The organism is Streptomyces odontomachicola, from assembly GCF_039605595.1.
GTDB lineage: Bacteria > Actinomycetota > Actinomycetes > Streptomycetales > Streptomycetaceae > Streptomyces.
Genome location: NZ_JBCFOK010000003.1, coordinates 516604 through 573716, shown reverse-complemented (window position 1 = coordinate 573716; position 57113 = coordinate 516604). Strand labels below are relative to the sequence as shown.

Below are 57113 nucleotides of genomic sequence, written 5' to 3'. Positions count from 1 at the left end.
GGCCTGGCGGGGAAGCTGTTCGTGCTGGGGGAAGTGGCCGTCGAAGGCGGGATGTTCGGCCTCGGGGGTGGGGCGCCAGCGGTCCTTGACCTTCTCCAGGCTGGCGGAGGCGACGTCTTCGAGGTCGAGGCCGAAGCGGTGGGATAAGGCGGCCACGTACCACAGGACGTCGCCGAGCTCTTCGCGGAGCTGGTGGGTGCTCTGTTCGTGGGCCGCGCCGTCGCGCAGGCGCTTCTTGTAGGCGGTGGCCAGGGAGCCGACTTCGCCGGTCAGGCCGAGGAGGGGGACGAGGACGGGGTCGGTGCCGGCGGCGGGAGGTTGCAGTGTCTTGATGGCGGTCTGCTGGTAGCGGAGGAAGTCCACAGCAGCACTCCTTGTCTGATCTTGACACAACGACGTTGGATTGTCCGACAGCTTGTCCTACAGTAGAACAACTCCGTTGGATAGGGAGACGATTGGAGGAGGACGCTGAGCACCGCCACGCCGAGCACCGAGGACATCGTCACCGTCATCGTCGAGTTCCTGGCACAGCTGCAGGACAAGACCGCCTCGCAGATCCGCACCGAACTGGAGGCCGGCGGGGCGCAGTTGCCGGTGGACTCCCTCCTCATCGTGGAGATCCTCACCCGTATCGAGGAGCACTACGCGGTCGCCATCCCGGCTGACCGGCAGTCGGCCCAGGCCACCCGGTCCGTACACGCCTTCGCCCAGGCCGTGCTCGAGGCCATCATCGAAAGGCAACAGCCATGACCCCCGCCCCTGACGCCCACTCCCGCGACCCGGAGCTCGCGCGGCTCGGTGAGCGGCTGAAGAAGACCCGCGACTACCTCAACATGTCCCAGCAGTTCGTCTCCGACAACACCGGCATCCCCCGCTCCGCCATCAGCGACATCGAGCGCGGCGAGCGCCGGGTCGACAGCCTGGAGCTGAAGAAACTGGCCCGGCTCTACCGGCAGCCGGTCGCCTACTTCCTCGCCGAGGAGCAGGAGGCAGACCCCGGCGAGTACGTCCTGAGCGGCCAGTTCCGGGCGCTGGCGGGGCTGACCGACGGCGACCAGAAGACGGTCATGGAGTTCGCCGCCTACCTCTCCCAGCGGCGGGCCGCTGAACGGGAGGCAGCCGAGGCGGGCGGCGCACCGGATCGGGGCGGGCATCCGTGAACTGGACGGTGGCACACCGCATCGCCGGCATCCGCGCCATCCAGGCCCACTGCGATCTGGGCATCGACCGCACCCGCTACATCTCCGTGCACCGGGCTCTCGGCGCGGCGGGCATCGTGGGCATGGCGCAGCCGATGCCGAGGCTGTTCGGGGTCTACTACGCACCGCCGGACAACGGGCCGGCCGTGCTGCTCAACGCGAGCCTGAATGTGATCACACAGCGGCACACCGCGGCCCACGAACTCGGCCACCACCTGTTCGGCCACCGCACCGCGGCGGATGAGGACCTCGACCCGGCTCTGCGCCGGGCGGGCGCGCAGTGGCCCGAGGAGGAGAAGCTGGCCGAGGCCTTCGCCGCCTGGTTCCTGATGCCCCGTCCGGCGGTGCAGGCCGGGCTCGCGCGCATCTGCCGCGGAGCGCCCTCAAGCCCGGAGGAGGTCTACCGGCTGGCCCAGGAACTGGGCACGTCCTACGCAGGAACGGTCCGTCACCTGGATCACCTGCGGATGCTCGCCCCCGGCCAGGCCGGATCCTGGGCGAAGATCGCGCCTGCCGCACTGCGCAAGTCGCTCTCCGGCGGCGGGAAACTGCCGTCCGACCGGCAGCTGCACGTCCTGACCGCCGCCTCCCACCAGCAGCAGGTGCACGCGGAGGCGGGAGATGTACTCCTCGCGCAGGCTCCGGCGGCCTCGTTCGCGGCGCTGCCCGCGGGGCTGTCCGCGCGGGAGGGCGCACTGCCTGCCGGCCCGGCGGTGACGGTCACCGAGGAGCTGTCCGGCCCGGTCCGGCTCGAGATGACCATGCCGGACCGGGCGGCTCCGGTGGAGATCACCGTGGTCCGGGAATCGCCCCGGCACGGCATCGATGAGGTCTGGCCCGACTGAACCCGCCGCGGGCAGGGTCCGCGGCCGATGCGCCAGGAGGATGCATGCACACGTTCACCGTCACCGGCCGCGACGTCACCGCCGCCTGGATCGCGGCCTGCAACGCCCTCGACCGCACACGCCCCGCGGACCGCACCGGCTTCCACACCGTCGTGCGCATCGCCGACGCCGCCCGCGACGACCCCGGCTTCCGCGCCGAGCTGGACCGGCTGCGCACCGCCCGCGGCCACGAGCCGACCGAGACCATCGCCGGCACCCTCTTCCCCGCCGCACTCGCCGCCACCTGCGCCGACCACACGGCCCTGGTCACCCGCTACCGCGCGATGTACCCGCGGCTGAAGAAGTACCCGGGCAACGCCCGCGGCACCTACTTCGGGCGGCTCATCTCCTACCCCAGCGCCCAGAAGCCCGAGTTCGACCAGCTCGGCCACCTCATCGACCGCCTGCGCCGGCAGGCGTCCTCCCGGGGGCCCATGACGGCCGCCTACGAGGCCGACCTGACCAGCCCCGGAAGCCAGGAGCCGGCGCCGGCCGAGGCCGCCGTCCACGCGCCCGACCGGGACAACCTCTACCGCGGCTTCCCCTGCCTGAGCCACCTGTCCTTCCAGCTCTCGCGGGAAGGCCGCATACACGCCACCGCGCTCTACCGCAGCCACTACATGTTCGAGCGCGCCTACGGCAACTACCTGGGGCTGGGGCGGCTGCTGGCCTACATCGCCGCCCAGTCCCAGCTCGCTCCCGGCACGGTGACCGTGGTGGCCGGCCACGCCCAGCTCGACGGCCCGGTCACCGCCCTGCGCCCGCTGCTGAGCGACACCCCGCCGCTGGTCGCCTGACCTACGCGGTGCCGGGGGCGACGGCGTTGAGGCCCCACTTGGGCGGGAACCACGCCGGCACCGGCGCGGCGTCCTGCCGGTAGGCCTGCTTGATGCGGCTGCGGCCGCTGATCCCGGCGATCTCGGGGTGGGCGACGCGGGCGTACTTGTCGACCTCGCAGAACAGGTTCTGACAGTCGATCAGCTGCAGCGGTCGGCCCCGCAGTCCGGAGAAATCCAGCCCCAGGCGGGCGAAGTGCTCGGCCTGGGTGTCGGCCATGTAGCGGATGACCTCGGCCTCGATCCCATCAGCCCCCGGCCCGAAGCACTTGCGGATCCCGTCCCGCGCCCCGGGCCCGGCCACCACGAAGTCCATCTCGGAAAACGGCATCGCCGCCGCGTAGTTGAGGTCGATCACGTACTGGTAGGCAAGGAACGGGCCCAGGGCCGGGTAACTCAGCAGCACCTCGAACGCGGCCTGCAGACTCGGTGCCTCGCGCACCCGCTCCGGGGCGCCGGTGGTCATCAGCATCTCCAGCAGCCGCAGATGGTTCAGGTGCTTGCGCCCCTCCCCCAGCTGCGGCGGCGGGACGATATAGGCCGCCGAATACAGCCGCTCCCCCCGCGCGAAGGCCCGTGAGAGCACCCGGTCGTAGACGCGGAAGTCGTAGGCGTCCCACCGCACTTCCCCCAGGTCTTCCGTGAGCAGCCGCCACGTGGACGACTTGTTGAAGACCTTGAAGAGCAGGGTGCGGAAGAAAACCTCCTCCCACTCCTGCTCCCCCCGGTAGATCACATCCCCGATCAACATCTGGCTGACCCGGTCCGCGGCCCGGAAGCAGTTGGTGAACCGGTGCCGCGAAAGAATCGGATCACCGCTCCAGGGCGGCGGCGCCCCGGCCAGGCGCCGCTCGTAGACCGCCTGCCGCTCGGCCGCGAACCGCCAGTAAGTGTCGAAGACCGCCGTGGGCCGCAGAGCGCGGCCCGCCACCCGTACCTCGTCCGGCGGCGGAGCACCACCGGGCGGAGAGGGCGGGGGCTGACGCTCTTGCAGCAGGCTCACCATGGCCCGCAATATATATTCAGCATAGGTGCCTTGTCCCCGAGGAGGGGCCATGGAATTGCTGTGGCAGCAGCCGCGCCGCAACACCCTCGTCTCCTGGCCCGACGAGATCGACGAGCGCCTGGACATCCTCGTACGCGCGGCGACCGCCGCCGGCGAACACACCTCCCGCGCCCAGATCCTGGCCGCCCTCGTCACCGCCGCCGACACCACGCCCGAGACCGTGGCCGAGCTGCTGCACACCTACCGCCGCCTGCCCACCGGCGCCCTGTCCGAGGGCAACACCCGCGACGACCTTCCCACCGTCCGCACGCCCGGCCCACGCCGCGCCACACAGCACTAACGCCCCGACCGCCATCAGGTCACAAGGTCTTGAGCCCGTACGTGAGAGAGCCACGGTGGCGGCGAGGTCGAGCGGAACGATTCCGCTCCACATCTCCGCCTTCCCCGAAGAAAGCCACGAAGCGGCCGAGCCGGCACACATGCCGACGGTCACCAAGGCCCCAGACGGACGGGCTCGAGCGTCATAGAGATAGTCGGAGTCCTCGCCGACGGCCTCAACGCTCCCGGTGCGCGGGGATCGGGGGCTGGACTTGGACACGGCCACTCCCTACCGCTCGAAGCCGATGCGCACCGACCCCCTGCCCCCGCCCCGGTCCGGCGGCCAGCTTCGAGAAGACCCCTGGCGCTGCACCGCTTGCCAGGCCCCTCCCCGCGCACGCGAGGAGCAGTTGCCCCAGCCGAGCCGGTCAGGGACCGCCCAGGGGCCATCCCCGCGCGTACGGGGATCAGGGCCCGACGCGGTAGAGCCCGCCATCGCGGGCGAGACCATCCCCGCGCATGCGAGGAGCAGTTGCCGAAGATCGGGGTTTCGTCGCCCTGCTCGGGACCATCCCCGCGCGTGCGGGGAGCAGGGTCAGCTGATCCAGGCCGGGCTGCAGCTCGCGGGTCCATCCCCGCGCGTGCGGGGAGCAGGGCGCAGAGCGGCAGGTGCCACGTGCACGCGGGGGTCCATCCCCGCGCGTGCGGGGAGCAGGCTCCTAAGGGGCGGAGGTGGTCCGGTGCCCAGGGTCCATCCCCGCGCGTGCGGGGAGCAGCCAGCCCGCCTCGGTGGACCTGACCCTGGACCGGGTCCATCCCCGCGCGTGCGGGGAGCAGCCCGGCGGGAATTCCGGCGCAAAGCGCCGGAATGGTCCATCCCCGCGCGTGCGGGGAGCAGTTCCTCGCGTGCGCGTGCACGCGCGGTGGCGCGGGTCCATCCCCGCGCGTGCGGGGAGCAGCCGCACGCCGAAGGTGCAGTCGTCCAGGGCGCGGGTCCATCCCCGCGCGTGCGGGGAGCAGGGCTCGGCGGCCTGGTCGACGGGGACCAGGTCGGGTCCATCCCCGCGCGTGCGGGGAGCAGTCCGTTGGCCTGTTGCTCTCCCCGGAGCGGTGAGGTCCATCCCCGCGCGTGCGGGGAGCAGATGACCTGGTCGTACTCGATCAGGGTGTTGGGGGGTCCATCCCCGCGCGTGCGGGGAGCAGCTCTTCCGGCTTCCGGGGCTTCTCCGCTGCCCGGGTCCATCCCCGCGCGTGCGGGGAGCAGCGGGTCCAGTATGCGTTATCGAGCTTCTGCTGGGGTCCATCCCCGCGCGTGCGGGGAGCAGCCCGCCTCGGGGTCCGACTCGATGAGCAGACCGGGTCCATCCCCGCGCGTGCGGGGAGCAGCCTTCCCGACCTGGGACTTTACCGGCAGGAGACTCCACTCTGAGCAACTATCAGAGATTCGAACATTCCCACCACCAGCCACACACAACACCGCCCGCACAATCGGAACTGAACGAGGGCAGCGTCGGATGGGGTCCATCCCCACGGGCATGGGGAGCAATGATCAACAGGAAAGTCCGAGTCGAACTCCTCGGGTCCATCCCCACGGGCGCGGGGAGCAGGCGTCCGGTACGACGAGCGCGCAGTGGAGCGCGGGTCCATCCCCGCGCGTACGGGGAGCAGCGAGCCGCGCGGCCGCGGATACTACGGGGCGTGGTCCATCCCCACGCGCACAGGAAGCAGCAGGCCGTCGACGAGGGCCCGGTGTTCGCCCAGGGACCATCCCCACGCGCGCGGGGAGCAGGCGGCGCCCTTGGCCTTGTCCCGGTAGGGAGGGGGTCCATCCCCGCACGCGCGGGGAGCAGAGGGTGGCCAGGCGGCGCTCGGCCTCCTCGTAAGGTCCATCCCCGCACACGCGGGGAGCAGTGGTGGAACCAACTCCTCACCGGCCAGGGCTAGGGTCCATCCCCGCGCGTGCGGAGAGCAGGCCCGCAGCCCCTCCCCGACACCGCGCCGGAGGGGTCCATCCCCGCGCGTGCGGAGAGCAGGCGCGGCGCACCGGCCATCGCGGCTGCGGGGCGGGTCCATCCCCGCGCGTGCGGAGAGCAGCCGCCGGTCTGATTTCCGCCACCTCCGCCGCTGGGTCCATCCCCGCGCGTGCGGAGAGCAGTCTTCCCGACCAGGGCATTCACCCGCCGGGAACACCATTCCGAGCAACAACCAAAGACCCGGACATTCCCGCTACTCAGCCACACAAGACACCGACACGCCCCCACCATGCCCACGCAGTAGAGCCCACCCTCACAGGCACAAGAAACAGCAACACCCGACCCCCTCTCCCACCAACCGGGAGGACCCATCCCCACACAAGCGGAGAGCAGGACCTCGGCGGGCGGCGCGGCCGGCGGGTCTCGGGCCCATCCCCACACGTGCGGGGAGCAGGCCTAGAAGCACCGGGGGCGTGTTGCCAGGGGGCCATCCCCGCGCGTACGGGGAGCAGTTCTTCGGGACCGTGGCCCCCTCGCCGCCGGCGGGTCCATCCCCGCGCGTGCGGGGAGCAGCTGGCGTTCAAGTTCTGCTTGGCGGCCCGCTCGGGTCCATCCCCGCGCGTGCGGGAAGCAGCTCAACGACGGCGACCCCAGGGGTGCCGCTCGGGGCCACCCCCGCGGGCGCGGGGAGCAGCAGGTCCTCCAGAAGACACTCGGCGGCGACTAGGGTCCATCCCCGCACGCGCGGGCAGCAGGCAATGCTGGACGGGAGCGCCTACAAAGTGGCAGAGCAGGCCGAACAGGAATGCCCAGGGCCAACGGGTCATGACAATGCCCCTGGCGGGTCGTCTCGCCGGGGGCACTGCTGTGTCCGCACGGTACCTGGGCGGGCGGACCGTCACCGGGTGAGCAGTTCGACCCCGATCGCGAGTGCGCCGAGTGCTTCCTTCTCCGGCGGGTAGATCTCGCGGATGTTGGCGAGCTGCTAGTCGCGGCTCGCGGTCGGGTTGACGTTCTCGGCGCCCTCGCCATCGAGCAGCGCCTCGAAGTCCTCGTAGGCGGCGACGCAGGTCACGCGCACGTCGCACGTCTCGTCAGTGCCCTTGATCCGAAAGCGGATCACGTCACCGGCGGCGAGGTCATCAAGGCGCGGGTACCGCACGCGTACCTCGATCGTCTTCTCGCCCGCGGCGACGAGATCGAAGTACCGGCGGTACAGGTTCAGCTCGCGGACGCGAGCGGCGGTATCCGTCACGGGGCAGGAACGCTCCTCGGGGTGGGTGTGGTGAGCAGGCGGCCGAACCCGCTGGCCGAGTAGGCGCGGAAGAAGTGCCGCGGGTCCGAGAGCACAACCTCGGCCGCCGCGAGCAACTGTTCGGCGTACTCGGCCAACGACCCCGGCCACAACCGGGTGTCGAGCATCCACGCGGCGGCATCGTCCGGCGAGGCCGCGCCGTCGCGGATCAGGGACTTGGTAGTGACCCCCGGGGTCCATCCCCCGCGGGCGCGGGGAGCAGGCCAGCAGGCGCGCCCGTACGGCGCGTTCGAGGGGGCCATCCCCGCGCGTGCGGGGAACAGGACGGTTTGTCCCGTGGGATGGCCTGGCCGCAGGGTCCACCCCCGCGGGCGCGGGGAGCAGTGCACCTGCGTAGCGAGCGCGTCCCGCGCCGAGGGTCCATCCCCACGTGGGCAGGGAGCAGCCAGTCCCCTCTGTGGAGTGCCAGACGATGACGGGTCCATCCCTGCGCGCGCAGGGAGCAGATGATCGACCTTCTCCAGGACAACGAGGGCCGGGGGCCATGCCCGCGCGTGCGGGGAGCAGGCTGGCCCCTTCAAGCAGCCGATCAATGTGTGGGGTCCATCTCCGCGCGTGCGGGGAGCAGCGCTCGGGAGGCGGCCGAGCGGGTCCATCTCCGCGCGTGCGGGGAGCAGTTGGACGCAGGAGCGGTGCCTGCTGTGTGACGGGGTCCATCCCCGCGCGTGCGGGGAGCAGTGATCTGGTCGACCACCGCTTCCTCCCGCCGCGGGTCCATCCCCGCGCGTGCGGGGAGCAGATGCCGTGGTGCTCGGCACAGAGGGCTTGCAGGGGTCCATCCCCGCGCGTGCGGGGAGCAGCGCCTCGCCGGGCCGGGTGATGCCGCCGATTCGGGTCCATCCCCGCACGCGCGGGGAGCAGGTGCACCGACGCCTACGAGTGCCGGCACCGCTGGGTCCATCCCCGCACGCGCGGGGAGCAGGTCTCGGACCGCTGCTTGTCCCTGGCCTGCTCGGGTCCATCCCCGCACGCGCGGGGAGCAGCTTCCCGACCAGGGCCTTCACCGGCAGGAGACCCCACTCTGAGCAACAATCAGAGATTCGGACAACCCCACCACCCAACCAAACAGAACACCGTCGCATCCCACACGCACACTCAGCCCAGACACAACCCCACACACACCAGAAGCAGCAACCCGCCGCAACAGCCCTGACGTTCAACCACAGCCCCGGACCCACCAGGCAAGACACGACACCATCCAACACAGCCGAAGAGAGCTACCCACGCCGGCCACTCCCCGTCTCGACCACGAGTGTCGTCGACGCCTCCAAAAGCCCACGTGCATGGGGAGCAGGCCTCAACCAGAAACGAAAGGCGCTCCTCGTCGGGTCCATCCCCGCGCGCGTGGGGAGCAGCAGCGCAGCGGCGGGCGGCTCGGACCGGCGCTGGGACCATCCCCACGTACGAGGGGAGCAGGCACGACGCACGCCGGTGGGCGCCGATGCACGGGGCCTTCTCCGCGGGCGCGGGGAGCAGCTGGCGATGTTCTCTACCGCCACGCGCGGTGGGCCCGTCCCCGCGCACGCTGAGAGCAGGGCATGAGCCATCCCGCCTCAGTCGAAGTGACGGGTCCATCCCCACGGACGCGAGGAGCAGGGGGTGGCCGATGGTGTGCAGGGCCTCGCGGAGGGTCCATCCCCACGCGCGCGAGGAACAGCGCACCTCGGGCCGGTACGTCGAGGCCGGCGAGGGTCCATCCCCACGTGCGTGGGGAGCAGGACGACTACTCCGGTTACGGCGACCGCGAGCAGGGTCCATCCCCACGTGCGCGGGGAGCAGCGGGCTGCCGAACTGCTGGAGGCCGCAACGTTGGGTCCATCCCCGCGGGCGCGGGGAACAGGGGGATCGCGATCAGCGCGCCGACCACGCCCATGGTCCATCCCCGCGGGCGCGGGGAACAGCACTGGCTGCTGGACACCGGGCACGTCCTGCTGGGTCCATCCCCGCGGGCGCGGGGAACAGCCGCACTGGACCTCGATGGCGGTCATCGTGCCGGGGTCCATCCCCGCGGGCGCGGGGAACAGTCCTCGGAGTCGGTGTCGACGGTGTCCTCGCCGGGTCCATCCCGCGGGCGCGGGGAACAGCGATCCGCCCATCTCCCGCGCGTCATCGATGAGGGTCCATCCCCGCGGGCGCGGGGAACAGCCGGGGTGCTGACTGGTATTGGTGAGCGTGACGGGTCCATCCCCGCGGGCGCGGGGAACAGTCCACGAACTCGCGCGCGGTGTCGAGCGCCGCGGGTCCATCCCCGCGGGCGCGGGGAACAGCGTGTCGCTGGGGTTCGGCCCAGCGGGTTTGCCGGGTCCATCCCCGCGGGCGCGGGGAACAGTCTTCCCGACCTGGGCATTCACCCGCCGGGAAAGCCGTTTTGGGCAACAAACAAAGCTTCAGACACTCCTACTATCCAGCCCCACAAGACACCAAACACTCCATACCACGCACACCCACACATGCCCCTCACACGCGAAGAACGGTCACTCCACACACCAGTGACTCCACCCCCACAGGCACGAGACATAGCAGCACCCGACCCACTCCCCCAGCCCCAGCAACCGGGAGGGGCCATCCCCACGTGCGCAGAGAGCAGGTGCGGGAGTTCTACATCAGACCCCAGCGCCGAGGTCCATCCCCGCGCGCACGGGGAGCAGTACGTACCCCTGCATCACGCGATGCAGATCCCGGGGTCATCCTCGCGGGCGCGGGAAGCAGCGCGCGCCGACCCCGTGATGCGCCCGTCGCGGGAGGCCCATCCCCGCGTGTACGGGAAGCAGCGTGTCGTCGAGCCGGTGGAGCACGACCTCATACAGTTGATCCAGAAACCGGCTCTGGACCAGGTCAGGAACCGACGGTGAGCGGTCGACATCGAGTTCCCGAAGCAGAGCGGCAGGTGCCGCCAGACTCATCCGCTGACCAGACATAGACGATCGCGGCGAATACCGTTTCATCAGGTGCCTCCGGCGTCCAACCGCCCTGCGACTGCATCCTCGACGGCGGACTCAACGGCTCCGAGACGCCCCACAGTCGGCAACGATCCAGCTTCACGCCCCAGGCCCATGCTCAGAGGGACTACGGCACAGGGTCGACAGGCCTCCCTCCGGCAGAGCGCGGCGGCCGAGCATTAGGGACGAGAACCAGCCACTTAAAAGCATAGTAACCTCAACAAACCGCTGAGTAACAGAGTTTTCTGGCCATACACAGTCAATAGCGCCGTAACTCTCTGCCATCACAGGATCTAATCATCGGCATGAAAGACAGGTGGCCGGATCCGGCATGCCTAGGCGAGGGGCTGTCGCTGCCCGCCCGGAAGGTGTGGGCGAAGTCCGACCAGCGCGAAGGCGGCAAAAGCGGGGCGTGGTTGCCGCTGTGGCGGCACATGGCAGATAGCGGTGCCGTGGCTCAGCGCTTGTGGGACCGCTGGTTACCGCGGCAGGTACAGCGGGCGGTGGCCGAGGCGCTGCCGGACGGCGAGACGGACGCACGGTTGCTGACAGCGTGGTTGGCGACGGTGCACGACATCGGTAAGGCAACTCCGGCTTTCGCCTGCCAGGTTGAGGATCTCGCCGCGGTCATGCAAGACCACGGACTGGTGATGTCCACCCGGCGGCTGCTCACTGAGCGCAGTGCGGCTCCACACGGGCTGGCTGGACAGATACTTCTGGACGAGTGGCTGGATGAGCGCTGGAAGCTGCCCAAGGGGGCGCGGGGACAGTTCACCGTGGTCGTAGGAGGGCACCACGGCGTACCGCCGGACGCCGGACAGGTGAGACTGCTTCGCGGCAGGAGTGAACTGCTGCGTACGCGTGGGGCGTCTGAGGCGGTGTGGCGGGACGTCCAGGCGGAGCTGCTGGATGCCGCCGCGGCGGCATGTGGGGTGGTGGAGCGGCTGCCGGCCTGGGGAGAAGTGCGACTGCCCCAGCCTGTTCAGGTGCTGCTGTCGGCAACGGTGATCGTGGCGGACTGGATCGCGAGCAACCCCGATCTCTTCCCCTACTACCCCGACGCACAGGGGCAGGCCTCCTCCGAGCGGCTCGAGGCAGCCTGGCGCGGGCTCGATCTCCCGGCGCCGTGGGCGGCGGTGGATCCACCACAGGACGCCGATGCCCACTACAGCACCCGGTTCGACCTACCCTCCGGTGCCCGGGTACGCCCGGTGCAGACCGCGGCGGTGCAGCTGGCCCGCGAACTGCCCACGCCAGGGCTGCTGATCATCGAAGCGCCGATGGGCGAGGGGAAGACGGAGGCAGCACTCGCCGTGGCGGAGGTATTCGCCGCGGGCTCCGGTGCAGGCGGCTGCTTTTTCGCGTTGCCGACGCGGGCGACCGGCGACGCGATGTTCCCCCGGCTGCGGAACTGGCTGGGCCGGTTGCCGGACAAGGATGGGAAGCGGGGCGCGCACTCGGTCTTCCTCGCGCACGCCAAGTCCGCGCTCAACCCGCACTACACCGCGCTGATGGGTACCCCCTCCGGCTCGGTGGGGGTGGAGACGGACGATCCGGATACGCGAGTCTCGTGCCGCGAGGGCGAGCACGTCAGACACGCCGCCGAGTTAGTGGCGCACCAGTGGTTGCGCGGCCGGAAGAAGGGGATGCTCTCTTCCTTTGTCGCGGGCACGATCGATCAGCTCTTGTTCGGTGCGTTGAAGACACGGCATCTCGCCCTGCGTCACCTGGCGTTGGCCGGCAAGGTGATCGTGATCGACGAGGCGCACGCATACGACGCGTACATGGACACGTATCTGGACGCGGCGCTGGCCTGGCTCGGCGCCTACCGGGTGCCGGTCGTGGTGCTCTCGGCGACGCTGCCCGCGGCTCGGCGGCAGGAGCTGGCCCGTACCTATGCGGGCGCTCAGGCGTACCCGAAGGCGCTACGGCCGGAGGGGACTTCGTATCAGTACCCGCTGCTCACTGCAGTAGCACCGGGCAGCAGGGCGGTCGAGCGTGCGCCGGCTGCCTCCGGGCGCGCCACAGAGGTCTACCTCGAGACGCTGGCCGACGCCCCGGAGGCAGTCGCCGAGCGCCTCACCACGGATTTGGCCGATGGGGGATGCGCGCTGGTCATTCGCAACACCGTGGACCGGGTGCGGGAGACCGCGGCCGTTTTGCGCGAACGCTTCGGGGCGGATGCGGTGACGGTCGCGCATGCGCGCTTCATCGACTTGGACCGCGCGGCTAAGGACACCGATCTGCGGGAGCGCTTCGGCCCGCCGGAGACCTGTGCCGGGCGGCGGCCGGAGACTGGGCACATCGTGGTGGCCAGCCAGGTCGCTGAGCAGTCGCTGGATGTGGACTTCGACCTGCTGGTCACCGACCTTGCCCCGGTGGACCTCATCCTTCAGCGGATGGGCCGCCTCCACCGCCATCAGCGGGAGCGCCCGCCGCGGCTGAGGACCGCCCGGTGCCTGGTCACCGGGGTCGAGCCGGATGACGGGGGCGCGGCGTGGGCTGGTCCTACGGGGCCGCCGCCGGTTCCGGTCCGCGGTTCCGCGACGGTGTACGGAGCATGGCCGCTGCTGCGTGCCGCGGCGGTGCTGCGGCCGTACCTGGCCAACGAGGGTGCGCCGGTCAGGCTGCCTGTGGACATCAGCCCGCTGGTGCAGGGCGCATACGGGGCTGCTCCGCAGGGACCTGAGGGCTGGCAGGAGGCCTTGGCGGCAGCGGAGACGACCGACGAGGCGTATCGGAGCAGGCAGAAGGAGAAGGCCAGGACCTACCGGCTTGCCGGGCCCAAGCCCCCCGGCCGGTCCCTGCTGGGATGGATCGACGCGGGCGTCGGCGATGCCGACGACACCCCCGCCGGGCGGGCGCAGGTGCGCGACGCCGAGGACCCAGTGGAGGTGCTCGTCGTCCAGCGCACCTCCGAGGGCTCTTTGCGCACGCTCCCGCACCTGCCTCCGGACCAACAAGGGCGGGTGCGTGGAGGGTTGAAGCTGCCCACCGACGCCCCGCCGGGCCCGCACCGCGCCAGAGCGGTCGCGGCCAGTGCCCTGCGGCTGCCGCACCACTTCTGCTTCATGGCCGCGGACCGCGCGGTGGCAGAGCTGGAGGAGCTGTACATCGAGGCATGGCAGGGGCGCGAATGCCACTGGCTGGCAGGGCAGTTGATTCTCGCGCTCGACGAGGATTGTCAGTGCTCCCTGGCAGGCTTCGAATTGCACTACTCGCCCGACGACGGCCTTGAGGTGACCCGTGCCCCGTAACGCCCATGAAGCAGCTTCCGCAGACGCGGTGCCCTGCTTCGATCTGACCTCGCAGCCATGGCTGCCGGTGCTGCTGCGCGACGGCGTGGAGAAGGATCTGTCGCTGACTGAGGTCTTCGAGCAGGCGGATGACATCCGACGGGTGCCCGGCGACCTGCCCACCCAGGAATTCGCCCTGGTCCGGCTGTTGTTGGCGGTGTTGTACGACGCGCTGGATGGCGGGCCGGACACCCGGGAGGCCTGGGAGGAGCTGTGGCAGGCGGGTCCGGAAGGCTTCCCGGCCGGGCAGGTGGCGGCGTATCTCTCGCGGCACAGGGAGCAGTTCGACCTGCTGCACCCCGAGCGTCCCTTCTTCCAGGTGGCGGATCTGCGGACGGCCAAGGACGAGGTCTTCTCGCTGGACCGGATCGTCGCAGATGTCCCCAACAACGACCGCTTCCTCACCATGCGGGCCCACGGTGCGCAGCGGCTTTCCTTCGCCGAGGCGGCCCGCTGGGTGGTGCACGCGCACGCCTGGGATGTGTCGGGAATCAAGTCCGGCGCGGTGGGCGATGACCGGATCAAGGCAGGCAAGGTCTACCCGCAGGGCGTGGGTGCAGCGGGAATGCTCGGCGGTGTGCTCGCCGAGGGCGACAACCTGCGCGAGACGCTGCTGTTGAACCTGATTCCCCGCGAGGATGACGGCCTGCTCCGGCACGATGAGGATGACCTGCCCGTCTGGCGTCGTGCCCGGCCCCCGGGGGCGGCTCCACTGCCGGAGGCGGCGGATGGACCGTGCGGCCCGCGAGGCCTGTATACCTGGCAGGCCCGGCGGGTGCGGCTGCACCACGACGGTGTGGAGGCGTACGGCGTCGTGCTCGCCTACGGGGATCCCCTGCCCTATCGCGACATGCACGGCCGCGAGCCGATGACCGGCTGGCGGCGCAGCGAGCAGCAAGAGAAGAAGCTGGGCAGGAGCCCAGTCTATCTCCCGCGCACCCATGATCCGTCGCGTACCACGTGGCGGGGCCTGGCCTCGCTGATCACCGGCTATCCGCCCGCGGCGATGCAGAAGGCCAGTAAGGACGCGGCCCCCGGCATCACGCCGCGGGTGCTGGAGTGGCTGGGGCGTATGGCGGAGGAGAGCGAGGCGCTGGGCCAGGACCGCCTGATCCGGGCAAGGCTTCTGGGCTGCGAGTACGGCACCCAGCAGTCGGTGGTCGCCGATGTCGTGGACGACAGTCTGAGTCTGGCCGTGGTGCTGCTCTCGCAGCGTGATACCGCTCTACGGGACGCCGCGGTGCAGGCCGTCCAGCTTGCGGAAACCGCGGTCTGGCTGCTGGGTGACCTCGCCGCGGGGCTTGCCGAGGCCGCTGGTGCCGAGCGGGCGACGCCCCGGATGGAGGCCCGCGACAGGGGTTTCGGCCAGCTGGACGGCCCGTTCCGCCAGTGGCTGGCAACACTGAATTCCGGCGTGGACGCGGATGAGCGGCTGGAGAGCTGGCGCCGCACCGCGCACGAGCGGGTGCGCACGCTCGGCGGGGAGCTGGTTGCCGCCTCCAGCGAGGCCGCCTGGGAGGGTCGCGTGCTGCCGACGGCGAAGGGCGGCACGTACTGGCTGAACTCCGCGCACGTGGAGCGCGAATTCCGCAACGAGCTGCGCAAGCGCGTCCTGGCACCGACCGGCGGCGGCCCGCCCCGTTCTGCCGGCGATGATCCGACACCGCACCGACCCGAGGAGCCCACCCCATGACCTCCAGCAGCCCGGCGCCCGCCCCCGTCTGGCGGGACGCGTACGAGCCGAAGCTCGTGGGCCGTACGGTGCACGCGTTCCTCGAGCCGCTCCAGCGCGGCTATCTGAAGCGGAACGACGAGGCGTGGGCCGTGGCCCGGCTCGCCCAGCTCCGACGCGGTGCGGGCAAGGCACCAGAGGAGGTTCCGGAGCTGTTCGGCCTGACCCACACCGAAGAGCTCTACGACGACAACGGCCGCTTGATGAGCAGCGAGCACGGTCCTACTGCCGTCCACTTGGCAGTCACCTTGTATGCGCTGCACCAGCAGTCCCAGCGCGAGGACCGGATGCACGTTCCCGGCCGCCGTCTCGGCCGCGCGGTCCGCGCACTGATGCCGCCGGGCGAGATCGATGAGGCGCTGCGCCGGCGCTTCGTCCGCGTCGCCGGTGCCACCTCGGCGCACGTACTGGCCTACCGGCTGCGCGAGCTGGTCCTGCTGCTGCGTCGTGAAGGCAAGCCGCTGGACTACGCCCGGCTGGCCGACCAGCTCGATCAGGCCCTCGATCCCCGCCGGCGCCTGGAGGTGCGACAGGAATGGGGGCGGGAGTTCCACTCAGGCCCTCCACGCAAGGACTTTGACGACGCGAATCCGTCCGACGACGGTTCGTCTGCCACCGACCAGCGCTCAGAGTGAGGAAGATCCGTGAGCCGTACCATCGTTGACATCCACGTCCTCCAGACGGTGCCGCCGAGCAACCTGAACCGGGATGACACCGGCACGCCCAAGACCGCCGTCTATGGCGGGGTGCGCCGCTCCCGGGTCTCCAGTCAGGCGTGGAAGCGTGCCACCCGTACCGGGTTCAAGCAGCTGCTGGATCCCGCCGAGCTGGGGGTGCGGACCAAGAAGGTCGCCGAGCTCATCGGCGACACGATCCGGGAGCTTGAGCCGGAGGTGACCGCCGAGGAGTCCTGGGAGCTGGCCAGGGCCGTGGTGGAAGCCGGCACCGGCTCCAAGCTCGTCGTCCCGGAACGCAAGACGAAGAAGGACAAGGAGGCCGCCGGCGCTGAGGAAGCAGGGCCGCAGCCCCCGGAGTCGAAGTATTTGATGTTCCTCAGTGCCCAGCAGCGGCGCGGGTTGGCGGAGTTGGCAGTCGAGGGCCGTGCGGACATTGCGGGTTTCCTCAAGGCCAAGGAGAACAAGGAGCGCGTCCGGGAGATCGCTGATACTCAGCACTCCGTGGACATCGCCCTCTTCGGCCGGATGGTCGCCGACGGCGCCGACATCAACGTGGACGCCGCCTGCCAGGTCGCGCACGCGCTCAGCGTTCACGCGGTGGAGAACGAGTCGGACTACTACACCGCGGTGGACGACGAGAACACCGAGGAAGAGACCGGAGCCGGGATGATCGGCACCGTGGAGTTCAACTCCGCGACGCTGTACCGCTACGCGGCTTTGGATGTGAACCGGCTCGCCGACAACCTCGGCCAGGGCCTGGAGGAGAGTGCCGATCCGGCCACCCCGGTGCGCCGCGCGGTAGAGGCGTTTATCCGCAGCTTCGTCTCCTCTCTGCCGACCGGCAAGATCAACACTTTCGCCCATCACACTCCCCCGGACGCCGTCGTGGTCAAGCTGCGCGAAAGCCGTCCGGTCAGTTTCGTGGGGGCGTTCGAGGAGCCGACGATGGCCGAGTCCGGCAGCGGCCACGTCCGGCAGGCCAGCGAGCGGCTGGTGGAGCAGATCACCGACGTGGAGGAGGCCTTCGGCGAAGAGGCGGTGGCGACTTGGGTCGTACGGGCTGGGCGGAACACTGCCAAGCTCGCCGAGGTCGGCACCCCGGTCACGCTGGATGAGCTGGTGGACGCCGTCGGCGGGGCAGTTGCGGAACGGCAGGGCGGCACGCGGTGAGTGTGCTGCTGCTCCAGCTGGCCGGACCGCTGCAGTCCTGGGGTTCCGCGTCCCGCTACCCCCGGCGCTCAACGGAGTCCGCACCGACCAAGAGCGGGGTGGTCGGGCTGCTCGCTGCCGCCCAGGGCCGCCCGCGCACGGCGGATCTGTCCGATCTCGCCGCACTGCGCTTCGGCGTGCGCATCGACCAACCCGGCACGCGCGTACGGGACTTTCACACCGCGCACCACCAGGTGAGCGAGAAGGCGATGCCGGTCACCGAGCGCTTCTATCTTGCTGACGCAGTCTTCCTGGCCGCCGTCGAGGGCGAGCGCACGCTGATCGAGGAGCTGCGTGCCGCGGTCCGCACCCCGCACTTCCTTCCCTTTCTCGGCCGCCGTGCCTGCCCGCCCGCACGCCCCCTCGACCTGGGCGTACGCCATGACACGGGGCTGGAGACGGCGTTGCGGGAGCATCCGTGGCTCGCCTCACCCTGGTACCGGCGGCAGACCGCCCGTGCCGCCTCCGAGCAGCTTCCCGTACTGCTGGATGCCGCGCCCGGTGATCCGCCCGGCGACGTCGTCGCCGACGTGCCACGCAGTTTCGATCCGCGCCACAGGTGCTACGCCCGCCGGTCGGTGCGGCGCGACACAGTCCCCCGGCCAGGTGTGGAGCGCACTCCCGCGACGGCGGTTCCACCACACGACCCGATGCAGCCGCTGAAGGACGACGACTGATGTACCTCACCCGCTTCCGCGTCAACATCGCGCGCACCGGGGCTCGCTACCTGCTCTCCTCGCCGCAGCGCCTGCACGCGGCGGTGCTCGCCGGTTTCCCCGGCCTGCCTGCCGACCCTGCCGCCCGGCCCCGTATCCTCTGGCGACTCGACCACAGCGCCCGGACTGACGTGCAGCTCTACGTCGTCAGCCCCGACCGCCCCGACCTCACGCACCTGGTGGAGCAGGCCGGCTGGCCCGCACTGGCCGGGCCCGACACCCCTGGGTGGGAGAGCCGCCACTACCGGCCATTCCTGCAGCGCCTGGCCAAGGGCGACCGCTGGGCGTTCCGGCTCACCGCCAACCCGGTGCACTCCATCCGCCGCAATGCCTCAGAGCCGACCAAGCGCACCGCGCACGTCTCCCCGCGCCATCAGCTCGGCTGGCTTCTGAAGCAGCAGCCCAGGCATGGATTCGAGCTGCTGCCAGGTGTGGTGCCCGACGCCGCGGACCCGCTGGAGCGGTACGCCACGGTTGTCCACAGCCGCCGCGACCTTGCCTTCCGCAAGCGCTCCGACGATCCCGCACCGGACACACAACCAAAGAGGAAGGGCCGGGGCGCCGACCCGGTCAGTCTGGTCACCGTCGTCTTCAGTGGCCGGCTGGAGATCACCGATCCTGACGCCCTGCGTACCGCCCTCACCCAGGGCATCGGCCGTGGCAAGGCCTACGGCTGCGGGCTGCTGACCCTGGCGCCGGAAGGCTAGAGAAGTGACCACCGTCAGCAAGCGCGGCGCCCTCTCCCCGCGCGAACTCACCCGCATCGGCGACCGGTTGTCCTTCGTCTATCTGGAGCGCGCCGTCATCCACTGCGCTGACAACGCAATCACGGCCGCCGACGGTGACGGCGTGCGCCACCTCCCGTCCGCGACCATCGGCACCCTGCTGCTCGGACCGGGCACGAAAATCTCCCAGCAGGCCATCCGGCTGCTGGGCGAGAGCGGTGTGGGCATCGTGTGGGTCGGCGAGCACGGCGTGCGCTACTACGCCGGCGGCCGGGCGCTCTCCCGCTCTGCCGCCCTGGCCGAAGCCCAGGCCCGGCTTTGGGCGAACCCGCGGACACGGCTGGACATCGCCCGCGCCATGTACACCCTGCGTTTCCCCGACCAGGATCCTGCAGGATGCAGCCGCCGGAAGCTCCTCGGCATGGAGGGTGACCGGGTCAAGGCGTGCTACCGCGCCGAAGCAGCGCGTACCGGTATCCGATGGCGTGGACGCCGCTACGTCCAGGGCGACTTCGGCTCCGGCGACGCCCCCAACCAGGCGGTCACGGCCGCCGGGCAGTGCATGTACGGCATCGCGCAGAGTGTGGTGGCGGCCCTCGGCTGCATCCCGGGGCTGGGCTTCGTCCACTCCGGGCACGAGCTGTCCTTCGCTCTCGACATCGCCGACCTCTACAAAACGGAGATTGGCATCCCGGTGGCCTTCGAAGTGGCGGCCGAGAGTGAGGAGGACGTCGGGGCCCGCGTACGCCGCGCGCTGCGGGACCGCGTACATGCGGCGGGCCTGCTGGAGCGCTGCGTCAGGGATATCAAGACGCTGCTCGTCCCCGGGATGGCGGCAAGCAGCACCGAGGAGTGCGATGACCCGCTGCGCGACCGGGTGACGCTCCAGTCTGACCGCGGCGAGGAGCTGCAGTCCGGTCACAACCTGGGCGAGGGACTGATCTGGTGACCGTGATCGTCTTGTCCAACTGCCCCACCGGGCTGCGAGGCTTCCTCACCCGCTGGCTCCTTGAGGTCTCCCCCGGCGTCTTCGTCGGCACCCCATCGGCCCGCGTCCGGGACGCGCTCTGGGCGGAAGTACGCGAGTACGCGCGCGAAGGCCGCGCCCTTCTGACGTACAGCACCGACACGGAGCAGGGCTACACCTTCGAAACCCACGACCACCACTGGCAACCCGTGGACCACGAAGGCGTCACCCTCATCCGCCGCCCCGTGGAACAGCCCACCGGCCCTGCTGCCACCGCCCGCCCGCCTCGTCAGGGCTGGAGCACCGTCGGCAGACGCCGCCGCTACAGTCGCTGAGGAGAGGCCCGGAGACGCCTGAGGATGTGAGCCCTTACGCTGGGGAACACATGCTGCCTGGCAGGCGGAGAAGCCCTGCCGGAAGCCCCTGCTCCCCCTGCGCGGGGATGGTCCACAGCCGATGACCACAGTCGGCTACGGCTTCTCGTTGCTCCCTGCGCATGCGGGGATATCGTGTTCGGCAGTCGCGTCCGGTGCAGCAGCCACGCGGCGCGGCTGCCGATAAGTCCGCATGCCGGAGCGCTTCCAGCCGAGAACGAAGCGAATCCCTTCCGCTTTCCCGCAGCCGTCACACCGTACGGACAGGCTCACTCGCCTCACTAATAACCTGACCAGACCCGGTAACAAGATGGAGGCAAGAAGGATGGCTACGGCCAGCGGGTCCACGAGACACTCCTCGGCTCATGCTGCGATGGAGACGTGCGCTGTTTCACACCCTGGGCCCTATGATGACCCGCCAGAGCCACATAAGGCAATCAACCAGTCAATGACAGCATCTGGCTGACCGCACGGCCCCGGGAACGCCAGCACTGGGCCGCCGTTGCCGCCGGGACCCAGTACTGAAAGTCGGCAGCAGTGAGCATCTCGGCGAACGCGCGGAAGATGTCCGGCAGGTGTGTAAGCAGCACCGTTAGGACCGCCTTGGGATGGCCCCTCAACTCAACGGGTGTCCCCGCCCCTTGCGGCAAGCCGCCAACCGCCGGACAGCACCGGCCCACCAGGAATGAGCGGGGCGCCTTGTCTGCCACGGCAGCACAGACATGACGCCGACCCGCAGATGCTGGTTCGAGTACGGCGTCACGATCGATGCTGAGCAGCGCCGCAAGGGCTACGCGGGAGGGGCCGTGGCGCTGTTGTTGCGCTTCATGTTCGCCGAGCGCCGCTACCACAAGTGCGAGGCACGGATCTTCGCCCACAACGAGGCGTCACTGGAGCTCCATCGCCGACTCGGCTTCACCGAGGAAGGCCGCCTCCGCGACCACGTGTTCCTAGCCGGCCGCCACCACGACCTCGTCATGATGGGAATCCTCGCCGAGGAGTTCGCCCATCTGCACTCGCTGGGCGAACTGTGAGCTCCAACAGCAACGTCGACTGTTGTCCGAAGGCTCAGCCAGAGCCGACAGCACGGCAAGGAGGATCCCCACTCCCTCGCGGGCCCATCCCCGCGGGCGCCGGGAGCAGACCAATCGGAGGCATCTCGGGCTCGGTTCACTGGGCCCATCTCCGCGGGCGCGGGGAGCAGGGCGTCGGGATATTCGCGGCTCGCTGCGTGGCGGGCCCATCCCCGCGGGCGCGGGGAACAGCGCCCATCTGTATGAGCAGTACGGGCTCGCCGGGGCCCATCCCCGCGGGCGCGGGGAACAGCGCACCACGGGCAGCGCGAAGAGCGCGGCCGGAGGCCCATCCCCGCGGGCGCGGGGAACAGTCAGGAGGCGGCGACAGCGGGGTCCGCAAGGAGGGCCCATCCCCGCGGGCGCGGGGAACAGATGGTCCTTTCGAGGATCACGCGAGGCTCGGAGGGCCCATCCCCGCGGGCGCGGGGAACAGTCTTCTCGACCAGGGCATTCACCGGTCGGCAAAGCCGTTCTGAGCAACAATCAAAGATTCGGACACTTCCACCACACAGCCGCATAAGACACCAACACACCGCACACCAGATCCAGCCTACGCACACCCTCAATGCACAGAGCCCAGCCTCTACATGCGTCGTTGGCCACCAGGCACGGGATCCATGCCCCCGTGTGTGGGGAGCAGCCCAGTTCCTCCGTCAACCGCGTGAAGCGCTTGAGTCCATTCCGCGGGTGCGAGAAGCAGACAACGAAGATCATCCCCGACGCCCTGCCCTTGCCCCAGCAGCGCAACCCGTGGGGCACTATCGCCTGCGTACGAGACTACGGCCGCCGCTCCGTTGGCGAATCGGCCAACGCCAAAGTCAGCGCCAAGAGGCCCCCCGCTCCGGCTCTCTCCGAAACGGGGCCTCTCCACACCGGCCTACAGGCGGGGGCAGGGTCAGCCTGCCGAGGACCCGTCTGACGCGCGTCTCACAGGAACACCGGGCACCGCGCGGTGCCCTTCGCGATCCAGGTCTGCGTCCGCGGGAACTCCCCCTCCGGGGCCAGCCGGATGCGGGGGAAGCGGGTGAAGAACGCGGACAGTGCCACGTGTGCCTCCAGCCGGGCCAGCGCCGCGCCTACACAAGCGGTGCGGCCCGTGGCCAAACGCCAGATGGGGCCGTGGGGGCCGCGTGATGTCGAATTCGTCCGCACGCAGTCCGTAGGTCTGCGGGTCCCTGTTCGATATCGAGGGCTGAAGTGTCTTTCCCTGCTCCTGCGTTCTTCTCGCACTCTGCATTCTCCTGGCCGACCACGGGCTGGAACCTCTGGCCGGGCGCAAAACGCGCGCTCGTCGCCACGCTGCTTTGTACGCGTAGCATCCTTGGGCGAGCGGGGTGCGCGTTGCGCGAGTAACCCAGAGCACTGGGAGTGGCCAGGCAGCGCGCCGACGAATGAACAAGCAACGCCGCGGGGAGTCCGGCCACCATGTGTGCCCGGCAGAGACCCCGGCCACGGCGCAGGGAGTACGGATGAAGCGCGGAGTGCAGCTTCGTAAGCACCAGGTCGAAGCCACCTCTCAGATCCGGACCTGGACAGGCTTCCCCGCAGGCCGCCCCGTGCCTGCCGGCGGGACGCGGGCCACGCTGGTCTCGGCCACCGGCTCCGGGAAGACCATCACGGCCGCCACCGCGGTGCTGGAGCGCTTCCCCCGCGGGCGGGTGCTGGTGATGGTGCCCACGCTGGATCTGCTGGTGCAGACCGCCCGGGCCTGGCGGCAGGTGGGCCACAACGCCCCGATGGTGGCGGTGTGTTCGCTGGAGAGCGACCCGGTCCTGCAGCAGCTGGGGGTGCGCACCACCACGCACCCGATCCAGCTGGCGCTGTGGGCGGGTTCTGGCCCGGTGGTGGTCTTCGCCACCTACGCCTCGCTGGTCGAGCGCACGGACCCGTGGGATCCATCGGGACAGCAGACGGTGCCCGGGCCCCTGGAGGCCGCACTGGCCGGCGGGGAGGACCTGTACGGGCAGCAGCTGGCGGCCTTCGATTGCGCGGTGGTGGATGAGGCGCACATGACGGCGGGCGATGTGGAGCAGGCCTGGTCGGCCATCCACGACAACGCCCGCATCCCCGTGGACTTCCGGCTGTATCTGACCGCCACGCCGCGGATCCTGGCCGCGCCGCGGCCGGTGCGCGGCCAGGGCGAGGCGGATGTGGAGATCGCCTCCATGGACTCCGGCTCCAACGGCACCTACGGAGAGTGGATCTACGAACTGGGGCTGTCGGAGGCGATCGAGCGCAGCATCCTCGCCCCCTTCGAGATCGACGTGCTGGAGATCCGCGACCCCCATCCCCTCGAGAGCGAGGAGGAAGAGGAGGAGGCGCGGCGGGGGCGGCGGCTGGCGCTGTTGCAGACCGCACTGCTCGAGCACGCCGCGCAGTACAACATCAAGACCTGCATGACCTTCCACCAGCAGGTCGAGGAGGCACGGGCGTTCGCGGAGCAGCTGCCCAAGACCGCGGCAGCGCTGTATGCGCAGGAGACGCCCGAGCAGGACGTGGCTGCCGCGGCGGCGCTGCCGGCCTCTCCGCTCGGCTCCCGGCCGTATGAGCTGGAGGAGGGCCGCCATGTGCCATCGCAGCGGCTGTGGTCGCAGTGGCTGTGCGGCGACCATCTGGTGACCGAGCGGCGCTCGGTGCTGGAGCAGTTCGCCAACGGCATCGATGACGGCTACAGGCGGGTACACCGCGCGTTCCTGGCCTCGGTGCGGGTGCTGGGCGCGGGTGTGGACATCGTGGGCGAGCGCGGGGTGGAGGCGGTCTGCTTCGCCGACCCGCGCAGCTCCCAGGTCGAGATCGTGCAGAACATCGGCCGCGCACTGCGCCCCAATCCCGACGGCACACAGAAGACGGCGCGGATCATCGTGCCGGTTTTCCTCTCCCCCGAGGAGGACCCGGAGGACATGGTGGCCAGCGCCAGCTTCGCGCCGCTGGTCTCCGTGCTGCAGGGGCTGCGCGCCCACGACGAGCACCTGGTCGAGCAGCTCGCCTCCCGTGCCCTCACTCGTAGTCCGCGGGAGAAGACCCTCCATGTGCAGCGGGACGACGACGGGCGGATCATCCCTGCCGAGGACGCGGAACAGGGGGCGGGGCAGGAGGCGGAGGAGAGGGCGCTTCTGCACTTTTCCACCCCGCGCGACGCCTCGACCATCGCGGCGTTCCTGCGCGCCCGCGTCTACCGTCCCGAGTCACTGGTGTGGCTGGAGGGCCTCCAGGCGCTGCGCCGCTGGCGCAGCGAGCACGGCATCACGGGGCTGTATGCGGTGCCCTACGACGCCGAAGTCCAACTGGGCGTCACCACCTTCCCCCTGGGACGGTGGGTGCATCAGCAGCGCAAGGCCCACCGCGCCGGAGGCCTCGACGGCCACCGCAAGGAGGCTCTGGATGAGGAGGGCATGGTCTGGGAACCGGGCGAGGAGGCCTGGGAGGCCAAGCTCGCGGCGCTGCGCTCCTATCGGCGCGCCCACGGGCATCTGGCCCCGCGCCAGGACGCGGTGTGGGGCCAGACCGATGAAGAGGCCGTGCCGGTCGGACGGTACATGGCCAACCTGCGCCGCAAGGGCGGGTTGGGCAAGGCCCCCGGGCGGGCGGCGCAGCGCGCGCAGCAGCTGACCGCCATCGACCCGGAATGGGACTGCCCCTGGCCGCTGGACTGGCAGCGCCATTACCGGGTACTCGCCGATCTCGCCGCTGACGAAGACGGCGGGGTGCTGCCCCCTATCGCACCCGGGGTCCTCTTCGACGGCGATGACCTGGGGCGGTGGATCCGGCGGCAGACCCGCGGCTGGGGGCAGCTGTCGGAGGAGCAGCGGCGGCGGCTGTCCGCCCTGGGGCTCCAGCCCGCCGACCCCGTTCCCGCGGCCACGTCCGCCCACCCGGGCGCGAGGATGCCGGCGGCGTTCCAGCGCGGGGTGACGGCGCTGGCGCAGTACATCGCCCGTGAGGGCACCCACCGCGTGCCCCGAGGCCATACCGAGGACCTCGTCCTGGACGGCGGGGAGCAGCCCGTGTCCATCAAGCTGGGAGTGTGGATCTCCAACACCAAGAGCCGGTGGGAGAAGCTCACCCCCCAGCAGCGGGCCGCGCTCGCTGAGCTGGGCGTGGAGTGGGCCCAACCCGTGTCTGCCCCTTGACCTTGCTGTGGCAGGGCCTCCTCGTGGCACAGGAGGCTATTGACATCCCGCCCTGCTGGGCGGCTCGCTGTTCAACCGGTGGAGCTGAACGCCTGCCGGACGCCCCCGCCGTTCAGGCGTGGTGCCGCCCGGGGGCCGCGCGGCCGATGAGGCGGTCGAAGAAGGGCCAGCCGTCGGTCTCCTTCTCCTCGCACGCTCCCGGTACGGCCCCGTGTGCCACCGCCTCGTCGATGAACAGCCGGACGACGCCGGGTTCATGCAGGTTGAGGGCGGTACTGCCGTTGCTGAGGGAGCCCGTGGGACGCAGGGCGTCGGCGATGAAACGGTCAGGCCCTGCACGGAAGATGAGGCGCAGCGTCGCTGGAAGCTCATCTCGGTGCAGCGAGAGCACCTCGCAGCACCCGCCGCCGCATCTGTGCCGCGCAGACCACAGCCAGCAGGTCTCCCCCATCTTCAAACGGCGCACCCGATGTCGTCTCCCCATAAGCCGCACCCTAGGTGAGACGGTGGGGGCGCGAGGTGGGGTGGCATGCTGTTAGAGCTCGAACTCCAGGTGCTCGATGTGGCGCAGCTCGACACTCAGGTCGTGGGCGCGGCGGCCGCCGTCGCGGAAGTAGGCGTGGCCGAGCCCTTCGGCGGCGATCTGCCGCAGCCGCTCCTCTCCCGCGCCCCGGTCCTGGGCTTCGAAGAGGCGGGCGGCGTACTGCGGGGGCAGGGCGAGGGTGAGGTGGCGCAGGCGGGCTTCATCGGTGGTGCCGGGGGCGGCGGTGTAGCCGAAGGTGGCCCGGGTGTCGATCATGAGGCCGTCGGTGCTGGCGGCCTTCTTCTTGGCCTGGGCACGGATCTTGGGCTGCCAGCGTCGTGTCACCTCGCCCGCCAGGCGCTCGGCCAGGTCGGCGCGGGGTTTCTTGATCTGCCCCTTCACGTACCGCTCGACAGTGCGCTGGGTGATGCCGAGCAGGGCGGCCACCTGCCCGGTGGAGCCCTTGTGCTGCTTGACCAGGTAGCGCATCTGCGCGGGTGCGGTCTTGGGGATGGGACGGGTGAAGGCGCCCTGGACCGCCTTGTCCAGGCCCTCGTCGAAGGAGACCACCGGGACTGCCCCTTTACTGTCCGTCGTCCGCGGCCGCGATCTGGCCGTCCTTGATGTAGCGGGCCAGGTTCAGCTCGGCGCCGTACTCCTCGCGCACGCCCTCGGCCCACAGCACGCTCTGGGTGCCCTCGTGCTTGACCATCCCCGGGGAGACGCCGATGCGGAAAGAGCCCGGCACTGTCTTCCCTGCCGTGTCGTAAGGCAGCACATCCAGCGGACTGGGTCCGTCGGCGGCGTAGACGGCGCAGTCGGAGAGGACCGCGACCGGGTAACGCCCCGTGGCCGCGGCCAGGTTGAGGATCTTGCGGTGCATGCCGGTGCGCGCGCGGGAGATGACCGCGGCGCGGATGTCGGGCCGCCAGGTGGGCCGCTCCAGGGCCGGCCAGGGCCGGCCGGGCTTCCAGCCGCCACCGCGCGGGCGCTCGCGCAGCTTGCCGATGCCGCCCTTCACGGTGGCCTTGATGGCGGAGACGACGGCGGCCAGTTGCGGGTCGCGCTCCTTGTAGCCCTCCATGGCCGCCAGGAATTCGCGCGGGGAGCTGCCGGATTCCACGCCGAGGTCGGCCATGGTGGCCACGTACGCATCCCGCAGCCGCTTGTACCAGCGGTCCAGGTAGCGGGTGCTGTCGGGCCGCAGGTAGGCCTCCAGCGGCTGCACCTCGTAGCCGAGCTCGAGGGCGTATTCCACCGTCGGCGTCGCATACCAGGCAGGCCCCTCGGGCCTGTGCCCGGTAGGAGTGAAGGGGCTGGGCAGCAGCGCGCCTTCCAGCTGGGACCACTGCTTGCCGACCTTCACACGGGAGAGGTCGATGTGGGACAGGTCCACCAGCCAACTGCCGGGAATCTTGGGGTCGAAGGCGGGACGCGTCACGTGCCGCGGTGCGCCCAGACCGACCAGGGCTCCGTTGGCGGCCGCAGCGAACGCCAGGTTCACATCGATGCCGACGACGTGCGGCTTGAGGCACTCTTCGTCGGTCAGCGCGCGGGCCCAGTCGAAGGCCTCCTCATCCAGCGCCTCCTCCGGGCCGCGGCGGTGGAAGCGGGGCAGGTCCGCCAAGAGGGGGTGGCCGTCGGGCGCCTCGCACGGGGCGCAGTCGACCGGTTCGGTGCCCAGGGAGCCGGGGTTGTAGGTGCTGTGCCGCTGACCGCTCTCATCCGGTGCGCTGGCCCGGGTCGGGGGGCGCAGGGCGGTCATCAGCTCCAGACCGGTCACCGCGGTCGAGCCGCGCGGGGTGAGCACCTGCTGGGCGTAGGTGCCCAGCAGCCGGGCCAGTTCGGCCGGCGGCAGCTGCGCCGCCTCGCCCCAGGCGCGGGAGTCCAGCGCGTCCCAGGCGGGGATGCACAGCTGCACGCAGTTGCGCTTGCTGCCCTCGGCCGGGCGGTAGATCCGCGCCCAGGGGCCCAGGCCGCGCTGCGTCAGCTTCCACTCAGCGCGGGTCAGTTGCTTTACGGCCTTATGGTCTTCGGGCAGGCGTCCGGCCAGGCGCTCCTCCGCGGAGAGGCGGGCGGGGAGTCCGTAGCGCTCCAGGGCTGCTTGGGTGAGCACCAGCAGCGGGTCGGCATCCCGGCCCCAGTCATCCAGTCGCGGTGCGCCCAGCTTGGCCTCGCCCAGCGCCCATTCGGTGAGCGAGGGCAGGGACACGGCGGGTACGTCCAGGACCAGTCCGCCGATGCAGTAGGCAGCCACGGTCCCGTCGGCGGCGGCATCGATGACGGCCAGCGGCCCGTGCTCGAATCGCCGGTCCGCCGTTGGGCCGGCCGCAGGCTTCTTGGCCGCCTTCTGCGTCCCCGGGCGCCTGGAGGCGGGAGCCGCCTTGGGGGCGGGCTGGACGTCGGCGGAGCGCGGCGGCGGGTTCTGTACGGGGGCGGGGGCGGCTGCCGACGCGGCTTGCGGGGTTTCGGAAGGTGCCGCGGAGGCCGGGGAGGTCCCCGGGGCGGCGTCCTCGGGCGGGTGTTGCTCCGCCCAGCCGTCCAGGAGGCGCTGGTAGGCCTGCAGGCGGGGCGGGCGCGGTTCGGAGCGGCCGCTCTCCCAGTTCTTGACCGTCTGCGGGGTCGACCGCAGGACCTTGGCCAAGCGTGCCTGTGTCACCCCGGCGGCTTTGCGCAGACGGGCGCGCTCCTCCGGCGGCGGCAGCTGCGGTTCGCCTTGCAGCAGGCTGTCGACCGCGTCGAAGAGCTCTTCTTCCGTGGGCATGCGTCACCTCCCGCCGCCGACCGTACCGCATTTACCCTTCGACTTGCCGTCAGTTTTACCCCTGGCTGGGGAGTGGTCCCGCCGAAATCTGCTCCGCGGCTTTGGGGCTGCAGACCAGCACAGGTGCGGCGTTCGGCTCCAGCGGATGAGCGCGCCGAACGGAATACGCGCCGACCCGCTCGACCAGACCGATCCCCGCCGTGCGCTTGCTGGGCCGGAGCGTCCTCAGCCGCGGATTCTGGCCTGGGTTGCGCGGCTTGCTGCGCCTGGCCGCTGGACTTCAGAGCGGTCCGCGGGTGGGCGGGTTCTGTGGGCGCCGCCCCGTTTCGTCTACGGCGTACGGCTGTTGCTCGTCAGCGGCGGCGGGCGCTGCCTGGCTTCCGGTCGGCACGAACACGATGTACTGGGTCGCCCCCTTCGTCTCGGGGCCAGCGCGGTCGTAGCTGAACCACGGCGGGTGGGCAGCGGTGTTCCGCGCACTGGCCGCGCCGGGCGCCGACTGGCGCGCGGGCCCGCCCCTGTCGACCGCGCCTTGCTGGCCGACTGTCGCTGGAGCCTCATCCAATCTCGATTGAGAGGGGCGCAGTCACCGCGCCGGGGGCAATGCGTGGTGCCGTAACAGGTCCGCCTCGGCGCCCGCCGACAGGGCGGACTCAACGCAGTACTGCCACCGCCATTCTTCGCGCGACTCATGATCATTGCTTTCTCCGTTGTGCATCGCGGGCCGTAGGGCCCAAAGTCCGGTGGCGGCCCGGCATTCGCCGCTCTCCCCCGACCGCGCACGGCAGGTGAGGCCCGGCCATAGTGGAGCGCCCACGCGTCCTCCCGGATCGGATCCCGAAGTCTTCGCCCCCTCCCGGCAGTGATCCGGCACTTCGCCAGGCCCGGCGGGGCTCCCAGATGGCGAGCGCATCGGTGTCTCGCAGCGCTGGGGGCCTTCAGCTTCGTGTTGCGCGAGCGCTTCAGCCACTCCCCCGCCCCTGTCGCACCACCGTGCTTGCCGTTCGATGAAATTCGCGCGTCGGTCTGCGCCCGCAGGAGACAGTGCGTCGCTGGCATTCCAGGCGGTCAACTGCCGGAGACCGCCCCACGCGAGCGGAAACTGCGTGTGGGGCCCATCCCCGCAGGCGCGGGGAGCAGGGGGCGACCGCTCCCTGGTGGGGGCAGGTGGAGGGTCCATCCCCGCAGGCGCGGGGAGCAGCTTTCCGGCCTGGACAGTTACCAGCCGGGAAAGCCCTTCTGAGCAAGCATCAAAGATTCGGACATTCCCACTACTCGGCCACATGAGACACCGTCACGCCGCACACCCCACAGCCAACCTACGCGCCACTTCCCCGACAGCACACAAAACCAACGGCTGAAGCACCGCATGTGACGCAGCAGGCGAAACCACCCTGAGTGCAGGCCAACCCCACCCCCGCAAACACAGCAGGCAGCCGCACCAACCGACACGCCACCCAACGCTCTTTGAAACCACCACCGCTCTGCACGAGGAGCAACTCACAGCCAGATGGCCAGAACCACGCAGGCGAGCTCCGGAGCGCCCCCTCACATGCAGGAGGCACACTCAGCTGCACAGCTGTCAGAAGGTGGATATCCGAAACTGGATTCGCGTCTGTGGGCCGGCGCGGCACGATGGGGCGATGGATTACACCGCGGTGGGGGACAGCTCGGCTGCCGGCTGGCTGGTAGCACGGCTGACAGGGTTCCAGGGGCGGGTGGGCGACACCGTCCCGGAGGGGTTCGAGGCGTACGTACGGATCCTGCATCCGGCGGGCCTGGACAGTGTGCCCGTCAGGTGGCAGGACGTGGCTGAGGCGAACGGGCGGACGGCGCACGGCTTGATGCAGTGGGACCACATCGTCGGCACACAAGGAGCGGATGCGCAGCCAGGAGTGTGGGACGAGGAGCCGTTGGAGGGCAATCTTCCTCTGTCGCTGGCCCGGGAGTTGGCCGGAGTGCTGGCTGGGCACACGGGCACGGGCTCGCAGTGCTGGTTCGGGGTGTGGTCCGGGTGGCGCCATCTGGTGATCGCGCCCGGAGAGACCGCGCGGTTCGAGATACCCGATCGTGAGTTGTTCCTGCTCGCCGGGCCTCTGGATGCCGTCCACCGTACGTCGCTGCGGCCGCTCCCATCGGGTGACGGCGAGGGGAACGGGTCGGTGGTGAGTGCCGTCGCCACGCCCCGCAGGCCCGAGACCGGGACCGGGGCCCTACGGCCGGATCGGGGTGGCCAGGTGCCGTTCTGGCGGGCACCGAATCTATGGTGGCCCGAGGACCGGGCATGGTGCGTGGCCACGGAGGTCGACTTCACCTCCACCTATATCGGAGGCACCCACGCCTGCATCGACGCACTCCTGCACGCCCCGGAGCTGGAGGCCTACCCCGCGCACCCCGGGGACACGGTCACCGAGGACAGCGACAGGATCAATCCGCCTCCCCGCAAACGGCGTTGAGGCCCCTGCACAGCAGCCAGGCTGGCCACGCCCCGTGCGTGGCCAGCCCGTGATGCTGCCAATATGCGATGCGTTCTACGCGGTCGCCGGAGGTCAGCCGCCCTTCTTGCACTTCCGGATCACTCGCTCCGGGCCCTTGTCGGCCAGCTTCCCGGTCCGGGGGTGGTAGCCGGGCGGGAAGAGCACGGACGCTTTGGCGTACCCGGCGTACTTCTGCTTCTTGACGCAGCGGCGCGAGGCATTCTGCTTCAAGAACGCCTTGTTGTAGTTGGTCCTCACGCCGCTGCGCTTGTAGATCTTCCCGTTCCTGTACAGGCCGACGGCCATCGAAATCCGCGGAACGGGCTTGTCGCAGGTCACATCAGCGACAACGTTGACCCGATGACGGCTCTTCTGGCCCGCGTGATGCGAGTAGTGCGCTTGGTGAGTTTCGATCGCGCACTTGATGCGGTCACCACGCTGAGTCTGCGCCTGCGCGGAGACATTGGCCCTGGCATCGCCGGTGGGCCCGAGGGCGCTGCCCGTTGCAGCACCGGCCGAGCCGCCCGCGACAGTGGACAGCAGTGCCGTGGTCAATCCGGCGGCCATGAGTGGTCGTACGACGCTCTTCATGTTCCCCCTTTACTGCTGATGTAGCTGACGGGGAATCATGTTGCGCCCGAAGGCAGGCGAGGCACATGGGTACCAGTACTCAACAGATGGCCTGAGTACGAGAGATGGCCGAAAAGGGCCGCGAACGCTAAGAGCAAAGGGCGCCCGCTGGAACTGAGCAGCCAGCCATGTTGCGAGCGGCACGCATTCCAACCCCCGGAAAACAGGGGCGGGCCGTGCTTCCCCGCTCTGTGAGAGCTGCTGTAGCGGGCATGCGCAGCGCCGTCAGTGTCCGCCACGCCGCGGCGTCCAAGCATCGGGGCGCGGCGAACGCCGAACCTGTGCGGAGCATCGGCCGGACGCAGCGAGGACACGTTCGGTGTCACCTCGTCGTCCTCTTCGACGAGAACGTCTCCTTCGACCACTATTTCGCCACCTACCCCCAGGCCGCCAACACCGACGGGACACCCTTCCACCCCTCCCCAGCACCCCCAAGGGCATCGACAACCTGCGCACCGCGGGGCTCCTGGCGCACAACCCCAACCGGTACCTGCCCCAACGGCTCACCCCACGCCAGGCCATGACCTGCGATCAGAACCACTCCTACAGCGCCGAGCAGTACGCCTACAACGCGAGCCGCGCCGACCGGTTCGTGGAGAACACCGGCTCCGCCAAGTGCTCCGGCCCCCTCTTCGGCGGCCCCGGTCTCGTCATGGACTACTACGACGGCAACACCGTCACCGCGCTGTGGAACTACGCCCAGCACTACGCCCTCAACGACCGCTCCTTCGGTACGACCTACGGCCCCTCCTCCCCCGGCGCCCTCAACCTCATCTCCGGACAGACCCACGGCATCACCTCCGCCGACCCCGCCTCCTCCACCGAACACCCGCGGCAGACCCCCCGCCCCGACCCGGCCGCCGTCACCTCCCCCGACGCACAAGGGCTCGGCACGATGACCAATGACCCGGACCCGGCCTACGACGAGTGCTCCGACCACGACCACACCGGCAAGGCGTCGGTGGCCGTGGCGCACGGCCGCAACATCGGCGACCTCCTCAGCGCCCGCCACGTGAGCTGGGGCTGGTTCCAGGGCGGATTCCGGCCCAGCACCCCCTGGGACGGCCACCCGGGCCATTACGCAAAGTGCGACACCACCCACACCAACACCGGCGGCACGAAGGTCACCGACTACAGCCCGCACCACTCCCCCTTCGCCTACTACAAGTCGACGGCCAACCCGCACCACCTGCCGCCCGCCGGCGTGCGCGAGATCGGCCACGACGGCCCCGCCCACCACAACTACGACCTCACCGACTTCCACACCGCCCTGGCCCACGACCGCATGCCCGCCGTCAGCCTCCTCAAGGCCCCCGCCTACCAGGACGCCCACGCCGCCTACTCCGACCCGGTCGACGAACAGCACTTCCTCGTCCAGGAGATCAACGCCATCCAGCAGTCACCCCAGTGGAAGAACACCGCGATCGTCATCGCCTACGACGACTCCGACGGCTGGTACGACCACGCCTACACCCCGCCCCACAACGGCTCCCGCGACACCCAGACCGGACCCGGCGGCAGGCCCACCGACAGCCCGGCCTGCCAGAACGCACCGGCCCCCGCCGGCGGTTACGCCGACCGCTGCGGCCCCGGCCCCCGCCAACCGCTGCTGGTCATCTCCCCGTACAGCAAGGTCAACGCCATCGACCACACCCCCACCGAACAGACCTCGATCACCAAGTTCATCGAGGACAACTGGCACACAGGACGCCTCGGCGACGCCTCCCTCGACGCACACGCCGGCCCACTGACGCAGACGCTCGACTTCCACCCCCCAACGACAAGCGGATACTTCTCGACAAACAGGGCTCCATCGCCTCCATCAGCCCCATCACCACAGGCCACGGAGCGGTCGGCAACGGCGCCGACCGCACAGCAGGCCCCTCACCGGCCCTCCCCCTCGGCATCGCGGCGGGCGTGGCAGCGGTCGGCGCGACCGGCGCGGTGCTGATCCGCCGTCACCTCGAGAAGCGCCGCACCCACTGACCCACAACTGCTGCGGAACGGCGTAGGCGGATTCCCGGCCAGCCGGCCCTCACACACCCTCCGAGGGCTTCACCCGCCAAAAAGCCTCCGGCAGCACCCGTTCCCTGCCGTAGCCCGCCCACGAACAAGCGCCTACCGACGCCACCGAGAAGCAAAAACCAGGCCCAGAACCCCTCATGCCATCTCGGTGGCCGTGTCCTGGGAGCGTCTGCACCGGTTGCCCGAGGCTGAGCGAGCAGAAACCTCAACTACGTCTCGATGGCGCCGCGTTACGGACACGGAGCGCATCTCGCTACGTCACTGGGAAACCGCAGGAACACCCCATTTCACGCTCAAACCGGCGGCCCTCCCGCGAATACGACCGCGCCCGCCCCCATTGCCAGTTACGAGTCTCAAACCAGCCAACGCCTCGCGGCCGCATCACCCCAGGCAAACCCTGGTTCATGTACGGGCGTTCAAGGCTATCCGCTTAGCGAGAGGGAACATGACGAGCATGAATCGGCAGAGGCTTCCGCGCGGGGCCAGTCGGGCGCGGATGGGGACTGTCGCAGCTTCCGGCGAGTCTTCGGCGGGCTGTGGCGGCCGGGCGGCCCCGAGGCGGGTCACTTCAGGATATCGAGCACGTAGTGCTGCTCATGCAGGAGAATCGCTCGTTCGACCATTACTTCGGCACTCTCAGCGGTGTACGGGGATTCAGTGACCCCGACGCTCTGAAACTGCCGAACGGCAGCAGCGTTTTCTATCAGCCGGACGCGGCGAACCCCAACGGCTATCTGCTGCCCTTCCGCCTCGATACCCGCAGGACGCGCGCGCAGTCGATTCCCTCCACCAGCCATGCCTGGGAAGTGCAGCACCAGGCCTGGAATCAGGGGAAGATGGACCAGTGGATGCCCGCGCACCGGGCCGCCGACGGAGCCAACGCCCCCCTACGTCATGGGGTATCACGCGAGGGACGACATCCCGTTCCAATTCGCACTGGCCGAGACGTTCACGATCTGCGACAGCTACTTCTGCTCGGTGCTCGGGCCGACCTGGCCCAACCGGCCGCACTGGATGTCCGCGACGATCGACCCCGGCGGCACCCGCGGCGGACCGATCATCAGCAACGAACACCCGCCCACGTTCTACCAGTGGACCACCTTCGCCGAACGCCTCCAGAAAGCGGGCCTCATCTGGCAGGTCTACCAGGGCGAGGACAACGCACCCCCAACATGCTCAGTAACTTCAAGCAATTCCATGAAGCCAAGCCGGGGAGCCCGCTGTACGAACGGGGAATGCACCGTCTGCCCGAAGGAGCCTTCGAGGAGGACGCCCGCAACGACCGCCTTCCCGACGTCTCCTGGATCCTCCCCTCCTCCACCGCCTGCGAACACCCCGACGCCATGCCAGCTGCCGGAGCGCACTTCGTCGCGCAGAAACTCGATGCCATCGCGGCGACTCCCGCGGTGTGGGCCAAGACCGTCTTCATCCTCAACTACGATGAAAATGAACGGCATCTTCGACCACGTTCCCCCGCCCGTACCCCCGAAAGGCACCGCGGACGAATTCGTGGGCGGTCTGCCGATCGGCGGCGGTTTCCGGGTGCCGTGCCTGATCATCTCCCCTGGACTGTGGGAGGTGGGTGGCCGGAGAGCCCTTCGACCACACCTCCTGCCTGCGCTTCCTCGAACGCTGGACGGCCGCGCGGCAAGGAAGTGGCGGAGCCCAACATCAGCACCTGGCGGCGCGACACCTTCGGCGACCTCACCTCCGCGTTCGGCTTCGACCACCCCGTACGCAAGCCGCCGCCGCTCCCCGTCGACACCAGGGAACAACTCGCGCAAGCCACATCGGAAGTCGCCATTCTTCCGACACCCACCTTTCCCACGACGCGGCAGACCCCGCCCGCGCAAGAGCAGACCGTGCACGAAAACCTGTGAAGCGTTCAGGACGGAGGATGAGGAGGATGCCGTGCGGATTCGTACGGCCTCCTCTCCGTCCCGTCCAGGTACGTGGCTCCGCCAAGTACGCCGTCAGCCGGAGTGGGGCGGCAGCCCGGCGGCGGTCGCGTCGTTGTGCCGCCGGGCTTTTGAGCGGACGCGCCGTCCGCCAAGCGGAGACCGTACGAGCGAGGCGGCCCTCTCGCCCCTGTGACTCCGCTCCCACTTGGCGACCCTGCCCCCCGGGCCCTTCCGGCGGAGCTCTATGCTCGCCTGGCGTTTTTCCGGTGAGCAGCGCCGCTATTCGTGGCCGTGCCCGCCGCCCAACGCCCGACAGGAGACGACGACTTCACCGCCCGGCGATGGGGTCGAGCACCGAGGAGAGGGACGTTCCATGCGCGCCCGGAGCATAGCCGCAGCCACCGCGACAGCCGTGGGGCTCGTGGCCGCCCGTGACCTTGTCCAGAAGAAGCACGCTCTGCTGCGGAACTACCCGGTGCTCGGGCACGCCCGCTATCTGCTGGAGACGATCGGTCCCGAGCTGCGGCAGTACATCGTGACCTCCAACGACGAGGAGCGGCCTTTCAGCCGTGACCAGCGGAGCTGGATCTACGCGTCGGCGAAGGAGGAGAACAACTACTTCGGGTTCGGGACGGACAACGATGTAGAGCACATGCAGGGCCATGCGTATCTGAAGCAGCGTACGTTCGCCGGCGCGCTGCCCGATATGCACGACCCGCAGGCTCCGCTGCCCTCGGCCAAGGTGCTCGGCGGGCCGCGCGGGCGTGCCAAGGCGTTCCGGCCGGCGAGCGTGGTGAACATTTCGGCGATGAGCTTCGGGTCGCTGTCCGGCGCGGCGGTAACGGCGCTGAATGAGGGTGCGGCGCTTGCGGGGGCGATGCACAACACGGGAGAGGGCGGCCTTTCCCCGTACCACCGGAATGGCGCTGATCTCGTACTGCAAATCGGTACGGCGTATTTCGGATGCCGTAACGAGGACGGCAGCTTCAATATCGACAAGCTCAAGGACGTCGTCGCGGGCGCGCCGGTCAAGGCGATCGAGATCAAGCTCTCGCAGGGTGCCAAGCCCGGGCTGGGCGGAATGCTGCCAGGCTCGAAGGTGACCCCGGAGATCTCCGAGATCCGCGGCATTCCGCTGGGCGAGGACTGCGCCTCCCCTTCGCGGCACACCGCCTTCCACGACGTCGACTCGATGCTGGACTTCGTCGAGCTGCTCGCCGCCGAGACCGGTCTGCCGGTCGGGATCAAGAGCGCGGTCGGCGAGATGGAGTTCTGGCAGGAGCTGGCGGCGCTTATGGCGCGCGGCGACCGCGGGGTCGACTTCGTGACCATCGACGGCGGCGAGGGCGGAACCGGCGCGGCGCCGCTGATGTTCTCCGATTCCGTGTCGCTGCCCTTCCGGATGGGCTTCTCGCGGGTGTACGGGACCTTCGCCGAGCAGGGCCTGACCGACGAGCTGACGTTCATCGCCTCCGGCAAGCTCGGCCTGCCGGAGAACGCCGCCGTCGCCTTCGCGCTGGGCGCCGACATGATCAACGTGGCGCGCGAGGCGATGCTCTCGATCGGCTGCATCCAGGCGCAGAAATGCCACACCGACAAATGCCCCACCGGCATCGCCACCCAGAACCCGCGGCTGGCCCGCGGCCTGGACCCGGCCTCGAAGGCCACCCGGGCGGCCGTCTACCTGCGCACCCTGCGCAAGGAGCTGCTGAAGGTCTCCTCCGCCGTCGGCGTCGCCCACCCCGGGCTGATCAAGGCCACGGACGTTGAGATCATGAACGGTGACTACGAGGCCCGTACGCTGGCCGGCGTCTACGGTTACAAGGACGGCTGGGGCGAGCTCGGCCAGCACCTCGCCGAGGAGATCACGGCGCTGGTCGCCACCGAGCCGGCCTCCTCGTAAGAGGCTTACGGACGGAGCAGCGGTGCGGGCGGTCAGGCGAAGGTCCGGCGCGCCGGCCGGTGCCGCTCTCGCCCCTGTCCCCGACCAGTCCCGTCCTCCGACCAGTCCTGTCCCGTCCTCCGATCAGTTTCTGCATAGGTGAGCACCAGCACATGAATGAAAAAGTGAGATTCCCGAGCGTTGTCGGGCCCGAACTGGCCGGAGTGATCGACCTTCCGGAGGGTGAGGTACGGGGCTGGGGGCTCTTCGTGCACGGGTTCACCCTCGGCAAGGACTCGCCCGCCGCCTCGCGTGTCAGCAAGCAGCTCGCCCGCGAGGGCATCGGCACGCTGCGCTTCGACAACCTCGGGATCGGGGACTCCGAGGGCGACTGGGGCGACGGTTCTTTCACCGTGAAGGTGCAGGACACCGTCCGCGCCGCGGCCTTCATGGCCGAGCGCGGTACCCCGGTGGACCTGCTGGTCGGGCACTCGTGGGGAGGCGCCGCCGCGATCGCCGCCGCGCGCGAGATGGCCGGCCTGCGCGCGCTGGCCACGATCGCCGCACCCGTCGACCCGAGCCACGTGGAGCGGCAGTACGACTCCGTACTGGACCGCGTCCTCAGCGAGGGCGAGCACGAGTGGTTCGTGGGCGGGCGGACGCTGGTCCTCAAGCGCGCCTTCGTCGAGGACGTCCGCAAGGCCCACCTGCGCGACCGCATCGGGGAGGTGGACCTCCCGCTCCTGGTGGCGCACTCGCCCACCGACTCCACGGTCGACGTCGCCAACGCCGCCGAGATCTTCCAGGAGGCCCGGCACCCGCGGAACTTCATCTCCCTCGAAGGAGCCGACCACCTGCTCACCGCGCGGGGGCAGGCGCAGCGGGCGGCGCACATCATCAGTGCGTGGGCGGATCAGTACCTGGACGAGGCGCGGTCGCAGTGAGCGGCCTGCCGCAGGACGGATAGCTCAGGCGGTTGAGGCTTCTCGTGGTCGGTCCGTCGTGCCGGCCAGGAGGAGCCTCAGCCGCGCAGCCAATCCCGGAAGCGGGTCGTAGCCAAACGCGCCCGCCCCTCCCCCGGTACGAGGCTGTGCTCGGAGAGTTCGGAGCCGAAGTAGCGGGCGTGCTGGTCGGCGACCACGTGGCGCGGGTCCTTCCAGGCGCCCAGAGCCTCGGCTACGAGTTCGTCGAAGCGGAACGTCTCGGGGCCGGCCACCTCCGTGGTGCCCTTCAACGGGGGCTGTACGGCGGTCTCGGACAGGGCTTCGGCGACGTCCTCGGCCGCCATGGGCTGGAAGCGGACCGGCGCGATGCGTACGGTCTCGCCCTCGGTCGCGGTGTCGGCGATGCCCCTGACGAACTCGAAGAACTGCGTTGCCCGGACGATCGAATAAGGGACCGTTCCCGCCTTGATCAGCCTCTCCTGAGCCAGCTTCGCCCGGAAATAGCCGTTGTCGGGCAGCCCTTCGAGGCCGACGATCGACAGCGCCACATGGTGGGTCACGCCCGCCGCCTCCTCGGCGGCCAGCACGTTGCGGGTGGACGTGGTGAAGAAGTCCAGCACCGCTGAGGCGTCGAAAGAGGGCGAGTTGGTCACGTCCACCACCGCCTGGGCTCCGGCCAGCGCGGCGGCGAGGCCCTCCCCCGTGAGGGTATCGACGCCCGTCGAGGGCGCGGCGGCCACCGCCTCGTGCCCGCGGTCGGTGAGCTTGCCGACCACCTTGCCGCCGATGAGCCCGGTGCCTCCGATGACCACGATCTTCACGTCGCGTACTCCTCGCTCTGCCGGCGGTGCTCCTCGTCCGTACGCCAACCGTCCGTGCGCCAACTGCCCGTGCACCAACTGACGGCAGGCACGCGCCCACACCCGCGCCCGCACCGGGGCCTGCCTCGCGGAAGCTCCATTGTTCAAAGCCACCGCGCGCACCGTGAGCGCGAAACCGGACAGCCCCGCCCACACATCCCGCAGCGATCGATCAACCTCTTGCCACGGCCAACATCAGAAACATAAGTTCCCTTTCAGAACATGAACACAGGTTGTCCCGGCAGTGCCGCCGAGGTGCCGGGCGCCGATGAGGTCGGGGCGGACGCGTGACGGAGGTCGGCGCCCGGCCCGGGTCGGGTAAGGAGCCGCACCATGCCGGGAATCACCAGGAGGGGCTTCACCGCCCTGTCGCTCGCGCCCGTCGGGGCCGCCGCACTGAGCACGGTTCCCGCGTACGCCTCACCGCAGGCAGGGAAGCCGGAGGCCCCCGGCGCCAGCCGCACCGACCTCGCTGACCTCACCGACCTCCTCGACCTCCGCGGCTTCCCCGCCGCCGCCAAGCCCCCGGAGCACAACCCGCTCAACTCCTTCACCGACCTGGGTGCCTGGCACGCGTACGGCCTCCCGGCGACCGACGACCGGCAGCACCTCGGCGCAGGGCTCGGATTCAGCGGACCCCTCTATCTCGCCGAGGAATACCCCTGGTATCTCAGCCGCGCCTTCACCCGCTTCGGGCTCACCGACGGGCGCACCGGCACACGCGTCGACCTGCGTGAAGACCCCGCGCCCCGCGCGCACAGCGAGCCGGGGCGGCTCACCCAGCACCGCAGCGTCGACGGGCTGGAGATCACGCTTACCCTGCGCTACGCCAGCGACCGCACCGCGCTGGTCACCGCCGAGGTGCGCAACCGCGGCACCGCGCCGCGCAGCGTGCGCGCCGACTGGTCCGGCACGCTGCTGCGGCACACCGAGGAGCCGATCCGCAGTGCGCCCCAACTGGACGCCACGGACAGCGGTGTGGCGGTGCGCTTCGCGCGGGTGCGGGACTACGACCAGTACCTGACGACCCCTCAGGCGCGCTTCGAGGTACGGCACGCGGACGCGGTCGACACCAGCGTCCGCGAGGACCACTACCGCACCACCGCGCGCCGCCCCCGGCACCTCGCCCCCGGCGCGCGCACCGTCTTCGCCTGGACGGAGAGTTACACCTTCACCGAGGCCGAACGGCGGGCCGACGCCGGCTCCGTACGCGAGGCGCTGGAGCATCCGCGACGGGTCGCGGACCGCACCGAAACCCGCTGGTCGGGGTACCTCTCGCGAGCCCTGGCGCAGGTGCCGCCGCACCGCCGCCGCCCGGCGGCCAAGGCCGTACAGACCCTGCTGACCAACTGGCGCAGCCCGGCCGGTCTGCTCAAGAAGGACATCATCACGCCGTCCCTCAGCTACACCGGCTTCGCGGGCGGCGCCTGGCCCTGGGACACGTGGAAGGAGGCGGTCGGCACCGCGCTGTTCGCGCCGCGCCTCGCCGAGACGGCGATCGAGGCGATGTTCGACTACCAGATCACCGAGGACTCGGCGCACCGTCCGCAGGACGCCGGGATGCTCCCCGACGCGATCTTCTACAACAACCGGCGGCAGGGCAGCATCAACTGGAACGAGCGCAATTCCAAGCCGCCGCTCGCCGCCTGGGCGGTCTGGGAGGTCTACCGGCGCGGCGGCGACACCGGATTCCTGCGCCGGATGTATCCGAAGCTCACCGCCTATCACGCGTGGTGGTACCGCAACCGGGATCACGACGGCAACGGCCTGGCCGAGTACGGCGCCACCGTCGACCCCGACAACGACTCGGCCAAGGCGCGCCGGGAGGCGGCCGCCTGGGAGAGCGGGATGGACAACGCGCCGCGCTTCGACGACGTACCGATCGCCACCAACAAGGGCGAGGACGGCAGGACCGTCGGCTATTCGCTGCGGCAGGAGTCGGTCGACCTCAACTGCTATCTGTACGCCGAGAAGCAGTACCTCGTCCGGGCCGCCCGCGTACTGGGGCGCCAGGACGATGCGGACCGGCTCATGCGCGAACGCGAAGAGCTGGGCCGGCGCATTCGCTCCCACATGTACGACCCGGACACCCGCTTCTTCTACGACCGCGCCCTGGGCGGCGGCCCGCGCACCGGGGCGGGCAAGGGCATCGAGGGGGCCGTGCCGCTGTGGGCCCGGGCGGCCACGGAGCGGCAGGCGAGCGGCGTACGGGCGGCGCTCACCGACACGGCGCAGTTCGCGACCCACCTGCCGATGCCGACCGTCGCGCGCGACAACCCCGCCTTCGACCCGGCCGGCTACTGGCGCGGCCTGGTCTGGCTCGACCAGGCCTACTTCGCCGTCGAGGGGCTGCGCGCGTACGGGCACCACCGCGACGCGCGGCAGATCACCGACCGGCTGCTGACCCGCGCGAACGGGCTCCTCGGCGACTCCCCCATCCACGAGAACTACGACCCCCTGACCGGCAAGGGCCGCAACGCGACCAACTTCTCCTGGTCGGCGGCGATGCTGCTGGAGATGCTGCGGACGCGCTGAGGGGGCGGGGCCGTCCTCCGCGCGCCGGGGGCGGCCCCGGGTGACGGCGTCTCGCGGCGCCCGCCGAGCGGCGCTGCGAATACCGGCCGATCCACGGAAAAAGGGGACGCGCGGAAGAGGGACGGAAGCCCTGTACGGGTAGGACCTTCAGCACAAGAAGCCGCCCGCCCCGCGCTTCTACGGTGGGCGCACATCCTGGAACTCCGCGCCGGAAGGCCCCGCCATGACCGTACGTATACGCATCATCATGGTCGCCGCGGCGGTCGCCGCCCTCATCGCCTGCGCCGCGGCGGCGGCCGCGACCGTCGGCCACGGCGAGCAGCTCCGCGGGCACAGCGCCACTTCCCGTCACCACGTGCGGTGACGGCCGCGCCGCACCGCGGTCACGTGTGCGGGTAGCCGCGTTCGTAGATGACTTCCTGGGTCAGGTCGGTGAACGCGCGGGCGGCCGCGCTCTGATAGGCGGTGTCGCGGCGCAGCAACGTCGCGGTGCGGGTGGGCAGGGGCGGGTCGAGGGGTACGGGGGCCAGGTGCGGGTGGTCGTCGGTGATGGCGTCCGGCAGGACCGTGGCCAGGTGCGGGGTGCGCTGAACGATTTCGGTCAGGGCCTGGATGGTGTTGGCCTCGATCGTGATGGGCGGGGTCAGGTCGTGGTCGGTGAAGTAGGCGTCGATGTGGGTGCGGGTGGCGAAGTCGTCGCTGAGCAGGGCGAGATGCTGGCCGGCGAGTTCGCGTACGGGAAGAGGCCCGCGCGGCGGATCGGGGTGTCCGGCGGTGGTGACCAGGCTGAGGGTCTCGGTGAACAGCGGCTGACCGGTGATCCCGGGCAGGTGGGACCCGGCGAAGGCGATGCCCAGGTCCAGGTCGTCGGTCTGCAGGGCGGCCTCGATGCGGTCCTGCGCCATCTCGCGCACCTGCAACGTGATGCCGGGGTGGCGGGTGTGGAACTCCTGGGCCAGCGGCCCGATCAGGTACGCGGTAAAGGTCGGCGTCATCGCCAGGCGCAGATGCCCGCGGGACAGATCGGCGACGTCCAGGACGGCGCGGTCGGCCGCGGCCAGTTCGCGCAGGGCACGGCGGGCGTAGTGCGCGTAGGCGCTGCCGGCGTCGGTGAGGCGTACGCCGCGGCCGGTGCGGTCCAGGAGCGGGGCGCCGAGGGACTTCTCCAGTTGGCGGATCTGCTGGGAGAGCGTGGGCTGGGAGATGAGGAGGGCGTCGGCGGCGCGGGTGAAGGTGCCGTGCTCGGCGACGGCGAGGAGGTAGCGCAGGTGACGCAGTTCCGGGGCCATGAGGCGGAACTATAGGCGGGGGCGATGGGGTGTGCAGGGTGGTGGGGTCCGCCTCTATACGTCTATGCCCGGGCGTGCGGACGGTTTTCCCAGGCCCGGGAACGACCGGAGGGCCGGATCTTCGCTGGTCAGCGGGCTGTATTGATGGCGACTTTAGCGCATATGGATAGTGAGTCTTGGACTCTATAGGTCCAGCGTGTGCACGGTGGAATCCGTCAGCCCCGGTGGGGCGGAAGGGAAGGCACCATGCACGGTCACGGCCCCGGTTCTGTTCTCGCGGAAGGGCACGAACGCTTTCGCCGGGAGGTCTTCCCCGCGCGGCAGGAGCTCTTCGCCGGCCTGGCCACCCGGCACCGGCCGCACACCCTGTTCATCGGCTGCTCGGACGCCCGGGTGGTGCCGGAACTGATCACCCACAGCGAGCCGGGTGAGCTCTTCGTCATCCGTACCGCGGGCAATCTCGTACCCGTCAGCGGGGCGGGGGCCGAGGGCGTGGCCTCGAGCATCGAGTACGCCGTCGCCCATCTCGGCGTCCGCGAGGCGGTGGTGTGCGGGCACTCCGGCTGCGGCGCGATGACGGCGCTGGCCGAGCAGCAGGACCTGGCCGCGCTTCCGGCCACCGCCGCGTGGCTGCGGTACGCCGACGCCGCCCGGGCCCGTGCGCGGGCCGTCGCCGAGGCCGGTGCTCCGGCGCCGGTGCGGGTGGCGGCGGTCGTACGCGCCAACGTCGCCGCCCAGCTGCGCAACCTCACCACCCACCCCGCCGTCGCCCGGGCACTGGCCGACGGTCAACTGGCGCTGCGGGGCGGGGTGTTCGACATTGCCACGGGGGCGGTGGAGCACGTGGACGCTGCCGAGGACGCCGGGCCGCCGAAGGCACCGGGGTCGTGGACGCCGGAAACGTGCCCCGACCCCGTGGCCTGAGCTGACCCGACCCTCGCGGGTTCCCCGTAATTTCCGCACACCACTCCGTACCAACGACGTGCCAACAACGCATCAGCCACAAGGAGAACCCCATGCCGCACGCCCAGCTCGACCCCACCGCCCGTCTGGAGCTCGCCTCGCGGGCCGTGGACGCCAAGACCCGTAAGGATCTGACCTGGCAGGAGATCGCCGACGCGACCGGGCTGTCGGTCGCGTTCGTGACCGCCTCCGTGCTCGGGCAGCACGCACTCCCCCGCGAGGCCGCCGAGCAGGTCGCGCAGCAGCTCGGGCTGGACGCCGACGACGCGCTGCTCCTGCAGACGATCCCCTCGCGCGGTTCGGTGCCCGACCGGGTGCCGACCGACCCGACGATCTACCGCTTCTACGAGATCCTGCAGGTCTACGGCACCACCCTGAAGGCGCTGGTCCACGAGCAGTTCGGCGACGGGATCATCAGCGCCGTCAACTTCCGCCTCGACGTGCAGAAGGTCGCCGATCCCGAGGGCGGGGAGCGCGCGGTGATCACGCTGGACGGCAAGTACCTGCCCTCCAACCCGTACTGATCCCCCGGCGCACACCACCAGGGAGGGGGCGCACCGGCCCCCTCCCCCGCGCCCGGCCCAGCCCCGTACCTCCGCCCCTTCCGTCAAGGAACCGCAACCGCAGGAAAGGAACCCCTCGTGGACTTCGCCCAACGCACCATCGATCTCGCCCGGCGCAACGTCGAGGACGGCGGCCGGCCCTTCGCCACCGTCATCGTCAAGGACGGGCAGGTCCTGGCCGAGAGCCCCAACCGGGTCGCCCAGACCCACGACCCCACCGCGCACGCCGAGATCCTCGCGATCCGCGACGCCTGCACCCGGCTCGGGACCGAGCACCTGGTCGGGACCACCATCTACATCCTGGCGCAGCCCTGTCCGATGTGCCTGGGCGCGCTGTACTACTGCTCCCCCGACGAGGTCGTCTTCCTCACCACCCGGGAGGCGTACGAGCCGCACTACGTGGATGACCGCAAGTACTTCGAACTCGACACTTTCTACGGCGAGTTCGCCAAGGACTACCGGCAGCGGCGGCTGCCCATGCGCCACGACGCCCGCGAGGACGCGGTGGACGTCTACCGCCGCTGGCAGGAGCGCAACGGCGGACACCGTCGCGTCACGGACGCCCCCACCGCCTAATCACCCCGCCCGCCCCGACCATTCCGGTCGCCCCGATCACCCTCGCCGCCCCGGCCGCTTTCCCGCGCGTCGGGGCGCGTTCTCGTACGGACGCGCTCCTCGGCAGCCCGAGCGATGTTCCGCGCCATTCCACCGAACACCACCGCGTGGAAAGGGGCCACGCTCCACCAGTACAGATGCCCCAACAGGCCCCGCGGGCGGAACACGGCCCGCTGCCTGTACCGAGCCCCGTCGCCACGGTCGCCGTCCCGTACGACGTACATCTCCAACCACGCCCACCCCGGCAGCCGCATCTCGGCGCGCAGCCGCAGCAACCGGCCCTGCTCGATCTCCTCCACGCGCCAGAAGTCCAGCGCGTCGCCCGCGCGCAGCCGGGTGGCGTCGCGGCGGCCCCGGCGCAGGCCCACTCCGCCCGCCGCGCGGTCGAGCCAGCCGCGTACGGACCAGGCCAGGGGGAAGGAGTACCAGCCTCGCGGGCCCCCGACTCCCTCGATCACCCGCCACAGCGCCTCGGGCGGGGCGTCGACCGCCACCTCGCGCTCGTCCGTATAGAGGCTGCCGCCCGCCCAGTCCGGGTCGGTGGGCAGCGGATCGCTCGGGGCGCCGGGCGGGGTGGCGGAGCTCCAGTGGGTGTCCACCTGCGCGTCGCGGACCCTTCGCAGGGCGTAGCGCAGCGCGGTCGTGAAGGGCAGCGGCCGGTCCGAGGCGTCGGGCAGGTGGTCGGCGATGTCGTGCTCGGTACACACCACCTCGTGCCGCAGCGATTCGGCCAACGGGCGCGCCAGGGACCGCGGTACGGGCGTGACCAGCCCGATCCACAGGCTGGACAAGCCCGGCGTGAGCATCGGCACCGGCACGATCAGGCGGCGGGGCAGGCCGGCGACCTGGGCGTAACCGCGCATCATGCCCTCGTACGTGAGGATGTCGGGCCCGCCGATGTCGAAGGTGCGGTTCAGGCCGGGCGGGAGGCGGGCCGCGCCGGTCAGGTAGCGCAGGACGTCGCGGATGGCGATGGGCTGGATGCGGGTGTGCACCCAGCGCGGGGTGATCATGGCGGGGAGCCGTTCGGTCAGATAGCGCAACATCTCGAACGACGCCGAACCCGAGCCGATGATGACCGCCGCACGCAGCACCACCGTGTCCACGTCGGAGTCCAGCAGGATCCTGCCCACCTCGGCGCGCGAGCGGAGGTGCGGGGAGAGCTGCGCCTCCGGCACGTCGCGGGGTGTGAGGCCGCCCAGATACACCAGCCGGGTCACGCCGGCCGCGTGCGCGGCGGCCGCGAAGGCGCGCGCCGCGTCCCGGTCCGTGGCCTCGAACTGTGCGCCGCTGCCCAGTGCGTGGACGAGGTAGTACGCCACGTCCACCCCGCGCAGGGGGCCGTCCAGCGACGCGGGGTCGCTCACGTCGCCCCGTACGACCTCCACCTCCCCCGCCCAGGGGTAGTCGCGCAGCTTCTCCGGCGAACGCGCGAGACAGCGGACCCGGTACCCCGCGGCCAGGAGCTCGGGCACGAGACGGCCGCCGATGTAGCCGCTCGCCCCGGTCACCAGCACCCGCTGTCCTGCGGGAGCGGGCCCCTCTGCCTCGGCTTCCATCGGGTTCTCCCTGCGCAGCGCCGTACGGGGACCTCCTCATCCTCAGCCAGGCACTCTCCCTGCGCCGGGCTGTACGGGCTCACGCTGGGCCACACGAGCGACAAGGCAGCGGTCAGGGTGTCCCGCGCTCAGCGCTGCCGGTGGTGATGCGGGGTGTGCCGCCGGACCTGGACGACCGAGGCGCCGTAGCGGGCCATGCCAATGCCGGTCCTCGGGTTCGGGGCCCACCACCAGGTCGTCCCGTTCCGCGAGCGCGCTCTGCCGGGCGGGGCGGCGCAGGCTAGCGGCGGGTCGCGATGATCACGGAGGCCGCGGGGGCGACCTGGACCTCGGCCGCGTGCAGGGACGGATGGGTCAGATAGGCGATCCGCAGTTCGTCGGGCGCGCCGTTGAACAGCGGAGGCCATTGGTGGGAGGGGCTGAAGTCGTCGAGAATCAGAACCCCACCGGGCGCGAGCAGATCCACCACCCCGTCGGGGTCCTCACGCTTGCCGCCGCCGTCGCAGAAGAACAGGTCGTACGGCGCATGCCTGCGCAGCAGCGTCCAGTCCCCCGTGAGCACCGTGAGCTGCGGGTCCGCGCGGAAGAGCTCCGCGGCGCCGTCGGCGCGGCCGGGGTCGCGTTCGACGGTGAGCAGTTCCGCGCCCCCGTGCAGCCCGGACCGGAGCCAGGCTGTGCCCACGCCGAACCCCGTGCCGCTCTCCGCGATCCGTCCCCCGGGCTTGCTCAGCGCGAGAGCGGCGAGCAGCCGGCCCACCTCGGGGGTGCAGCTCTGCGCGAACCCGGCCCCGTGGGCCTGTTCCAGAGCCGTGATCACAGCGGGGGGTTCGAGCAGCGGGGGGTATGCCGCACCGTCGTGCGCCGAGGGGTTGGCGGTGCTCATCTCCGAACGGTCCTCACGGGAGTGATCCTTGCGTCAGTGGGGGGCTTGCTCGAGCCGTCAGCCGGACGACGGCCCTCCCGCACGCTGGCACGCGGCCCCTCGCCGGACAAGCACGTGTATACGGGAGTTGGCCTGAAAATCGCAGGCGTGCGCGCGTGCGTGCACCACACCACGGACACGGAGGACCGCCCCACCATGACAGGGATGCCCCGACGTTTCCTGCGGCTCCTGACGCGCCCTCATGTCGCCGGGCCCGCCTGGTGGAGCGTGGTGGCACGGGTGCCCGTGTATCTGATGTCCCTCGCCATGGTCCTCGTCGTACGCGAGCAGGGCGGCAGTTACGCGCAGGCCGGGATGGTGTCCGCGCTCTACACCGTCGGCATGGCGCTCGGCAGCCCGTTCATCGCCCGCCGTGTGGACCGCGCGGGGCGGCGGCCGATGTTGCTGGTCACGGGCGTGGTGTACCCGAGCGCGCTGGCCACGCTGGTGTGGGCCGCCGGACCGGCCACGGCCCCGCAGTTGGGGCTCGCGGTCGTGTCGGGCGCCTCGCTGCCGCCGGCCAACGCGTGCATGCGCAGCCTCTGGGCGCGCATGCCGCTGCGGAAGGAGGAGCGCGACACCGCGTACCTCTGGGAAGCGCTGCTCACCGAACTCCTCATCGTCGGCGCCCCGGTGATGCTCGCGGTCCTGATGCTGACCGGTTCGGCGGGGGCCGCGCTCACCACGGTGGCGATACTCGGCGGCGTCGGCGCCGTGGGGCTCGCGCTGACCCCGCTGCCGCCGGAGGTCGCCGAGCAGGACCGCAAGGCGCGTGAGGAGCACTCCTCGCACGGTCTGCTGGGCCCGCTGCGCAACCCGGGCATGCTCGCGCTGTGCGGCGTGATGGCCTGCGCCGCCGTACCGATCGGGCTGATCACGCTGGCCGTCCCCGCGTACGTGGACGAGCACGGCACGCCGGGGCGCACCGGGTTCGTGTACGCCTGCTGGGGCGTCGGCAGCGCGGTCGGCGCCCTGTGGCTGGGCTCCTCGCAGTCGGAGCGGCCCGTTCACCAGCGCTTCCCGTGGCTCGTGCTGGCCTTCGCCGTCGGTACGACGCTGCCGCTGCTGGCCACTTCGGAACTCACCCTCGGCATCGCCCTCGCGGTGGGCGGCGCGCCCATCGCCCTGGTCGCCGCCAGCGAGATGACGCTGGTCAGCAGGCTGACCGACCAGCGGCTGCTTACGGAGGCGTTCACCTGGGCCTCGCTGGCCACCGTGCTGGGCGACGCGGTCGGCCAGCAGGCTGGCGGCCTCCTCGTCCAACCGCTCGGCCCGCACGGCGTGTTCACGGCGGCCACGGGCGCGGCCCTACTCACCGCAGTCCTCGCCTTCGCCGCACGTGGCCTGTTCGCGCGCCGGGTCACCGAGCCCGTCACGGCCGGGGGCGGGTGAACGGGGCGCGTGGGGCGGGGCGACCGATGGGCCGCCCCGCGCTTCAGTGCTGTGGGCCCAGGGTTGGATCCCTCCGGCCCAGGATCATGTCCGTCCGCCCCCGCAACGCCCCGTCGATCATGTCCGGCTGCGGGAACACCCAGTACCGCCCCGCCGCGATCTGCTCGAAGCACCTCCGCGCGTGCTCCTCCGCCGAGATCCCCTCGGTGTCGGCGCGCGCCTGGAGTTGTGCGTTGAGGCCGGCGACCTCCGGCGGGGTCTGGCTGTCAGGCGCGGCGGCCGTCTTGAAGATCTCGCTGCGGACCGAATCGGGGAGGACGACCGAGACCTGGATCTGGGACCGCTTCAACTGGAGCTCGTACGCGAGGGATTCGCTCAGTGCCAGCGTGCCGAACTTGGTCACGCTGTACGGCGCCATCAGCGGGCTGGGCAGGAAACCGCCGACGGAGGACACGTTCACCACCCACGCCCGGCCGCCCTGGGCGAGCAGGCGCGGGACGAAGGCGCGGATGCCGTTGACGTACCCGCCGACGTTGATGCGCAGCGCGCGGTCCCACTGCTCGGCCGTGATCTCCCAGGAGTAGCCCATGGCCATGATCCCGGCGTTGTTGAGCAGCAGGTCGACCGTGCCGAAGCGCGCGTACGCCCGCTCGGCCAGCGCCTCGACCGACGCCGCCTCGGCCACGTCGGTGAAGACCGCCTCGACCTCGGCGCCCCCGCCGCGCAGTTCGTCGGCGAGGCGGGCCAGCCGCTCCTCCGCGATGTCGGCGAGGACCAGCCGCATGCCGAGGGAGGCGGCGTGCCGGGCGAAGCCCTCGCCGATTCCGGCGGAGGCACCGGTGATGACGGCGACCTTCCCGCCGAAGAGCTGCGCGGGAGCCTGCCCTGCGCTCGGCTCAGGGGTCTGTGCCGCGCCGCTCACATGTGGCTCCCGCCGTCGATGCGTACCTCGGTGCCGGTGATGAAGTACCCGTCGTGCGAGGCCAGCATGGCCACCACGGAGGCCACCGAGTCGGGGCCGGCGAAGTTGTGCCGCCCCTCCCCGACCTGCAGCATCGGCGTGGTCTTCTGGAGCAGCGACATGTCGGCGTCGGCGGGCAGGCCCGGCCCGACCGACTGCCGCGACGCGCCCGAGCCGTCCGTCATGCCGGAGGAGATCGAGCCCGGCTGTACGGCGGTGAAGCGGATGCCGCGCTTGCTGTACTCCATGGCCAGCGCGTGTGTCATGGACTGGATGCCGCCCTTGGACGCGGCGTAGGCGGCCATGTAGGGGTGGGCGAAGTTCTGGGCGGTGGAGGAGAAGTTGACCACCGCGGGCTCGTCGCCCTCCAGCAGCGCGGGTATCGACTCGCGGATCACCAGGAACGTGCCGACCAGGTTGATCTGGATGACCTGGTTGAAGTCGGCGAGGGTGACCTCCTCGGAGTGGCCCGAGCGCAGGATGCCGGCCGCGTTGACCAGGACGTCGAGCCCGCCGAGTGCCCGCACCGCCGCGGCGACGCCGGCCTTGACCGAGTCCTCCTGGGCGACGTCGACCACCTGCGTGGTCAGGCGCTCGGCGCCGGCGCCCGCCTTGGCGACGGTGTCCTGGAGCCCGGCCTCGCTGACGTCGGCGGCGACGACCGTGCCGCCCTCGTGGAGCATGCGCAGGACGGTGGCCTGGCCGATGCCGGATCCCGCGCCGGTGACGAGCGCGCGGCGGCCTTCGTAGCGGTTCATGTCGACTCCCTGGGGTGCTGGGTGCGGGGGTGTCCGATGGCCACCGTACGACGTGGTGACACGTTTTGCCATAACGACAATGTGTGCCAGTTCATTCCCGGGCGGGCTACCCTTCCCCTCGTGCACCCACGCAGTACGAGTACGCAGTCCGCCGGCACGACGTCGCCCAGTGCGACGTCGCCCACCACGCAGCCCTCGCTCACCGAGCGCCGCAAGGCCGCGACCCAGATGGACATCGCGCGGGCCGCCGTGCGGCTGTTCACCGAGAAGGGGCCCGACGGCACGACGGCCGAGGAGATCGCCGCCGAGGCGGGCGTCGCCCTGCGCACCTTCTACCGCTACTTCCGCAACAAGCAGGACGCGGTCGGCCCGCTCCTCGCGGCCGGCGGCGCGCGCTGGCGCGAGCTGCTGGCAGCCGCCGAGCCGGGCGCACCGGTCGCCCGCACGCTCGAGGCGGCGGCGGTCACCGCGCTCTCCCCGCCCGACGAGGAGGCCGAGGAGGGACTGCGCCAGACCCGGGCGCTGCTGCGCGCGGCGCAGGACGATCCGGCGCTGCGGGCCGTGTGGTACCGCGTCAACCAGGAGTCGGAGGAGCAGCTCGTCCCCGTGATCGAGCGGCTCCTGGGCACGGAGGCCGAGCCGTTGCACGTGCGCATGACCGCGGCGCGGGCGACCGCCGCGATCCGTGTCGCCCTGGAGGTGTGGGCCCCCACGGACGCCCCGGTCTCCGGCCCGTCCTCACCGGCTGACCTGGTGGTCCGCTGCCTCAAGAGCGCGCCGCACGGGAAGCGTTGATGGCGGAGAAGTGACCCCGTCGCCCCGGTAAAGACTTCCCAGGGGAACGTCAAGGAACGGCACCTCGCTACGCCCGTACGGGGCCCGGCTCAGGCCCACGGAGCGGGCGTATGGTCACCGGCTCGGTAAAAACGGGCAGGAACCCGCAGAAGGTACGGGGTCGCTGTGCCGTGCCGTCAACGGTCCGCGCTCGTTGACGATCACGAACATCCCCGTACCGATCAAGAGGTGCATTCCATGCGACGCTTCAGCATCGCCCTGGCCACCGCCGTCGCCGCCGTCGGCATGGCCGGTTCCGTGGCCAGCGCGGCCCCCGCCTCCCACGCCGGGCCGCCCTTCCCCTACCAGGACTGCATCAAGGCGACGCAGAAGAAGGGCGAGTCCCCCTCGAAGGGCAAGGCGCACTGCGACCAGCTCGTGAAGAAGGGCTGGGTCAAGCCGGCCGGCTGACGACTCCGCGCTCCTTCCCCAGCGCCCCCGCTCCCGGCCCGTGCCGGGAGCGGGGGCGTTCCCCTTGCGGGGGCGTTCCCCTTGCGGGGTCGGCGCGCTCACTGCGGCGGCTGCTCCTCGGGCAGGCGGGCGTGGACGATTCCCCAGCGGACCAGTTCCCTGCCGGTGATGTCCTTCCACAGCGGGAGGTTGGTGAGCAGGTCGTCCATGTAACCGGGGCTGATCACGCCGCGCAGTTCCTCCGCACGCTGCCGTACGTCCTCCTCCAGGCGCGCGTAGTGCGTCGCGACGTCCGCCGTGCGGTCCTCCAGCTCCACCGGGGTGCAGCCGGAGGCGAGCAGGTGCTCACGGTAGAAGGAGGGGGTGGCCAGGTCGGGTACGCCCAGGCGCTGGATCGCGGGCTGGATGGCCGGTGCCGGGGTGTCGTCGGCGGCCATGATGTCGGTGAAGACCAGCGCGCCGCCCGGCCGGAGCACCCGCAGGATCTCTTCGAGCGCACGCTTGCGGTTGTGGGCGTGGCACAGCACCTCCAGGGTCCATACGACGTCGAAGTGGTCGTCGGGGTAGGGCAGTTGGTCGAGGGTGCCGGTGGTGACGTTGATGAGGTGGTCGAGTCCGCGGCGGGCGTTGGCCGCGCGGTGCCGCTCGTTGTGCGCCTCGCTCAGGTCCAGGGCCTCGATGCGGCACCCGTGGAGTTCGGCCAGGGTGCGGGCCGAACCGCCGTATCCGGAGCCCAGGTCCAGGACCCTGGCCTCGGGGCCGAGCAGGTCGGCGACCTTGCCGGCCGCGTGCGTGATGGTGCGGTGCGAGGCGGTGGAGACGTCCTCGTGGGGGTCGGCGTAGATGCCGATGTGAATGTCCTCGCCGCCCCACACGGCGTCGTAGAACGCGTCCACGTCCGCGCTGTCGTAGTAACGCCGGGTCGCGTCTTCCCCGCCCCGAACCCCATCGCCTGACAATCCGTGATCTCCCATTCCCCGACCCTTCCCCGGAGGAAAGCCCGCGCCACCTGCCGCGACCCCGTTTCGGCCACCGGCGGCCGAAACGGGCTCGTACCGGTGTGTTGGGGGTTTGGGTAGGTTCGGCGGGAGCTGGGAGGGGGACTCGTGGGGGCTGTTGTCGAGGTGATGGTCAATATCAATGCGGGGACCATCAGTGATGCCGTGTCAGTCGGACGGCTTGTCGAGAAGCGTGGCGGGCACCGGGTCGGGGTGTGGGACTCGCCTGTTGGGGTGCCCGAGTGCTGGGCCACCCTCGGGGCTCTCTCCCAGCACCTCACCTCCATTCCGGTGGGGGTGGCCGTCACCAATCCCCGTACCCGGCACCCCGTGGTCACCGCGAGTGCGCTCGCCGGGCTGGCCGGTGCCGCGCCCGGCGGGGTCTTCCTGGGGATCGGCACGGGGGACAGCGGCGTCTACAACCTGGGGCAGCGCGCCGCCACGCTGCGGGATCTGCGCGCCTACGCGGTGTGCGTCGCGGAGTTGCTCCGTACGGGCAGGTCGGTGTGGCGCGGCGCCGACGTACACCTCGCGCGGCCGCCGGAGCGGCGCGTGCCGCTCTACATGGCCGCGCACGGCAGGCGGTCGCTGGAGCTCGCCGCGGAGATCGCGGACGGGGTCTTCCTCGGGCTCGGGCACAGCGAGGACGTCGTACGGGAGGTGCGCGCGGTGGTCGCGGGCGCTGCCGAACGCGCCGGCCGCGACCCCGGGAGTCTCGAGCTGTGGTGGAACGCGGCCGGCCTCCGCATCGGCCCCGACTCCGAGCGCGCGGCTCAGGAGGCGGGCTGGCTCGCGGCCTCCCTCGCGCACCACTTCGCGCGGTCGGGGCTGGCGGGGAAGTTCGTGCCGGCCGAGTACGAGGACGGCGTACGCAAGCTCGGCGAGCTCTACGACCTGGGGCAGCACGGACGGCAGTCCCCCGAGAAGCGGCGCGCCTATCTGGAGGCCGCCATGGAGCTGGGCGTGTGGGACTACCTGCGCGAGCGCTTCCTCATCACCGGTACGGAGGACGAGGTGGCCGGCCGGCTGCGCGTGCTGCGCGAACGCGGCGTGCACCGCCTCGAATTGGGCCTGGCGGCGGGCGGCACCGACGGCGTGCTCGCCGCGCTCGACCTCGTACGGGGCATCAACGCGGAGCGGCGGCAGCGCTGAGGGCGGCCGCGGGCTCTCCGAGCGCCCTCGCCAAGCGCCCCACGCTCTCGTGCACCCCCGCCGCCGTGTCCTGCTCCAGCCGCGCCCCCTCGACCGGGTCGGGGGTGATGTGCCGGTCCAGGACGAAGCGGCCGCGCAGCACCCGGTCGCAGCCCAGCGCGGTGAGCACGGGGCGCAGCGCGTAGTCGAGGGCGAGCAGGTGGGCCGGTGTGCCGCCGGTGGCCAGCGGCAGCACGGTCTTGGAGGACAGGCCGGCCTCCGGAACCACGTCGAGCAGGGTCTTCAACGCCCCGCTGTAGGCGGCCTGGTAGACGGGCGTGCCGATGACCAGGGCGTCGGCGCGGGCGATGGCCGCGAGCGCCGATCGCAGAGCGGGGTGCCCGGTCTCGCCGCGCAGCAGGGGCCCGGGCGGCAGGTCGGGTACGCACAGCCGCCGCACCTCGTGCCCCGCGAGCTCGGGCGTCCGCTCGATGTAGCGCAGGAGCGCGGCGGTGCGGGAGTGCGCTGACGGACTGCCGGACACCGTGAGCACATGGGACATGGTCGGGACTCCTCCGGTCGCGGGCTCACCGCTGCAGTTCGTAGAGCAGGAAGTGGTCGTCGACGCCCAGGTCGTCGCCGAGCGACGGGTCGCGGACGATGGGTTCGGCGGCGATCCTGCGGTAGCCGCACCGCCACAGCAGCGGCGCCGCGTTCCGCCCCCTGACCGTGTGTTCGCGGCTGAAGAGGCGGTCCTGGGTGTTGGAGATGATGAACAGGTGCCGCACGTTGCGCGCCGCCAGCCACTCCAGCCAGGCCCCGATCGCGGAGTACGGCATCTCGGAGAAGCCGTGGATGTTGACGGCCAGGTCGATGCGCGTGCGCTCCAGCGTCGCGAGCCGGTCCAGTGGCACGGTGACGGCCTTGCGGGAGACACCCCGGTAGCCCAGGTAATAGGAGCACACGAAGGTCGATTCGGGGACGGCGTCCACGCAGTAGTAGCGGCCGAGCCCCTCGACCGCCTCCACCATGCGGCACCCCAGGCGGCCGTAGCCGGCGCCGACGTCCAGGACGGTCGCGCCGCGGCGGCCGTACAGGTCCCACGCGCGGTCGAGGAAGGAGATCTCGTTCACCGAGTCGAGCAGATCGCGGCTGAGCAGCCCGCCCTTCCCGTCCTCCGCGGTCCAGCAGCCGAATTCGCCGCCCTCGGCGAGCCGTCCGAGCAGCCCGCGCGCGTCGAATGCGCGGAGATAATCGGCGTACCGTACGAGGCTTTCCTCCAGGGTGCAGGAGTAATTGGAGAGCTGCCGCACATAGCAGTTGTCGCCGCGGAAATAGCGCAGGTCCAAGTCCGAGCGGTGGGAATCGCGCCACTGCGTATGGGTGTTGAGCGGCGATTCCACCTGCGCATAGCGCCGGACCAGTTCGAGCAGGTACGGGTTGTCCCACCGCAGGTGCTCCGCCGCGCCCTCCGGCAGCGGCATCGCCGCGCTGTAATCGCCGCGGCGCCTGAGCAGGGGCATGGCGGTGTCCTTCCGGCGCTGCCCGGAGTCGCCGAGCTCTTCGCTGTACGTCGCCGTGTTCACGCCGTCGCCCCCTCGATGCGCCGCTCGGTCCTGAACATCTCCGCGTACTGCAGCTCCGGGTCGAGCCGTTCGACCACCCTGTGGTGCACGTGCTGCCGGTGCGCGACGGAGGCGAGCCGGCGGAAGACGTCCATGTCGAGCTGCTTCTGCGAGGCGAAGCACTCCAGCGCCCGCATCTTGGCGTCCATCAGCTCGGGCGTCCCCAGGAAGAACAGGTTGGGCTCGAACCCCGTGCTGTACGGCGAGCGGAAATAGCACAGGTCCATGGCCTCGCGCAGTGCCACGGCCGTCACCTCCTGGGCAGTGGTCACATGGTCGATGTGCTGGTCGCCGGGGAAGTGGGTGTAGACCACGTCGGGCGCGCTCTCCCTGATGACGGAGAACAGCTCGGCGTTGATGCTCCCGCGGTGTTCCACGAACCGGGTGTCGGGGATGCCGGAGAAGGTGTACCGGTCCACGCCCAGCACGCGGCCCGCGCTGCGGCACTCTTCCAGCCGGGGCAGCGCGCCGTCCGGCTCGGGGGTGCCGGCGGTCAGGCAGTGCACCCGTACGCGGGCGCCGCCGTCCACATACCAGCGGATGCGCATGCCCATGCCGATTTCGGCGTCGTCGGGGTGGGCGACGACGATGAGGACTGCCTTCACTTCGGGTCTCCGTCGGTCTCCGGGGGCGCCGGTGCGGCGGCGCCGAGCAGCATGCCGCGGGACCGCGGCCCGTGGTTGAACAGCAGGTCGAACGCGGACAGTTCGGCCTCGAAGGGGTGGCCTGGCGGGAACTGCCGCTGGGGGTAGACGGGGTGCCGGTACGGGAAGGTGCCGACGGTGACGCCGTGCCGCTCCATGACTTGACGCTCCGTCAGCGCGGGGTGCTGCGCCGAGGCCCGCATCAGGTAGTGGTCCTCGCGCATCGGGGTCGCGCAGGCCAGGTACTCGACGCCCGGGGTGCCGCCCGGGACGCCGCCCGCGCCTTCGCCGCCCGGGGGTGTCTCGTACGGCCGCTCCCCGCATGGCCGCTCCCCTCTCTGCGGCAGGCGTTGGGCGTACACCGCGGCCGACCGGGCGAGCTCGGCGAGCAGGGCTCCTCGCGTGTGCGAGGGGTGCGGGATCAGGTCGCCGGCGCGCAGGTAGGGGGTGGTGATGTCGAGTGCCTCGCGTACGACGCCGGTCAGCGCGTCGCACAGGTCGCGCAGGAGCGTCCACTCGGTGCTGTAGATCTCCT

At 70.8% G+C, this 57113-nt stretch carries 46 protein-coding genes, 3 pseudogenes and 2 CRISPR repeat arrays (2 of these 51 only partly in view); of the genes and pseudogenes, 29 read left to right on the top strand and 20 right to left on the bottom strand.

Annotated features, from left to right (window positions below):
* Positions 1–363, bottom strand: partial view of a nucleoside triphosphate pyrophosphohydrolase family protein gene (locus ABEE00_RS07745; RefSeq protein WP_345744515.1) — the start only. Its footprint begins 510 nt before the window's first position; the window shows 363 of its 873 coding nt (coding positions 1–363); its start codon is at positions 361–363; its stop codon lies off the left edge, out of view.
* 231 nt (positions 364–594) lie between these two features.
* Between ABEE00_RS07745 and ABEE00_RS07740 the strand changes: the two genes are divergently transcribed.
* Genes ABEE00_RS07740 through ABEE00_RS07725 form a run of 4 tightly spaced genes read left to right on the top strand, consistent with a single transcriptional unit; the run spans position 595 to position 2880 of the window.
* On the top strand, positions 595–750 hold the full coding sequence (locus ABEE00_RS07740) for a phosphopantetheine-binding protein (RefSeq protein WP_345744514.1): 156 nt from the start codon (positions 595–597) through the stop codon (positions 748–750).
* On the top strand, positions 747–1160 hold the full coding sequence (locus ABEE00_RS07735) for a helix-turn-helix domain-containing protein (RefSeq protein ID WP_345744513.1): 414 nt from the start codon (positions 747–749) through the stop codon (positions 1158–1160). Before ABEE00_RS07740 ends, ABEE00_RS07735 begins: the two co-directional genes overlap by 4 nt.
* On the top strand, positions 1157–2044 hold the full coding sequence (locus ABEE00_RS07730; protein ID WP_345744512.1) for an ImmA/IrrE family metallo-endopeptidase: 888 nt from the start codon (positions 1157–1159) through the stop codon (positions 2042–2044). The genes ABEE00_RS07735 and ABEE00_RS07730 overlap by 4 nt, the downstream gene beginning before the upstream one ends.
* A 44-nt stretch (positions 2045–2088) precedes the next feature.
* Positions 2089–2880, top strand: coding sequence for a thymidylate synthase family protein (locus tag ABEE00_RS07725; RefSeq protein ID WP_345744511.1), 792 nt, complete (start codon positions 2089–2091; stop codon positions 2878–2880).
* 1 nt (position 2881) lies between these two features.
* Here ABEE00_RS07725 and ABEE00_RS07720 read toward each other — a convergent pair whose 3' ends face one another.
* A complete protein-coding gene (locus tag ABEE00_RS07720; protein WP_345744510.1) occupies positions 2882–3925 on the bottom strand; it encodes a nucleotide kinase domain-containing protein in 1044 nt (347 codons plus the stop codon).
* A 49-nt stretch (positions 3926–3974) separates the two neighbouring features.
* Here ABEE00_RS07720 and ABEE00_RS07715 point away from each other — a divergent pair, with 49 nt between their 5' ends.
* Complete coding sequence (locus tag ABEE00_RS07715; protein ID WP_345744509.1) at positions 3975–4265, top strand: hypothetical protein; 291 nt, start codon at positions 3975–3977, stop codon at positions 4263–4265.
* Positions 4266–4625: 360 nt separating this feature from the next.
* Positions 4626–5629: a CRISPR direct-repeat array (repeat unit 28 nt; unit sequence GGTCCATCCCCGCGCGTGCGGGGAGCAG).
* Positions 5630–7114: 1485 nt separating this feature from the next.
* On the opposite strand, the pseudogene ABEE00_RS07710 reads toward ABEE00_RS07715, so the two are convergent.
* The 3 genes and pseudogenes from ABEE00_RS07710 to ABEE00_RS07705 form a co-directional block, all read right to left on the bottom strand.
* A pseudogene (locus tag ABEE00_RS07710) lies at positions 7115–7471 on the bottom strand (ASCH domain-containing protein).
* On the bottom strand, positions 7468–7773 hold the full coding sequence (locus ABEE00_RS35795; protein ID WP_451918512.1) for a hypothetical protein: 306 nt from the start codon (positions 7771–7773) through the stop codon (positions 7468–7470). The pseudogene ABEE00_RS07710 and the gene ABEE00_RS35795 overlap by 4 nt, the downstream one beginning before the upstream one ends.
* A 2532-nt stretch (positions 7774–10305) precedes the next feature.
* Positions 10306–10573, bottom strand: a pseudogene (locus ABEE00_RS07705) (transposase); the annotation flags it as partial.
* A gap of 202 nt (positions 10574–10775) precedes the next feature.
* Here ABEE00_RS07705 and cas3 point away from each other — a divergent pair.
* From cas3 to ABEE00_RS07650, 10 genes are all read left to right on the top strand, one after another.
* The gene (gene cas3 / locus ABEE00_RS07700) at positions 10776–13727 is read left to right on the top strand and encodes a CRISPR-associated helicase Cas3' (protein WP_345744508.1); all 2952 of its coding nucleotides are present in this window, start codon (positions 10776–10778) and stop codon (positions 13725–13727) included.
* Positions 13717–15459: a type I-E CRISPR-associated protein Cse1/CasA gene (gene casA, locus ABEE00_RS07695; protein WP_345744507.1), complete on the top strand. Its 1743-nt coding sequence runs from the start codon at positions 13717–13719 to the stop codon at positions 15457–15459. The genes cas3 and casA overlap by 11 nt, the downstream gene beginning before the upstream one ends.
* Positions 15456–16133: a type I-E CRISPR-associated protein Cse2/CasB gene (casB, locus tag ABEE00_RS07690; RefSeq protein WP_345744506.1), complete on the top strand. Its 678-nt coding sequence runs from the start codon at positions 15456–15458 to the stop codon at positions 16131–16133. Before casA ends, casB begins: the two co-directional genes overlap by 4 nt.
* Positions 16134–16142: 9 nt before the next feature.
* Positions 16143–17345, top strand: coding sequence for a type I-E CRISPR-associated protein Cas7/Cse4/CasC (gene cas7e, locus ABEE00_RS07685; protein ID WP_345744505.1), 1203 nt, complete (start codon positions 16143–16145; stop codon positions 17343–17345).
* Positions 17342–18061 (top strand): type I-E CRISPR-associated protein Cas5/CasD, encoded by a 720-nt coding sequence (gene cas5e / locus ABEE00_RS07680; RefSeq protein WP_345744504.1) that lies wholly within the window; start codon positions 17342–17344, stop codon positions 18059–18061. The genes cas7e and cas5e overlap by 4 nt, the downstream gene beginning before the upstream one ends.
* Complete coding sequence (gene cas6e / locus ABEE00_RS07675) at positions 18061–18807, top strand: type I-E CRISPR-associated protein Cas6/Cse3/CasE (protein WP_345744503.1); 747 nt, start codon at positions 18061–18063, stop codon at positions 18805–18807. Before cas5e ends, cas6e begins: the two co-directional genes overlap by 1 nt.
* Before the next feature lie 4 nt (positions 18808–18811).
* Positions 18812–19774, top strand: coding sequence for a type I-E CRISPR-associated endonuclease Cas1e (gene cas1e / locus ABEE00_RS07670; RefSeq protein ID WP_345744502.1), 963 nt, complete (start codon positions 18812–18814; stop codon positions 19772–19774).
* Positions 19771–20127, top strand: a complete 357-nt coding sequence (gene cas2e / locus ABEE00_RS07665; RefSeq protein ID WP_345744501.1) for a type I-E CRISPR-associated endoribonuclease Cas2e — start codon at positions 19771–19773, stop codon at positions 20125–20127. Before cas1e ends, cas2e begins: the two co-directional genes overlap by 4 nt.
* Before the next feature lie 761 nt (positions 20128–20888).
* The gene (locus tag ABEE00_RS07660; protein ID WP_345744500.1) at positions 20889–21200 is read left to right on the top strand and encodes a GNAT family N-acetyltransferase; all 312 of its coding nucleotides are present in this window, start codon (positions 20889–20891) and stop codon (positions 21198–21200) included.
* 81 nt (positions 21201–21281) lie between these two features.
* Positions 21282–21675: a CRISPR direct-repeat array (repeat unit 28 nt; unit sequence GGCCCATCCCCGCGGGCGCGGGGAACAG).
* 1036 nt (positions 21676–22711) lie between these two features.
* A complete protein-coding gene (locus ABEE00_RS07650; RefSeq protein WP_345744499.1) occupies positions 22712–25372 on the top strand; it encodes a DEAD/DEAH box helicase in 2661 nt (886 codons plus the stop codon).
* 112 nt (positions 25373–25484) lie between these two features.
* Here ABEE00_RS07650 and ABEE00_RS07645 read toward each other — a convergent pair whose 3' ends face one another.
* The 3 genes from ABEE00_RS07645 to tap form a co-directional block, all read right to left on the bottom strand.
* Positions 25485–25838, bottom strand: coding sequence for a hypothetical protein (locus ABEE00_RS07645; RefSeq protein WP_345744498.1), 354 nt, complete (start codon positions 25836–25838; stop codon positions 25485–25487).
* A 69-nt stretch (positions 25839–25907) separates the two neighbouring features.
* Positions 25908–26465, bottom strand: coding sequence for a telomere-protecting terminal protein Tpg (gene tpg, locus ABEE00_RS07640; protein WP_345744497.1), 558 nt, complete (start codon positions 26463–26465; stop codon positions 25908–25910).
* A 13-nt stretch (positions 26466–26478) separates the two neighbouring features.
* Positions 26479–28659: a telomere-associated protein Tap gene (gene tap, locus ABEE00_RS07635; RefSeq protein ID WP_345744496.1), complete on the bottom strand. Its 2181-nt coding sequence runs from the start codon at positions 28657–28659 to the stop codon at positions 26479–26481.
* Between the two features lie 1643 nt (positions 28660–30302).
* Here tap and ABEE00_RS07630 point away from each other — a divergent pair.
* Positions 30303–31115 (top strand): hypothetical protein, encoded by an 813-nt coding sequence (locus tag ABEE00_RS07630; protein WP_345744495.1) that lies wholly within the window; start codon positions 30303–30305, stop codon positions 31113–31115.
* Positions 31116–31208: 93 nt separating this feature from the next.
* Here the strand turns inward: ABEE00_RS07630 and ABEE00_RS07625 are convergent, their stop codons facing one another.
* Entirely contained in the window at positions 31209–31727 is a 519-nt protein-coding gene (locus tag ABEE00_RS07625) for a hypothetical protein (RefSeq protein ID WP_345744494.1), read from the bottom strand.
* A gap of 559 nt (positions 31728–32286) precedes the next feature.
* On the opposite strand from ABEE00_RS07625, the gene ABEE00_RS07620 reads away from it, so the two are divergent.
* From ABEE00_RS07620 to ABEE00_RS07605, 4 genes and pseudogenes are all read left to right on the top strand, one after another.
* Positions 32287–33717, top strand: coding sequence for a phospholipase C (locus tag ABEE00_RS07620; RefSeq protein WP_345744493.1), 1431 nt, complete (start codon positions 32287–32289; stop codon positions 33715–33717).
* Between the two features lie 532 nt (positions 33718–34249).
* Positions 34250–35671 (top strand): annotated as a pseudogene (locus tag ABEE00_RS07615) (alkaline phosphatase family protein).
* A 394-nt stretch (positions 35672–36065) separates the two neighbouring features.
* On the top strand, positions 36066–37595 hold the full coding sequence (locus tag ABEE00_RS07610; protein WP_345744492.1) for an FMN-binding glutamate synthase family protein: 1530 nt from the start codon (positions 36066–36068) through the stop codon (positions 37593–37595).
* Positions 37596–37759: 164 nt separating this feature from the next.
* Positions 37760–38518, top strand: a complete 759-nt coding sequence (locus ABEE00_RS07605; protein WP_345744491.1) for an alpha/beta hydrolase family protein — start codon at positions 37760–37762, stop codon at positions 38516–38518.
* A gap of 77 nt (positions 38519–38595) precedes the next feature.
* On the opposite strand, the gene ABEE00_RS07600 is transcribed toward ABEE00_RS07605, so the two are convergent.
* A complete protein-coding gene (locus ABEE00_RS07600) occupies positions 38596–39339 on the bottom strand; it encodes an SDR family oxidoreductase (RefSeq protein ID WP_345744490.1) in 744 nt (247 codons plus the stop codon).
* A 372-nt stretch (positions 39340–39711) separates the two neighbouring features.
* Between ABEE00_RS07600 and ABEE00_RS07595 the strand changes: the two genes are divergently transcribed.
* Positions 39712–41913, top strand: a complete 2202-nt coding sequence (locus ABEE00_RS07595; protein WP_345744489.1) for an MGH1-like glycoside hydrolase domain-containing protein — start codon at positions 39712–39714, stop codon at positions 41911–41913.
* Positions 41914–42136: 223 nt separating this feature from the next.
* Positions 42137–42277, top strand: coding sequence for a hypothetical protein (locus ABEE00_RS07590; protein WP_345744488.1), 141 nt, complete (start codon positions 42137–42139; stop codon positions 42275–42277).
* Between the two features lie 19 nt (positions 42278–42296).
* On the opposite strand, the gene cynR is transcribed toward ABEE00_RS07590, so the two are convergent.
* Positions 42297–43202 (bottom strand): transcriptional regulator CynR, encoded by a 906-nt coding sequence (cynR, locus tag ABEE00_RS07585; RefSeq protein WP_345744487.1) that lies wholly within the window; start codon positions 43200–43202, stop codon positions 42297–42299.
* Between the two features lie 246 nt (positions 43203–43448).
* On the opposite strand from cynR, the gene ABEE00_RS07580 reads away from it, so the two are divergent.
* From ABEE00_RS07580 to ABEE00_RS07570, 3 genes are all read left to right on the top strand, one after another.
* A complete protein-coding gene (locus ABEE00_RS07580; protein WP_345744486.1) occupies positions 43449–44126 on the top strand; it encodes a carbonic anhydrase in 678 nt (225 codons plus the stop codon).
* 92 nt (positions 44127–44218) lie between these two features.
* Positions 44219–44689, top strand: coding sequence for a cyanase (cynS, locus tag ABEE00_RS07575; RefSeq protein ID WP_345744485.1), 471 nt, complete (start codon positions 44219–44221; stop codon positions 44687–44689).
* A 117-nt stretch (positions 44690–44806) separates the two neighbouring features.
* Positions 44807–45304, top strand: coding sequence for a nucleoside deaminase (locus tag ABEE00_RS07570; protein WP_345744484.1), 498 nt, complete (start codon positions 44807–44809; stop codon positions 45302–45304).
* On the opposite strand, the gene ABEE00_RS07565 is transcribed toward ABEE00_RS07570, so the two are convergent.
* Both ABEE00_RS07565 and ABEE00_RS07560 read right to left on the bottom strand, forming a co-directional pair.
* Positions 45301–46902 carry an SDR family oxidoreductase gene (locus ABEE00_RS07565; RefSeq protein ID WP_345744483.1) on the bottom strand — a complete coding sequence of 534 codons (1602 nt, stop codon included), beginning with the start codon at positions 46900–46902 and terminating at the stop codon, positions 45301–45303. The genes ABEE00_RS07570 and ABEE00_RS07565 overlap by 4 nt on opposite strands.
* 280 nt (positions 46903–47182) lie before the next feature.
* On the bottom strand, positions 47183–47785 hold the full coding sequence (locus tag ABEE00_RS07560) for an O-methyltransferase (RefSeq protein ID WP_345744482.1): 603 nt from the start codon (positions 47783–47785) through the stop codon (positions 47183–47185).
* A gap of 204 nt (positions 47786–47989) precedes the next feature.
* Here ABEE00_RS07560 and ABEE00_RS07555 point away from each other — a divergent pair, with 204 nt between their 5' ends.
* On the top strand, positions 47990–49216 hold the full coding sequence (locus ABEE00_RS07555; RefSeq protein WP_345744481.1) for an MFS transporter: 1227 nt from the start codon (positions 47990–47992) through the stop codon (positions 49214–49216).
* A 43-nt stretch (positions 49217–49259) separates the two neighbouring features.
* Here the strand turns inward: ABEE00_RS07555 and ABEE00_RS07550 are convergent, their stop codons facing one another.
* Together ABEE00_RS07550 and ABEE00_RS07545 are read right to left on the bottom strand one after the other, a co-directional pair.
* Complete coding sequence (locus tag ABEE00_RS07550; RefSeq protein ID WP_345744480.1) at positions 49260–50138, bottom strand: SDR family NAD(P)-dependent oxidoreductase; 879 nt, start codon at positions 50136–50138, stop codon at positions 49260–49262.
* The gene (locus ABEE00_RS07545) at positions 50135–50935 is read right to left on the bottom strand and encodes an SDR family NAD(P)-dependent oxidoreductase (RefSeq protein ID WP_345744479.1); all 801 of its coding nucleotides are present in this window, start codon (positions 50933–50935) and stop codon (positions 50135–50137) included. The genes ABEE00_RS07550 and ABEE00_RS07545 overlap by 4 nt, the downstream gene beginning before the upstream one ends.
* 228 nt (positions 50936–51163) lie before the next feature.
* Between ABEE00_RS07545 and ABEE00_RS07540 the strand changes: the two genes are divergently transcribed.
* Together ABEE00_RS07540 and ABEE00_RS07535 are read left to right on the top strand one after the other, a co-directional pair.
* Positions 51164–51730, top strand: coding sequence for a TetR family transcriptional regulator (locus ABEE00_RS07540; protein ID WP_345744541.1), 567 nt, complete (start codon positions 51164–51166; stop codon positions 51728–51730).
* A 237-nt stretch (positions 51731–51967) separates the two neighbouring features.
* A complete protein-coding gene (locus ABEE00_RS07535) occupies positions 51968–52180 on the top strand; it encodes a hypothetical protein (protein WP_345744478.1) in 213 nt (70 codons plus the stop codon).
* A 98-nt stretch (positions 52181–52278) separates the two neighbouring features.
* Here ABEE00_RS07535 and ABEE00_RS07530 read toward each other — a convergent pair whose 3' ends face one another.
* The gene (locus ABEE00_RS07530; RefSeq protein WP_345744477.1) at positions 52279–53154 is read right to left on the bottom strand and encodes an SAM-dependent methyltransferase; all 876 of its coding nucleotides are present in this window, start codon (positions 53152–53154) and stop codon (positions 52279–52281) included.
* Positions 53155–53307: 153 nt separating this feature from the next.
* Here ABEE00_RS07530 and ABEE00_RS07525 point away from each other — a divergent pair, with 153 nt between their 5' ends.
* On the top strand, positions 53308–54330 hold the full coding sequence (locus ABEE00_RS07525; RefSeq protein ID WP_345744540.1) for an LLM class flavin-dependent oxidoreductase: 1023 nt from the start codon (positions 53308–53310) through the stop codon (positions 54328–54330).
* Here ABEE00_RS07525 and ssuE read toward each other — a convergent pair.
* The 4 genes in view from ssuE to ABEE00_RS07505 are tightly spaced (at most 25 nt apart) and all read right to left on the bottom strand, a layout consistent with a single transcriptional unit that may run on beyond the window.
* Positions 54305–54871, bottom strand: coding sequence for an NADPH-dependent FMN reductase (ssuE, locus tag ABEE00_RS07520; protein ID WP_345744476.1), 567 nt, complete (start codon positions 54869–54871; stop codon positions 54305–54307). The genes ABEE00_RS07525 and ssuE overlap by 26 nt on opposite strands.
* A gap of 25 nt (positions 54872–54896) precedes the next feature.
* Positions 54897–55895 carry a putative sugar O-methyltransferase gene (locus ABEE00_RS07515; protein ID WP_345744475.1) on the bottom strand — a complete coding sequence of 333 codons (999 nt, stop codon included), beginning with the start codon at positions 55893–55895 and terminating at the stop codon, positions 54897–54899.
* Positions 55892–56539, bottom strand: coding sequence for a PIG-L deacetylase family protein (locus ABEE00_RS07510; RefSeq protein ID WP_345744474.1), 648 nt, complete (start codon positions 56537–56539; stop codon positions 55892–55894). Before ABEE00_RS07510 ends, ABEE00_RS07515 begins: the two co-directional genes overlap by 4 nt.
* Positions 56536–57113, bottom strand: the 3' portion of a protein-coding gene (locus ABEE00_RS07505; RefSeq protein WP_345744473.1) for a WbqC family protein. It continues 364 nt past the right edge of the window; only the last 578 of its 942 coding nucleotides appear in the window; its start codon lies off the right edge, out of view — the gene reads right to left on this strand; its stop codon occupies positions 56536–56538. The genes ABEE00_RS07510 and ABEE00_RS07505 overlap by 4 nt, the downstream gene beginning before the upstream one ends.

What these genes read in the sequence shown, in the direction of transcription:
- ABEE00_RS07735 (WP_345744513.1), top strand. Translation starts at nt 747, where the DNA reads ATGACCCCCGCCCCTGACGCCCACTCCCGCGACCCGGAGCTCGCGCGG.
- ABEE00_RS07725 (WP_345744511.1), top strand. Translation starts at nt 2,089, where the DNA reads ATGCACACGTTCACCGTCACCGGCCGCGACGTCACCGCCGCCTGGATC.
- ABEE00_RS07720 (WP_345744510.1), bottom strand. Translation starts at nt 3,925, where the DNA reads ATGGTGAGCCTGCTGCAAGAGCGTCAGCCCCCGCCCTCTCCGCCCGGT.
- ABEE00_RS07715 (WP_345744509.1), top strand. Translation starts at nt 3,975, where the DNA reads ATGGAATTGCTGTGGCAGCAGCCGCGCCGCAACACCCTCGTCTCCTGG.
- ABEE00_RS35795 (WP_451918512.1), bottom strand. Translation starts at nt 7,773, where the DNA reads ATGGCCCCCTCGAACGCGCCGTACGGGCGCGCCTGCTGGCCTGCTCCC.
- cas3 (WP_345744508.1), top strand. Translation starts at nt 10,776, where the DNA reads ATGAAAGACAGGTGGCCGGATCCGGCATGCCTAGGCGAGGGGCTGTCG.
- casB (WP_345744506.1), top strand. Translation starts at nt 15,456, where the DNA reads ATGACCTCCAGCAGCCCGGCGCCCGCCCCCGTCTGGCGGGACGCGTAC.
- cas6e (WP_345744503.1), top strand. Translation starts at nt 18,061, where the DNA reads ATGTACCTCACCCGCTTCCGCGTCAACATCGCGCGCACCGGGGCTCGC.
- ABEE00_RS07660 (WP_345744500.1), top strand. Translation starts at nt 20,889, where the DNA reads ATGACGCCGACCCGCAGATGCTGGTTCGAGTACGGCGTCACGATCGAT.
- ABEE00_RS07650 (WP_345744499.1), top strand. Translation starts at nt 22,712, where the DNA reads ATGAAGCGCGGAGTGCAGCTTCGTAAGCACCAGGTCGAAGCCACCTCT.
- tap (WP_345744496.1), bottom strand. Translation starts at nt 28,659, where the DNA reads ATGCCCACGGAAGAAGAGCTCTTCGACGCGGTCGACAGCCTGCTGCAA.
- ABEE00_RS07630 (WP_345744495.1), top strand. Translation starts at nt 30,303, where the DNA reads ATGGATTACACCGCGGTGGGGGACAGCTCGGCTGCCGGCTGGCTGGTA.
- ABEE00_RS07625 (WP_345744494.1), bottom strand. Translation starts at nt 31,727, where the DNA reads ATGAAGAGCGTCGTACGACCACTCATGGCCGCCGGATTGACCACGGCA.
- ABEE00_RS07620 (WP_345744493.1), top strand. Translation starts at nt 32,287, where the DNA reads ATGACCTGCGATCAGAACCACTCCTACAGCGCCGAGCAGTACGCCTAC.
- ABEE00_RS07610 (WP_345744492.1), top strand. Translation starts at nt 36,066, where the DNA reads ATGCGCGCCCGGAGCATAGCCGCAGCCACCGCGACAGCCGTGGGGCTC.
- ABEE00_RS07595 (WP_345744489.1), top strand. Translation starts at nt 39,712, where the DNA reads ATGCCGGGAATCACCAGGAGGGGCTTCACCGCCCTGTCGCTCGCGCCC.
- ABEE00_RS07590 (WP_345744488.1), top strand. Translation starts at nt 42,137, where the DNA reads ATGACCGTACGTATACGCATCATCATGGTCGCCGCGGCGGTCGCCGCC.
- cynR (WP_345744487.1), bottom strand. Translation starts at nt 43,202, where the DNA reads ATGGCCCCGGAACTGCGTCACCTGCGCTACCTCCTCGCCGTCGCCGAG.
- ABEE00_RS07580 (WP_345744486.1), top strand. Translation starts at nt 43,449, where the DNA reads ATGCACGGTCACGGCCCCGGTTCTGTTCTCGCGGAAGGGCACGAACGC.
- cynS (WP_345744485.1), top strand. Translation starts at nt 44,219, where the DNA reads ATGCCGCACGCCCAGCTCGACCCCACCGCCCGTCTGGAGCTCGCCTCG.
- ABEE00_RS07565 (WP_345744483.1), bottom strand. Translation starts at nt 46,902, where the DNA reads ATGGAAGCCGAGGCAGAGGGGCCCGCTCCCGCAGGACAGCGGGTGCTG.
- ABEE00_RS07560 (WP_345744482.1), bottom strand. Translation starts at nt 47,785, where the DNA reads ATGAGCACCGCCAACCCCTCGGCGCACGACGGTGCGGCATACCCCCCG.
- ABEE00_RS07555 (WP_345744481.1), top strand. Translation starts at nt 47,990, where the DNA reads ATGCCCCGACGTTTCCTGCGGCTCCTGACGCGCCCTCATGTCGCCGGG.
- ABEE00_RS07545 (WP_345744479.1), bottom strand. Translation starts at nt 50,935, where the DNA reads ATGAACCGCTACGAAGGCCGCCGCGCGCTCGTCACCGGCGCGGGATCC.
- ABEE00_RS07540 (WP_345744541.1), top strand. Translation starts at nt 51,164, where the DNA reads ATGGACATCGCGCGGGCCGCCGTGCGGCTGTTCACCGAGAAGGGGCCC.
- ABEE00_RS07535 (WP_345744478.1), top strand. Translation starts at nt 51,968, where the DNA reads ATGCGACGCTTCAGCATCGCCCTGGCCACCGCCGTCGCCGCCGTCGGC.
- ABEE00_RS07530 (WP_345744477.1), bottom strand. Translation starts at nt 53,154, where the DNA reads ATGGGAGATCACGGATTGTCAGGCGATGGGGTTCGGGGCGGGGAAGAC.
- ABEE00_RS07525 (WP_345744540.1), top strand. Translation starts at nt 53,308, where the DNA reads ATGGTCAATATCAATGCGGGGACCATCAGTGATGCCGTGTCAGTCGGA.
- ssuE (WP_345744476.1), bottom strand. Translation starts at nt 54,871, where the DNA reads ATGTCCCATGTGCTCACGGTGTCCGGCAGTCCGTCAGCGCACTCCCGC.